Annotated in this window: 48 protein-coding genes and 1 riboswitch (2 of these 49 only partly in view); of the genes, 33 read left to right on the top strand and 15 right to left on the bottom strand. The window is 72.1% G+C overall.

Annotated features, from left to right (window positions below):
- A riboswitch (TPP riboswitch) is annotated at positions 1-11 on the bottom strand (it extends 101 nt beyond the left edge of the window).
- A gap of 175 nt (positions 12-186) precedes the next feature.
- The 5 genes from ACIF8S_RS24465 to ACIF8S_RS24445 all read left to right on the top strand — a co-directional run bounded on the left by ACIF8S_RS24465 (position 187) and on the right by ACIF8S_RS24445 (position 4,834).
- Complete coding sequence (locus ACIF8S_RS24465) at positions 187-1,416, top strand: NAD(P)/FAD-dependent oxidoreductase (protein WP_400001719.1); 1,230 nt, start codon at positions 187-189, stop codon at positions 1,414-1,416.
- Between the two features lie 128 nt (positions 1,417-1,544).
- Entirely contained in the window at positions 1,545-1,910 is a 366-nt protein-coding gene (locus ACIF8S_RS24460) for an Rv2175c family DNA-binding protein (protein ID WP_349793544.1), read from the top strand.
- A gap of 209 nt (positions 1,911-2,119) precedes the next feature.
- Positions 2,120-2,779 carry a thiamine phosphate synthase gene (gene thiE / locus ACIF8S_RS24455; RefSeq protein ID WP_400001718.1) on the top strand — a complete coding sequence of 220 codons (660 nt, stop codon included), beginning with the start codon at positions 2,120-2,122 and terminating at the stop codon, positions 2,777-2,779.
- A gap of 139 nt (positions 2,780-2,918) precedes the next feature.
- On the top strand, positions 2,919-3,842 hold the full coding sequence (metF, locus tag ACIF8S_RS24450; protein WP_400001716.1) for a methylenetetrahydrofolate reductase [NAD(P)H]: 924 nt from the start codon (positions 2,919-2,921) through the stop codon (positions 3,840-3,842).
- A gap of 56 nt (positions 3,843-3,898) precedes the next feature.
- Positions 3,899-4,834: a hypothetical protein gene (locus ACIF8S_RS24445; protein ID WP_400001714.1), complete on the top strand. Its 936-nt coding sequence runs from the start codon at positions 3,899-3,901 to the stop codon at positions 4,832-4,834.
- Positions 4,835-4,916: 82 nt separating this feature from the next.
- Here ACIF8S_RS24445 and ACIF8S_RS24440 read toward each other — a convergent pair whose 3' ends face one another.
- From ACIF8S_RS24440 to ACIF8S_RS24425, 4 genes are all read right to left on the bottom strand, one after another.
- Positions 4,917-6,404: a phytoene desaturase family protein gene (locus ACIF8S_RS24440; protein ID WP_400001712.1), complete on the bottom strand. Its 1,488-nt coding sequence runs from the start codon at positions 6,402-6,404 to the stop codon at positions 4,917-4,919.
- A 424-nt stretch (positions 6,405-6,828) separates the two neighbouring features.
- Entirely contained in the window at positions 6,829-7,458 is a 630-nt protein-coding gene (locus tag ACIF8S_RS24435; RefSeq protein WP_145825314.1) for a TetR/AcrR family transcriptional regulator, read from the bottom strand.
- Positions 7,459-7,493: 35 nt separating this feature from the next.
- Positions 7,494-9,578: a YhgE/Pip family protein gene (locus tag ACIF8S_RS24430; protein ID WP_400001710.1), complete on the bottom strand. Its 2,085-nt coding sequence runs from the start codon at positions 9,576-9,578 to the stop codon at positions 7,494-7,496.
- Positions 9,550-10,494, bottom strand: a complete 945-nt coding sequence (locus ACIF8S_RS24425) for an ATP-binding cassette domain-containing protein (protein ID WP_400001708.1) — start codon at positions 10,492-10,494, stop codon at positions 9,550-9,552. The genes ACIF8S_RS24430 and ACIF8S_RS24425 overlap by 29 nt, the downstream gene beginning before the upstream one ends.
- Before the next feature lie 172 nt (positions 10,495-10,666).
- Between ACIF8S_RS24425 and ACIF8S_RS24420 the strand changes: the two genes are divergently transcribed.
- The 3 genes from ACIF8S_RS24420 to ACIF8S_RS24410 all read left to right on the top strand — a co-directional run bounded on the left by ACIF8S_RS24420 (position 10,667) and on the right by ACIF8S_RS24410 (position 12,840).
- A complete protein-coding gene (locus ACIF8S_RS24420; RefSeq protein ID WP_400001707.1) occupies positions 10,667-11,230 on the top strand; it encodes an SAV_6107 family HEPN domain-containing protein in 564 nt (187 codons plus the stop codon).
- 144 nt (positions 11,231-11,374) lie between these two features.
- Positions 11,375-12,145 (top strand): methyltransferase, encoded by a 771-nt coding sequence (locus ACIF8S_RS24415; RefSeq protein ID WP_349793559.1) that lies wholly within the window; start codon positions 11,375-11,377, stop codon positions 12,143-12,145.
- A 287-nt stretch (positions 12,146-12,432) separates the two neighbouring features.
- Complete coding sequence (locus ACIF8S_RS24410) at positions 12,433-12,840, top strand: DUF3040 domain-containing protein (RefSeq protein WP_400001706.1); 408 nt, start codon at positions 12,433-12,435, stop codon at positions 12,838-12,840.
- A gap of 437 nt (positions 12,841-13,277) precedes the next feature.
- Here the strand turns inward: ACIF8S_RS24410 and ACIF8S_RS24405 are convergent, their stop codons facing one another.
- From ACIF8S_RS24405 to ACIF8S_RS24390, 4 genes are all read right to left on the bottom strand, one after another.
- Entirely contained in the window at positions 13,278-15,665 is a 2,388-nt protein-coding gene (locus tag ACIF8S_RS24405; protein ID WP_400001704.1) for a DUF3488 and DUF4129 domain-containing transglutaminase family protein, read from the bottom strand.
- Positions 15,662-17,023: a DUF58 domain-containing protein gene (locus tag ACIF8S_RS24400; RefSeq protein WP_400001702.1), complete on the bottom strand. Its 1,362-nt coding sequence runs from the start codon at positions 17,021-17,023 to the stop codon at positions 15,662-15,664. Before ACIF8S_RS24400 ends, ACIF8S_RS24405 begins: the two co-directional genes overlap by 4 nt.
- Complete coding sequence (locus tag ACIF8S_RS24395; protein WP_400001700.1) at positions 17,023-18,093, bottom strand: AAA family ATPase; 1,071 nt, start codon at positions 18,091-18,093, stop codon at positions 17,023-17,025. The genes ACIF8S_RS24400 and ACIF8S_RS24395 overlap by 1 nt, the downstream gene beginning before the upstream one ends.
- Positions 18,094-18,354: 261 nt before the next feature.
- The gene (locus tag ACIF8S_RS24390) at positions 18,355-18,903 is read right to left on the bottom strand and encodes a carbonic anhydrase (RefSeq protein ID WP_349793566.1); all 549 of its coding nucleotides are present in this window, start codon (positions 18,901-18,903) and stop codon (positions 18,355-18,357) included.
- Between the two features lie 413 nt (positions 18,904-19,316).
- Between ACIF8S_RS24390 and rsmH the strand changes: the two genes are divergently transcribed.
- The 16 genes from rsmH (at position 19,317) to ACIF8S_RS24310 (ending at position 37,010) form a co-directional block, all read left to right on the top strand.
- Positions 19,317-20,270 carry a 16S rRNA (cytosine(1402)-N(4))-methyltransferase RsmH gene (gene rsmH, locus ACIF8S_RS24385; protein ID WP_261383798.1) on the top strand — a complete coding sequence of 318 codons (954 nt, stop codon included), beginning with the start codon at positions 19,317-19,319 and terminating at the stop codon, positions 20,268-20,270.
- Between the two features lie 86 nt (positions 20,271-20,356).
- Positions 20,357-20,851, top strand: coding sequence for a septum formation initiator family protein (locus ACIF8S_RS24380; protein WP_400001698.1), 495 nt, complete (start codon positions 20,357-20,359; stop codon positions 20,849-20,851).
- A 5-nt stretch (positions 20,852-20,856) separates the two neighbouring features.
- Positions 20,857-22,815, top strand: a complete 1,959-nt coding sequence (locus ACIF8S_RS24375) for a penicillin-binding protein 2 (RefSeq protein WP_349793570.1) — start codon at positions 20,857-20,859, stop codon at positions 22,813-22,815.
- Between the two features lie 172 nt (positions 22,816-22,987).
- Complete coding sequence (locus ACIF8S_RS24370) at positions 22,988-24,508, top strand: UDP-N-acetylmuramoyl-L-alanyl-D-glutamate--2,6-diaminopimelate ligase (RefSeq protein ID WP_400001696.1); 1,521 nt, start codon at positions 22,988-22,990, stop codon at positions 24,506-24,508.
- 4 nt (positions 24,509-24,512) lie between these two features.
- Positions 24,513-25,928 (top strand): UDP-N-acetylmuramoyl-tripeptide--D-alanyl-D-alanine ligase, encoded by a 1,416-nt coding sequence (murF, locus tag ACIF8S_RS24365; protein WP_400001694.1) that lies wholly within the window; start codon positions 24,513-24,515, stop codon positions 25,926-25,928.
- Positions 25,925-26,998, top strand: coding sequence for a phospho-N-acetylmuramoyl-pentapeptide-transferase (mraY, locus tag ACIF8S_RS24360; protein ID WP_024882559.1), 1,074 nt, complete (start codon positions 25,925-25,927; stop codon positions 26,996-26,998). The genes murF and mraY overlap by 4 nt, the downstream gene beginning before the upstream one ends.
- Positions 26,980-28,398 (top strand): UDP-N-acetylmuramoyl-L-alanine--D-glutamate ligase, encoded by a 1,419-nt coding sequence (gene murD / locus ACIF8S_RS24355; RefSeq protein WP_400001692.1) that lies wholly within the window; start codon positions 26,980-26,982, stop codon positions 28,396-28,398. Before mraY ends, murD begins: the two co-directional genes overlap by 19 nt.
- A gap of 86 nt (positions 28,399-28,484) precedes the next feature.
- A complete protein-coding gene (ftsW, locus tag ACIF8S_RS24350; protein WP_400001691.1) occupies positions 28,485-29,837 on the top strand; it encodes a putative lipid II flippase FtsW in 1,353 nt (450 codons plus the stop codon).
- A 6-nt stretch (positions 29,838-29,843) separates the two neighbouring features.
- Entirely contained in the window at positions 29,844-30,938 is a 1,095-nt protein-coding gene (gene murG, locus ACIF8S_RS24345; protein WP_400001689.1) for an undecaprenyldiphospho-muramoylpentapeptide beta-N-acetylglucosaminyltransferase, read from the top strand.
- A 25-nt stretch (positions 30,939-30,963) separates the two neighbouring features.
- On the top strand, positions 30,964-31,758 hold the full coding sequence (locus ACIF8S_RS24340; RefSeq protein WP_400001688.1) for a cell division protein FtsQ/DivIB: 795 nt from the start codon (positions 30,964-30,966) through the stop codon (positions 31,756-31,758).
- Between the two features lie 288 nt (positions 31,759-32,046).
- A complete protein-coding gene (ftsZ, locus tag ACIF8S_RS24335) occupies positions 32,047-33,243 on the top strand; it encodes a cell division protein FtsZ (protein WP_349793582.1) in 1,197 nt (398 codons plus the stop codon).
- On the top strand, positions 33,240-33,968 hold the full coding sequence (gene pgeF, locus ACIF8S_RS24330) for a peptidoglycan editing factor PgeF (RefSeq protein ID WP_400001686.1): 729 nt from the start codon (positions 33,240-33,242) through the stop codon (positions 33,966-33,968). Before ftsZ ends, pgeF begins: the two co-directional genes overlap by 4 nt.
- Positions 33,969-33,974: 6 nt before the next feature.
- Positions 33,975-34,694, top strand: coding sequence for a YggS family pyridoxal phosphate-dependent enzyme (locus ACIF8S_RS24325; RefSeq protein WP_400001684.1), 720 nt, complete (start codon positions 33,975-33,977; stop codon positions 34,692-34,694).
- 128 nt (positions 34,695-34,822) lie between these two features.
- The gene (locus ACIF8S_RS24320) at positions 34,823-35,464 is read left to right on the top strand and encodes a cell division protein SepF (RefSeq protein ID WP_349793587.1); all 642 of its coding nucleotides are present in this window, start codon (positions 34,823-34,825) and stop codon (positions 35,462-35,464) included.
- Between the two features lie 48 nt (positions 35,465-35,512).
- A complete protein-coding gene (locus tag ACIF8S_RS24315; protein WP_004932337.1) occupies positions 35,513-35,803 on the top strand; it encodes a YggT family protein in 291 nt (96 codons plus the stop codon).
- 52 nt (positions 35,804-35,855) lie between these two features.
- Positions 35,856-37,010: a DivIVA domain-containing protein gene (locus tag ACIF8S_RS24310; protein WP_400001682.1), complete on the top strand. Its 1,155-nt coding sequence runs from the start codon at positions 35,856-35,858 to the stop codon at positions 37,008-37,010.
- Positions 37,011-37,224: 214 nt separating this feature from the next.
- Here ACIF8S_RS24310 and ileS read toward each other — a convergent pair whose 3' ends face one another.
- On the bottom strand, positions 37,225-40,368 hold the full coding sequence (ileS, locus tag ACIF8S_RS24305; protein WP_400001680.1) for an isoleucine--tRNA ligase: 3,144 nt from the start codon (positions 40,366-40,368) through the stop codon (positions 37,225-37,227).
- Between the two features lie 574 nt (positions 40,369-40,942).
- Between ileS and ACIF8S_RS24300 the strand changes: the two genes are divergently transcribed.
- The 6 genes from ACIF8S_RS24300 to ACIF8S_RS24275 all read left to right on the top strand — a co-directional run bounded on the left by ACIF8S_RS24300 (position 40,943) and on the right by ACIF8S_RS24275 (position 46,564).
- Positions 40,943-41,899: a TraR/DksA family transcriptional regulator gene (locus tag ACIF8S_RS24300; RefSeq protein ID WP_400001881.1), complete on the top strand. Its 957-nt coding sequence runs from the start codon at positions 40,943-40,945 to the stop codon at positions 41,897-41,899.
- Positions 41,900-41,964: 65 nt separating this feature from the next.
- On the top strand, positions 41,965-42,606 hold the full coding sequence (gene lspA / locus ACIF8S_RS24295) for a signal peptidase II (RefSeq protein WP_400001678.1): 642 nt from the start codon (positions 41,965-41,967) through the stop codon (positions 42,604-42,606).
- A gap of 81 nt (positions 42,607-42,687) precedes the next feature.
- On the top strand, positions 42,688-43,632 hold the full coding sequence (locus ACIF8S_RS24290) for an RluA family pseudouridine synthase (protein WP_349793596.1): 945 nt from the start codon (positions 42,688-42,690) through the stop codon (positions 43,630-43,632).
- On the top strand, positions 43,629-44,096 hold the full coding sequence (locus tag ACIF8S_RS24285) for a GNAT family N-acetyltransferase (protein ID WP_349793597.1): 468 nt from the start codon (positions 43,629-43,631) through the stop codon (positions 44,094-44,096). The genes ACIF8S_RS24290 and ACIF8S_RS24285 overlap by 4 nt, the downstream gene beginning before the upstream one ends.
- A gap of 81 nt (positions 44,097-44,177) precedes the next feature.
- Positions 44,178-45,770, top strand: a complete 1,593-nt coding sequence (locus tag ACIF8S_RS24280; RefSeq protein ID WP_400001675.1) for a Na+/H+ antiporter — start codon at positions 44,178-44,180, stop codon at positions 45,768-45,770.
- Between the two features lie 50 nt (positions 45,771-45,820).
- Positions 45,821-46,564 carry an SDR family oxidoreductase gene (locus ACIF8S_RS24275; RefSeq protein ID WP_349793600.1) on the top strand — a complete coding sequence of 248 codons (744 nt, stop codon included), beginning with the start codon at positions 45,821-45,823 and terminating at the stop codon, positions 46,562-46,564.
- Between the two features lie 7 nt (positions 46,565-46,571).
- Here ACIF8S_RS24275 and ACIF8S_RS24270 read toward each other — a convergent pair whose 3' ends face one another.
- Entirely contained in the window at positions 46,572-47,744 is a 1,173-nt protein-coding gene (locus ACIF8S_RS24270) for a mechanosensitive ion channel family protein (RefSeq protein WP_400001673.1), read from the bottom strand.
- A gap of 107 nt (positions 47,745-47,851) precedes the next feature.
- Here ACIF8S_RS24270 and ACIF8S_RS24265 point away from each other — a divergent pair, with 107 nt between their 5' ends.
- The gene (locus ACIF8S_RS24265; protein ID WP_400001671.1) at positions 47,852-48,436 is read left to right on the top strand and encodes a dienelactone hydrolase family protein; all 585 of its coding nucleotides are present in this window, start codon (positions 47,852-47,854) and stop codon (positions 48,434-48,436) included.
- 25 nt (positions 48,437-48,461) lie between these two features.
- On the opposite strand, the gene ACIF8S_RS24260 is transcribed toward ACIF8S_RS24265, so the two are convergent.
- From ACIF8S_RS24260 to ACIF8S_RS24245, 4 genes are all read right to left on the bottom strand, one after another.
- Entirely contained in the window at positions 48,462-50,144 is a 1,683-nt protein-coding gene (locus ACIF8S_RS24260) for an alkaline phosphatase D family protein (protein ID WP_400001669.1), read from the bottom strand.
- 92 nt (positions 50,145-50,236) lie between these two features.
- A complete protein-coding gene (locus ACIF8S_RS24255; RefSeq protein ID WP_400001668.1) occupies positions 50,237-51,049 on the bottom strand; it encodes a DsbA family protein in 813 nt (270 codons plus the stop codon).
- A 94-nt stretch (positions 51,050-51,143) separates the two neighbouring features.
- A complete protein-coding gene (locus tag ACIF8S_RS24250; protein ID WP_349793608.1) occupies positions 51,144-51,842 on the bottom strand; it encodes a hypothetical protein in 699 nt (232 codons plus the stop codon).
- Between the two features lie 67 nt (positions 51,843-51,909).
- Positions 51,910-53,256, bottom strand: coding sequence for a DUF2252 domain-containing protein (locus ACIF8S_RS24245; RefSeq protein ID WP_400001666.1), 1,347 nt, complete (start codon positions 53,254-53,256; stop codon positions 51,910-51,912).
- Positions 53,257-53,452: 196 nt separating this feature from the next.
- On the opposite strand from ACIF8S_RS24245, the gene dnaE reads away from it, so the two are divergent.
- Positions 53,453-56,992, top strand: coding sequence for a DNA polymerase III subunit alpha (gene dnaE / locus ACIF8S_RS24240; protein WP_400001664.1), 3,540 nt, complete (start codon positions 53,453-53,455; stop codon positions 56,990-56,992).
- 92 nt (positions 56,993-57,084) lie between these two features.
- On the opposite strand, the gene ACIF8S_RS24235 is transcribed toward dnaE, so the two are convergent.
- Positions 57,085-57,252 (bottom strand): hypothetical protein, encoded by a 168-nt coding sequence (locus ACIF8S_RS24235; RefSeq protein WP_349793613.1) that lies wholly within the window; start codon positions 57,250-57,252, stop codon positions 57,085-57,087.
- Between the two features lie 220 nt (positions 57,253-57,472).
- Between ACIF8S_RS24235 and ACIF8S_RS24230 the strand changes: the two genes are divergently transcribed.
- Positions 57,473-57,671, top strand: the 5' end (the start) of a protein-coding gene (locus tag ACIF8S_RS24230; protein ID WP_400001662.1) for an NYN domain-containing protein. The gene runs 1,019 nt beyond the window's last position; only the first 199 of its 1,218 coding nucleotides appear in the window; its start codon is at positions 57,473-57,475; its stop codon lies off the right edge, out of view.

Raw genomic sequence — 57,671 nt, 5'->3', positions numbered from 1 at the left:
CGAGTGCGTGTACGCGGGCCACCCTAGCCCGCGCCACGCGGCACCCGTAAGGGACCCCGCGTGGGAGGGGCGGCGGGGTCCCCCGCGCGGGAGGGGCGGCGACCCGGCGGGGGGAGCGGCGAGGGGTCCGGCGGGGGGAGCGACGAGGGGTCCGGCGCGGCGGGCGCGGGTGTCTATGGTGAGCGGGTGAGCGAGCAGACGCAGGAACCGGGAGGGGCCGCGCCGCGGCGGGTCGTGGTGGCGGGCGCGGGCATGGCGGGCGTACAGACCGCGGCCGCGCTGCGGGAGCAGGGCTTCGACGGTGAGGTGACGCTGATCGGGGCCGAGCCCCACCAGCCGTACGACCGGCCGCCGTTGTCGAAGGCGGTGCTGCTGGGCACGGCCGAGAGTTCCGCGTTCGACGTGGATTTCGAGGAGCTCGGCATCGGGCTGCGGCTGGGCTGCGAGGTGCTGGGCCTGCGCCCCGGCGACCACGAACTGGACACCGAGGCCGGGCCCGTCCCGTACGACGTGCTGGTGCTCGCCACCGGCGCGGAACCGCTCCGGCTGCCCGGCACCGAGGGTGTCGCCGGCGTGCATCTGCTGCGCACCCTGGACGACGCGGCACGGCTGCGGCCGGTGCTCGCCGCGCAGCACGACGTCGTGGTGGTCGGCGCCGGCTGGATCGGCGCGGAGTTCGCCACGGCGGCCCGCGAGGCGGGCTGCGCGGTCACCGTCGTGGAGGCCGAGGAGCGGCCGCTGGTGGGGGCGCTGCCCGCCGAGGTCGCCGCGCCGATGGCCGCCTGGTACGCCGAGGCCGGGGTCACGCTGCGCACCCACGCGCGCGTACGGGCCGTCGAATCCGGTGCCGTGCTCCTCGACGACGGCACGCGGCTGCCCGCCGGCGCGGTGGTCGTGGGCATCGGGGCCCGCCCCGCCACGGCCTGGCTGACCGGCTCCGGGATCGCCCTCGGCACGCACGGCGAGGTCGTCGCGGACGAGCACCTGGCGACCTCCCTGCCGGATGTGTACGCCGTCGGCGACTGCGCGTCCTTCCCGTCCGGCCGCTACGGCGAGCGCCTGCTGGTCCACCACTGGGACAACGCCCTCCAGGGCCCCCGCACGGTCGCCGCGAACATCGTCGGCGGGGGTGGCGAGGTGTACGACCCGGTGCCGTACTTCTGGTCCGAGCAGTTCGGCCGCTTCGTGCAGTACGCGGGGCACCACGCGGACGCCGACCGCACGGTGTGGCGCGGGGACCCGGCCGGCCCGGCGTGGAGCGTGTGCTGGCTGCGCGGGGACCGTCTGGTCGCGCTGCTCGCGGTGGGGCGGCCCCGGGACCTGGCGCAGGGACGCCGGCTGATCGAGGCGGGCGCCGCGATGGACCCGGAGCGGGTGGCGGACCCGGCGCGGCCGCTGAAGTCGGCGACGGCGTGACCCCGGGCGCGCGTCCTCCGCACGACGCGTCCGTCCTCCGCACGACGCGTCCGTCCTCCGCACGACGCGCCCGCCCGGCCGGACGGGGTCGGCTTCCGACTGTCGGTGGCAGGTGGCAGGCTTGTCCCGTGACCGAGATTGACGCAAAGATCGATGCTCTCGTCCCCGCCTGGCTCACCCTTCCCGACATCGCCGAACAGTTCGGCGTCGAGGTGACGCGCGTCCGGCAGCTGGTGAAGGACGGCCAGCTCATCGCCGTACGCCGGGGTGAGAACCGCGCACTGCACGTCCCCGCCGCCTTCATCGACGGGGACAAGGTCGTCAAGGGCCTGACCGGGACCCTGACGCTCCTGCGGGACGACGGCTTCACGGTCGAAGAGATGCTGGAGTGGCTGTTCACCCCCGACCCCAGCCTGCCGGGCACGCCCGCGCAGGCGCTGAGCGAGAACCGTGGCACGGAGGTGAAGCGTCGGGCGCAGGCTCTCGCGGTCTGAATCCCTGCCCACCCGCCTGTCGGTGTTCCCGCCGGCCGGGGCCCGGTGCTCTGGTCGGTGGGACGCCGTGGGGGCGCGAGTCCGTTGGGGCTGGTCGCGCAGTTCCCCGCGCCCCTGGAAGGAGTTGTCCCTGAGGACGGCATAGGGTTCCGGCGGCAGATCATGCGCGGGGCCGACCCGTGCCGTCGAGACCGTTCCGGGGGGACCCCATGACCGACACCGTGCGCGCCCGGCTGGCCGACGCCCGCGTCTACCTGTGCACCGATGCACGCAAGCGGCAGGGAGACCTCCCGGAGTTCCTGGACGCCGTGCTCGCCGGCGGCGTCGACGTCGTGCAGCTGCGGGACAAGGGCATGGAGGCCGCCGAGGAGCTGGAGCACCTGGCGGTCGTCGCCGACGCCTGCGCCCGGCACGGCAAGCTGCTCGCGGTCAACGACCGCGCCGACGTGGCCCACGCCGCCCGCGCCGACGTGCTCCACCTCGGCCAGGGCGACCTGCCCGTTCCCGCCGCCCGCGCGCTCCTCGGCGACGACGTCCTGATCGGCCGCTCCACCCACGCCGAGTCCGAGGCCGCCGCGGCCGCCGTCCAGCCCGGCGTGGACTACTTCTGCACCGGCCCCTGCTGGCCCACCCCCACCAAGCCCGGCCGCCTCGCACCCGGCCTGGACCTGGTCCGTTACGCCGCCGGGCTCGGCACCGACCGTCCCTGGTTCGCCATCGGCGGGATCGACCTGGCCAACCTCGACCAGGTGCTGGACGCCGGTGCCCGCAGGGTGGTCGTGGTCCGCGCCCTCACCGAGGCCGACGACCCGGAAGCGGCGGCCTCCGCCCTGGCCCGCCGGGTGCGGGAGGCCGCGGACGCGGGCTGACCCCCGTGGCGCGGCGCGGGAGCCCACGGGCAGCCCACGGCGTCTCAAGTTTGTCCACACTGTGGACAGCAAGTCGGCAAATCAGACAAATATCCCTCTTCTGGTTGGGGGACCGCCGCCCCGTGGCTAACCTGCCGGTATGGCCCTCGGAACCGCATCCACCAGGACGGACCGCGCACGCACCGTGCGCGACATGCTCGCCGCCGGGAAGACGACGTACTCGTTCGAGTTCTGGGCCCCCAAGACCGAGAAGGGCGAGCGCAACCTGTGGAACGCGCTCCGCAGGGTCGAGGCCGTCGCGCCCAGCTTCGTCTCCGTCACCTACGGTGCCGGCGGCTCCACCCGCGCCGGCACGGTCAAGGCGACCGAGCAGATCGCCGCCGACACCACCCTCACCCCGGTCGCGCACCTCACCGCGGTGGACCACTCCGTCGCCCAGCTGCGCAACATCATCGGCCAGTACGCCGACGCCGGGATCCGCAACATGCTCGCCGTGCGCGGCGACCCGCCCGGCGACCCCATGGCCGACTGGGTGCCGCACCCCGAGGGCCTCACCTACGCGGCCGAACTGGTCCGGCTCATCAAGGAGTCGGGCGACTTCTGCGTGGGCGTCGCCGCCTTCCCCGAGATGCACCCCCGGTCGGCCGACTGGGACACCGACGTCGCCCACTTCGTCGACAAGTGCCGGGCCGGCGCCGACTACGCGATCACCCAGATGTTCTTCCAGCCCGAGTCGTATCTGCGGCTGCGTGACCGAGTCGACGCGGCGGGCTGCGAGACCCCCATGATCCCCGAGGTCATGCCCGTGACCAGCGTGAAGATGCTGGAACGGTTGCCAAAGCTCAGTAATGCGGTGTTCCCCGACGCCCTCAAAGAGCGGATCCTCACAGCGAAGGACGATCCGGCGGCGGTACGCTCCATCGGTATCGACTTCGCCACGGAGTTCTGCGCGCGGCTGCTGGCCGAGGGAGTGCCCGGTCTGCACTTCATCACGCTCAACAACTCCACGGCGACGCTGGAAATCTACGAGAACCTGGGCCTGCACCACCCCCCGCAGGCCTAGACCGGTCGCACGCACATACGACACACTGCGTAACGACCACTGGGAGAGGGGCGTACATGGGCTGGACGGTCCTCTACATCGCGTTCGGCATCGTCGCGCTGTGGCTGCTGGGTGAGGTGCTGCTGCAGTACAAGGCGCGCCTGCGCTGGAGGCTGCTCGCCTTCGCCGGGTTCCTCGGCGTCGTGTTCGGCGTGCTCATCCCGTCGGTCGTCGTCATCGGACTGGGCGCCGCGGCCTTCGCCGTCGGGCAGACCTACGTCACGCTGTCGTTCCGCCGCGGCTTCCAGTCCGGCTGGGCGGTCAACGCGCCGATGCTGTCCGCCGTCAAGGGCGGCCGCGGCCGCGGCGGTGACGACGAGCCCGGCCCGGAGGCCGCCGACCCGGAGACGTCCCGCGGCGACGCCGACGCGTTCGACTCCCGCCCGCAGCCCGCCGGTTACGGCGCCGACGACGACTACGAGCGCGACGACGTCTTCACGCCCGCGGCGGACCGCCTGCAGGCCGCCGAGACCACCGCCGTCTACGAGCCGCAGCCGATGCCCGACGACACCGGTTCCTACGGCGTCTACGGCGACCAGGGCTACGCGACGCAGGACCAGTACGCGGCGACCGCCCAGGGCACCGACCAGAACTACGCCTACGACTACTCCGCCTACGGCCAGCAGCAGGGCTACGACACCACGGGCCAGCAGTACGCCGCCTACTCCGACCCGTACATCGGCAACACCACGTACGGCGGGGGCACGTACGACACCGGCTACACGGACCCGCAGCAGTACGCCCAGCAGGGCTACGCGGCCCAGGACCCGTACGCGGCGGCCGGCTACGGCGGCGAGACCCCGGCCGGCGGCCTGTGGGTGCCGCAGCAGCGCAGCACCGACGACCCCTACGGCGGTGAACTCCCGCCCGAGCAGCAGCAGTATCCGTACCAGGGCGACGGACAGGCGCAGGGCACCCACGGCAACGGGTACGACGAGCAGTACCGCTACTGAGCGGCCGGGCGGCCGACTTGACCGCCGACGCCGTTCGGGGTGACCCCCGGGTCTCCTGAACGGCGTGCGCGCGGGCCCCGGTTCACTGCGAACCGCGGAAGTCGGGCCCCTCCACGACGAGTCCGGCCACCAGGGCCCCCGACATCCCGGCGTGCGGCAGACCGCCGCCGGGGTGCGACCAGCCGCCGACCGTGAACAGCCCCGGCAGACGTGTGCTGTTGGCGGCGTGCAGGAAGCGGCCGTCCGCCGCGGCGAGCGCCGGCACCGGCACCGCGCCGCCCTCCGCGCCCGTCTCCCGCGCGACGTCGGCGGGCGTGCGCACCTCGTGCCACAGCAGCCGGTCCCGCAAGTCCGGCAGCGCGCGCCCGGCCGCCGCGACCATCCGCTCCGCGTACTCCTCGGCACCGGCCGACCCGGCGGGCACCACCGCCGTCACCGTCACCGCCTCGTGGCCGGCGTCCGGGACCAGGGCCGGGTCGTCCGGCCGCAGCACCGTCACCGTGGGCTCGGCGGGCAGGCCGGCCGCACCGGACAGCGCCTCCAGCTCCGCCTCGCGGTCCCGGGTGTGCACGACCGTCCGGTGCGGGGTCCCCGACGGACGCCCGCCGCGCAGCGCCATCAGCACCGTCACCCGGCTCGCCCCGCCCCGCCGGGCGGGCACGTCGCCCTCCCCGCGCGGCCGGGTGCCGCACAGCCGGTCCAGCACCCCCGGGTCGACGCCCGCCACCACCAGGTCCGCCCCCGCCACCGTGCCGTCGGCTAGTTCCACGCCCGCGGCCCGGCCGTCCTTCTCCCGCACCCCGGTCACCTCCGCGCCGAAGTGGAACTCCACCCGGCGGGCCACGCACCGCTCGTACACCGCCCGCGCCAGCTCGCGCAGGCCGCCGCGCACGTACCAGGTGCCGAAGGCGTGCTCCATGTACGGCAGCACCGCCGCGCTCGCCGGGGTGTGCCGGGGGTCCAGTCCGAACGCCACGGCGTGGCTCTCCAGCAGGGCGCGCAGCCGGGGGTCGCGCAGCTCCCAGTCGCCGACCTCGGCCAGCGTGGCCGCCCGGCGCGCGCGCAGCAGCCGGCGGTGCGCGACCGCCGGGTAGGGCTCACGCCCGGCGAGCACCTCCCAGTTGGGCCACAGGGGCTCCTCCAGCAGCGGGCGGCGCGCCCGGTCCCAGGCCTCGCGGGCCCGCACCAGGAAGTCGCCCCAGCGCCGTGCCGCGTCCGCGCCCAGCGCCTCCTCCATCGCGGAGACCACCCCCGCGCGGGAGGCGTTCGGCAGGGACACCCGGGTGCCGTCCGCGAAGACGTGGTGCGACGACGGGTCGGCCTGCACCAGCTCGACGCACTCCTCCAGCGGCTCCCGGCCGGTCTTCACGAACAGGTCCCGGTAGACGGCGGGCAGCGGCAGCAGTCCCGGCCCGGTGTCGAAGGCGAACCCGTCCCGCTGCCGGCGGCGCAGCGCACCGCCGTACGTCTCCGTCCGCTCGTACACCGCCACCCGGTGGCCCGCGACGGCCAGCCGGGCGGCGGCCGCCAGCGCGCCCATCCCGGCGCCGATCACCGCAATCCGTGCCATGCCAGGGACTTTATCCGCCCCTGCTCAGAGGCCGTCCCCGAGTACCCGCACCCCCGTCGGGCGACCGTCCGGACGCGCCCCGTGATGCGCCCGGGTGCGCAGGGGTGAGTACCCGTACTCAACCGGCGAGATGAGTACGGCGGCGGATGGGTCCGGACCTGCGGGAACGGGAGAGTGGAGACCACGGAGAGGGGCACGGCCTCCCGGCACCGGCGGCACGGGGCGCCGGAACGGGGGCCAGGCCCGCGATCCGCTCCTTCCGCCGGCACCACCGGCGGGAGCGAGGCACGGGGGGACCCGGGGGAACGACCGTGAACGGGGGTTCCACGGGGGGACGTACGGGGGAACAGGAGGCGCCGGTCCGACCGGTGGCCCGCGGGGGACGCGGCCACCGCCGGACCGGCGCCTTCACCTGTGCGGCGGGTCAGCGGCGGCCGCTGACCCGCCCCTGCAGCAGCCGGGACAGGGCCGCGTGCACGTCGTCCAGAGAGCGCTCCGGCTGGAACGACTTCCAGTCCAGCGCCGCCACCAGCACCATGCCCACCAGCGCCGCCGCCGTCAGCGGGACGTCGATCTCCTCGCTGAACTCACCGGCCGCCACCCCCTCGCGCAGCACGCCCTCGACCACCGCGACGGCCTGCTGCCGCACCACCATCAGCGTGGACTGCCAGGCCCGGTTGGTGCGCCACAGCTCGGCCACGTACAGCTGGGTGAAGGCCGGATAGCGGTCGATGAACACCAGCCCCGCGTGGATCATGGCGTCCAGGGCGTCGACCTTGCCGCGCCCCTCCCGGGCCGTGCGCTCGGCCGCCTCCCGCAGCGACGCGGTCAGCAGACCGACCCCGTGCCGCAGCAGCTCCTCGAAGAGGACGGACTTGCTCGCGAAGTTGTAGTAGACGGTGCCCTTCGCGACGCCCGCCCGCTCGGCGATCTCGTCCACGGTGGTGGCGGAGAACCCCTGCTCGGCGATGAGGGTGACGGCCGCCTCGTAGAGCTTCTGCCGGGTGGCCTCGCGGCGGGCACTGCCGCCCGGCGTGGTGCTGCTGCGTTCCATGGCCCCGATTCTCACAGGAGCGCCGGCCGGTCCGTTCACAGGCTCAGCTCCGGGTGCAGCCGGTCGAGCGTCCAGACCTGCTTGCGGCGGGCCGACAGCGCGGTCAGCGCGAGCGCGCCGGCCGTGAAGGCCGCCAGTACCGCGCAGGCCAGCCACACCGGTTCAAGGCCGCCGCCCGTGACGAGCCGCCGCAGCGCCTCCACGACGTGCGTCATCGGCAGGAACGGATGCAGCGCGTTGAAGAACCCCGGACTGGTCTGGACGGGGTACGTGCCGCCCGCCGAGGTCAGCTGGAGCATCAGCAGCGCGAGCACCAGGATCCGGCCGGCCGCGCCGAAGCGCGCGTTCAGCCACTGCACGATCGCCGCGAAGCACGCCGTCACCAGGAACAGGAAGCCCACCGTGCCGGCCGCCCGCGCCATCTGCAGCCCCAGCCCCCAGTGCAGCACCGACATCAGCGCCACCGTCTGCAGCACCCCGATCGCCACCACCGGCAGCCAGCCCGCCAGCGCGATCCGCCAGGCGGAGGCGCCCGCCGCGAGCGCCCGCCGGTTCATCGGCGCGATCAGCATGTACGCCACCATCGCGCCCACCCACAGCGACAGCGGGATGAAGTACGGGGCGAAACCGGTGCCGTAGTTGGGTGCCTTGTGCAGGTCGCTGGAGACCAGCCGCACCGGGTCGGACATCACGCCGGTGCGCACGTCGCGGTCCCGCTCGTCGTAGTCGGGGATCTTGTCGGCGCCCTCGTGCAGGCCGCCGGCGAGCTCCTCGGACCCGTCGACGAGCTTGAAGAGCCCGCCGCTGAGGTCGTCCGCGCCCGTCTTCAGCTCGCCGACGCCCTTGTCCAGCTTCCGCGCGCCGGTCTCGGCGGTGGCGAGCCCCTTGTTCAGCTTCTTCGCCCCGGCGGCGACCTCGCCGGCGCCGGTGTTCAGCTTGTTGATCTTGCCGACCGCGTCCTCCAGGTCCTCGGAGAGGTGCGGCGCGCGCTTCGCGAGCGCCCGCGCCTGCTTCTCCAGGGTGGCGAGCTGCCCGTCGAGCTTCTTCAGGTCGGCCCGGTGGCCGGTGACCAGCGCGCCGACGTCGGCGGCGACGTCCGAGGCGGTGGCCACCGCTTCCTGGGCCTTCTTCAGATCCGCGCAGGCGGGGTCGGGTTCGGCGGCGTCCTCGCAGCGCTCGCGGTACAGCGCGTCCATGGTCGCGGACGCCTCACGGGCGTCCTTCGCGGCGGCCGGCGCCGTCTCCACCAGCGTGTCCAGGTCGTCGCGGAGCCGTCCCGCCGAGTCGGCGACGAAGCGGGCCGTCGCGCCGATGGCCTTCTCGTTGTCCTTCAGGAACGGGCCCGCCTCGGCGTTCAGCGCGTTCACCTTCGCGGCGAGCCGGCGCGTGCCGTCCGCGACCTTCCCGGAGCCGTCCTCCAGGGAGCCCGCGCCCTCGTGCAGGTCCTTCAGGCCCCGGGACAGCTTGCCGCTGCCCGAGCGGGCGTCCTTCAGGCCGTCGACGAGGTCCTTCGAACCCTTCTCGGCCTTCCCGATCCCCCCGTTCAGCTTGTCGGCGCCCTGCGCCGCCTTCACCGTCTCGCCGTGGATGCCGGAGAACGACACGAAGATCTGGTCCAGGAAGGACCGCGAGGTCTTCGTGGACGCCGCCCGGCGCACCTCGCCGAAGACCGTCCGGGAGATCTGCCCGACGATGTAGTTGTTCGCGTCGTTGGTGCGCACCCGCAGGGCGCCGGACTCGGGGGTGTCGCCGGAGCTGGAGGCGATACGGCGGCTGAAGTCGGCGGGCACGGTCAGGGACAGGTAGTACCTGCCGTCCTCGACGCCGCGCCGTGCCTCCTCCTCGCTCACCTCACGCCAGTCGAAGGTGGAGCTGTCCCGCAGGCCCTCGGTGATGTCGTCACCCGCGGCGATCCTCCTGCCGTTCGCGCTCGCCCCCTCGTCCTCGTTGACCAGGGCCACCGGGATCCGGTCCAGCCTGCTGTACGGGTCCCAGAACGACCACAGGTACAGGGCGCCGTAGAGCAGCGGCAGCACCAGCAGGGCGACGAGGGCCGCGCGCGGCAGGGTGCCCCGGCCGAAGCGCCGGAGCTCAAGAGCGGCCAGTTTCGGCGAGCGCATCGGCCGCCGCCTCCTTCGCGTCGTGGTCGTGGTGGTCGTCGTGGTCGCGGTCCTGGTGGGGGTGGTCGGTGCCGGTGGTTCCGGTGGGCTCGGCGGGCTCCGCGGGGGCGGCGGGCTTCTCGGCCTCCGCGGGCTCCTCGGCCTCCGCGTCGCCGTCATCGGCCGGTTCGGCCGCCTGGCCGGGCAGGGTCGGACGGGCGGTGGCCGGACGGGCGGTGGCCGTACGGACCACGACCGCGTCGGCCGGAGGCTCGCTGCACACGGCCAGCACGGTGACGCCGGTGGCCGCGACGGACCGCAGCAGGGCCCAGACCTCCTCCCGCTCGGCGGACGACAGCTTCAGATCGGCGTCGTCCACCCCGAGCAGCCGGGGCCGCCCCAGCAACGCCAGCGCCAGCGACAGCCGCAGCGCCTCCACCCGCTCCAGATCCCGTACGGCGGTCCGCCCGCCCTTGGGCAGGGCGGCGAGGCCGAGCCCGGCGGCGGCCAGCGCCTCGTCGATGTGCCGGCGCCGCTCCCGCCGGCGCTCACCGCGTGGGCACAGCAGCTGCCGGGGCCGGGGGAGGGCGCCGCCGAAGCGGCGGCGCAGCAGCTCCTGTTCGCGCAGGTGCTCGGCCACGGTGAGGGCCGGGTCGAGGTCGGTCACACCGGTGACGTGCGCCAGGGCGCTGCGACGGCGTACGGCGGCCATGCGCCGGGGCAGCTCCAGCCCGCCGACGGCGGCCCGCCCCTCCGTGGGCCGCATCCGCCCGGTGAGGGCGAGCAGCAGGCAGGTGCGTCCGGTGCCGGACGGCCCCACCACCGCGATCAGCTCGCCGGGCTCCGCGTCGACCGAGACGTCGCGGAAGGCCCAGCCCCGTGGTCCCTTCAGGCCGAGGCCGTCGGCCGTGACGGCGAGTCCGCTCGGATCGTCCACGTGTTCCCCCTGGAACAACTTTTGAACTGACTGGTCAGTGCAAAAGTTAGCTCGAACGAGAGAACGAGGCAACGTCGCAGGTCAGAACGGATTGTCAGTGCCATACCGCACGATGTGCACATACGGCACTTGCCTCATGGCATGCCGTCACGAAGACGACAGGAGGTTCGTCATGGCCCACTCGTCCGCAGCCGCCGCCCGTCGGCGCCGCGCAGCCGGCCCTGCCCCCTCACTGAACAACGGCCCGGCGAGCGACATCCACCCCGTGCTGCGCCGCGCCACGGCCCCGCCCGCCGCCCTCGACCTGCTCGCCCAGGCCCGTGCCGGACTCGACGAGGCCGCCGTCCTCGACACCCCCAACGAGCGCTACGCGACGGCCCACCTCGCCGCCCTGCGCACGGCCGCCGCAGTCCTCGCCGCCCGCGGCAGGCCCGAGACCTCGCCCCGGGCGCGGGCCAAGATACGAAGTGCGTGGGAGGTGCTTCCCGAGATCGCGCCCGAACTCGCCGAGTGGAGCGCCCTCTTCGCCTCCGGGGCGCAGCGCCGGGCCCGCGCCGAGGCCGGTATCCAGGGCGCGGCGACCGTCCGGGACGCCGACGACCTGATCCGGGACGTGGCGATGTTCCTCCGCCTGGTGGAGCGGATGCTGGTGCTCCAGCCGGTGCTGCCCCAGCCCCGCCCCGACCAGGACGGCGCGGGCACCGGCCCACGCGGGGACCTGCCCGACGCGGGCTGACCGGGCGGGCGGGGTGGGGCGGGGCGCCCCGGCAGGCCGCCACCGGGTGACCGGCGGCCGCTCCCCAGGCCATAGGGTGGACAGCGCCTGAAATCCGCTCGCCCCGCCCCACCCCAGGCGGTGCCCCGCCGAGGAGTCACCACCGTGTCGGACCCGATGCGCCCCCGCGCCGCTCTCCGTACCGCCGTTGTCTGGGACGTCCTCCAGGACGCCCTGGAACGCCGGGTCAAGGCCACCGGACGACAGGCCCTGGACGTCCTCGACACGGGCGGCGGCAGCGGCAACTTCGCCGTGCCCCTCGCCCGGCTCGGCCATCGGGTCACCGTCGTCGACCCCAGCCCCAACGCCCTGTTCGCCCTCGAACGCCGGGCCGCCGAGGAGGGCGTCGCGGACCGGGTCCACGGCGTCCAGGGCGACGCCCGCGGCCTCTTCGACGTCGCCGAGCGCGGCGGCTACGACGTCGTGCTGTGCCACGGCGTCCTGGAGTACGTCGACGACCCGGCGGAGGGCGTGCGCAACACGGTGGCCGCCCTGCGCCCCGGAGGCGTCCTCAGCCTGCTCGCCGCCGGCCTGGGCGGCGCGGTGCTCGCCCGCGCCCTCGCCGGGCACTTCACGGAGGCCCGGCAGGCGCTCGACGACCCGAACGGCCGATGGGGCACCGGCGACCCGGTGCCGCGCCGCTTCACCGCCGACCAGCTCACCGCGCTCGTGCGCGGGGCGGGCGTGGAGGTCGGCGCCGTGCACGGCGTGCGGGTCTTCGCCGACCTCGTCCCCGGCGTGCTCGTCGACACCGAGCCCGGCGCCCTGGAGGCGCTGCTGAAGCTGGAGGCCGCCGCGGCCGAACTCGACGCGTTCCACTCCGTGGCCACGCAGCTTCATGTGCTCGGTGAGGCCCGTGAGGCCGCCGAGGCGTGAGCCGTCGCCCGTGGCACGGCGCTGATCAGCGACGCGTCCGGCGGCCCCGGGCCGCATGGACTGTGCCACAGGCCCCCCGAATGGTGGCTTGGCGCCGTATGATCGAGGGAGACCGCCCGGCATGACGGGTCGGCCGCCGGGGAATGACAGCCTCAGCGGACCGGGACGTGATGGCGGACACCGGTCGGCAATTGGCGCAGAGGGGCGGGTTTCACGGGGGCGATTCCCTGCCTATCCTGAAGGGACCCCCCGGGTCGCCCCGGCGACTGCACGATGAGGAGGACTCCGTGCCGCTCTCGGAGCACGAGCAGCGCATGCTCGAGCAAATGGAGCGAGCGCTGTACGCCGAAGATCCCAAGTTCGCGACGGCGCTCGAGGGAAGCGGGCTGCGTACGTACACCCGGCGACGGGTCTACCAGGCGGTCGCGGGCTTCCTCGTAGGTATTGCGCTCCTCATGGCCGGTATGGTCGCCCAGCAGGTGTGGCTCAGCGTCGTGGGGTTCCTCGTGATGCTGGGGTGCGCCGTCCTCGCGGTGACCGGCTGGCGCAAGGCACCCAAGCCGGGTGAGCAGGCCGCCGGTGCGACTGCCGCTCCGCGGGCGGGCCGGCAAAGCAGACAGCGTCGTTCGATGATGGACCGCATCGAGGAGCGGTGGCAGCGGCGGCGTGACGAGCAGGGGGGCGGCGGTCGCTGAGGCCCCCGGAAGCTTTCGTCTCAGGGGGTGCCCACGTTTGTGGGCACCCCCTGAGGCGTACGTGACCCCTCACGGGCCCCGGCCCCATTAGTGCTCGGCGCCACGTGCGGGTGCGTGGTGGTCACTCGCGCAGTTCCCCGCGCCCCTGAGGGGGCTGGCTTGCGCTTCTGCCTGCGGCTCGTCTGTGGCTGTTCGCGCAGTTCCCCGCGCCCCTTTTCGTGCCGGCTTTCGGGCTTGCCTGCGGGTGCGTCGTGGTTGCTCGCGCAGTTCCCCGCGCCCCTGAGGGGGCTGGCTCGCGATCCTGTCCGCGGCTCGTCTGTGGTTGCTCGCGCCGTTCCCCGCGCCCCTGAGGGGCGCGGGGAACGGCGCGAACGGCCCGGGACGGCCCGCGGCTGCCACACCCGGACGAGCGGGGCAGCCCCCGGCTGCGACGAACCTCAGCCGCGCTGGCGGGTGGGGAGGTGCCAGTCGGGGCGGAGGGCCGTGAGACGGTCCCGCAGGACCACCCAGCGGTCGGACACCGCCCACACCACCCGCACGGCCGACCGCGGCGCCAGCAGCGCCCGCAACCGTGTCCTACCGCTCACCGACGCCCGCAGCGCGGCCCTCGCACGGCGCACGTCGTCCCCCAGGCCCATGACCGGCCGCGGCCGTGGCGCGTACAGCGCCTGCTCCACCGCCCCGGCCACCCGGTGCACCGACGCCGCCGCGTCCCCCTCCAGCCGGGCGGACCGGACGATCCGTTCGGCCGCACCGCGCGGGGTCAGTGACTCGTCCGGCGGGATGCCGTGGTCCCACGCCGTGTCCGTCAGCTCCTCCCAGACGGCCAGCACATGCGGGACGGCGTCCGCCTCGGAGCGGCCGTGACCGCCGAGCCGCACCGCCCGTGTCCTGGTCCGCCAGAGCATCGGGGCGAGCGGCAGCACCAGCACCAGCAGCCCGGCCAGCGCCCACAGCAGCACCACGTGCCACTTCGGGCCGTCGCCGCCCGCGGGCAGGGCCGCCTGCGGCGACTCGCTGTCGCAGGCCTCCAGCTTCTTGTCCTGCGCCGAGCACTCCGAGCTCTCGGACGGCGCCGCCGACGACTCGGTCGGAGCGGCCTGGGACGGACGGACCGGGTCCGGCACCGCCTCGTTCCCCGTGTCCGGCACGGTGTACGGGGGCGTCGAACCCCGGGTCGGGGTCGGCTCGAAGCGGGTCCAGCCCACCCCCTCGAAGTACAGCTCGGGCCAGGCGTGCGCGTCCCGCAGCCCGACCGAGATCGAGCCGTCCGCCTGCGGGGTGCCGGGCGCGAAGCCCACCGCCACACGGGCCGGGATGCCCAGCGAGCGCGCCATGGATGCCATGGCGAAGGAGAAGTGGACGCAGAAGCCCTCCTTGTCCCGCAGGAAGCGGGCGATCGCCCCCGAGCCGCTGCCGACGTCCACCTGGGTGTCGTACTCGAAGCCGCCGTTCAGCGTGAAGTACTCCTGGAGGGCGACCGCCTGCTCGTAGGCGGTCCGAGCGCCCTCGGTCACCTCACGCGCGGTGCTGAACACCACCGGGGGCAGCGAGTCGGGCAGTTCCGTGTACTCGCGCAGCAGCGCGGACGACGGCTCCGGCGCGTCGGCCAGCTGCTCCGCCGTGGGCTGCACGTCCAGGCTGCGCACCTCGTACGTCAGCCCCCGGGTGTTCTGCCCGTGGTCGCCGACCAGCGTCATGCCGACGGGCTCGTAGCGCCAGTCGCCCCGCACGCTCACGCTGCTCGGCGGGTACGGCATCGGCAGCCAGTCCTGGCCGTACCAGTCCGCGGTGGAGATCATCGTGCCGACCTCCGCGCGCGCGACGTCGGGGCCGAGGCCGGGCGGGACCGGGAAGCCGTCCGGCACCTGTGTGATGGCCCGCTTCGACGGCTTCCACGTGGTGCCGTCGAAGTCGTCCAGGGACACGATGCGCAGGTACAGGTCCGAGGTGTTCGCCAGCTCGGTGCGCACCGAGAGCACCTGGCGGTCCTCGTTCACGTTCAGCGAGTCACGCAGCGACACCAGCGGGTTCACCGCGGAGATGGTGCCGCCCCCGCCGCGGCCCGCGCCGACACCCCGGCCGGCGGGATCCAGCAGACCGCCGTCCATCGCCGGCAGGGCCAGCGGCACCACCAGGGCGATGCCCAGCGCCAGCACCCCGATCCGGCGGCCCGAACGCACCGGTGCCGGCGCCCCGGGCGTCTCCGCGCCCCGGTTCCGGGCCGCTCCGCTGAACACCCGGCCCCACTGGGAGAGCCGGTCCCGCCCCTCGGCCAGCAGCAGCATCAGATAACCGGCCGCCGCCAGCAGGAACCACAGCCAGTCGATGCCGTTGTCCGCCAGGCCCGCGGCCACCGAGTACAGCGCCAGCAGCGGCAGCCCGGCCGGTGCGGCGCTGCGGAAGGTCACCGCGAGGGCGTCCACCAGCAGGCCGATGACCAGGACACCGCCGACCAGCATCAGCCGGATGCCGTCGGTCAGCGGCGCCGGTATCGCGTACCGGTTGACGTCGTTGCCGCCCTGCTCCAGCAACGCGCCGAAGAAGCGCAGGGCGTCCGGGCCGGGTATCAGCCCCGCCACGGCGTGCTCCCGCGCGAACAGCAGGGTGAGCAGCAGCAGGGTGACGACCACCTGCGCCAGGATCGTCAGCGGCCGCCCGAGCGGCACCCGTCGGGCCCCGGCGCCCACGCCCGCCTGCACCGCCAGCAGCAGCGCCGCCTGGAGGATCCAGGTCGCCGGTTCCACCAGCGGCAGCAGCGCGCACGCCGCCAGCAGGGTGGCCGCCCACGCGCGCACCGTCAGTCTGGCCCGCCCGCTGATCACGGTCCCTCCCTACCGCTCGCCGCCGTCAGGCCCGAGCGCTCACGGTCCGCCTGCCGCCACACCTGCTCCACCGAGGCGCCCCGCGGCACCGCCACGGCCGTCCACCCCGACTCGCGCAGCATCCGCAGCCGCTCCTCGCCCGGCTCCGACGCGCCGGGCACGTCCGACGGTTCCCGCAGCCAGTCCTCGCTGTTCAGCAGGAACGCGACGGCGCCCCCGCTGCGCTGCCGCATCCGGGCCAGTACCGCGGCCTGCTCCTCGTCCAGGTCGCCGAGGAAGGCCACGAGCAGCCCCTCGCCCCCCGAACGGAGCACGTCGTAGGCGCGGGACAGGCCCTCCTCGTCGGAGTGGTCCACCACGGCCAGCGTGTCCATCATCAGCCCGGCGGCGTCCGCCGACTCCTGATGGATGCCCGAGAAGCCGTCGGACCCCTCGCCCGGCACCACGCTGCCGGTGTCGGTCAGCAGCCGCACCGAGAAGCCCCGCTCCAGCATGTGCACCAGCACCGAGGCCGCGCCCGACACCGACCACTCGAACGCCGAGTCCGGACCCGCGCCCTCGTAGGCGATGGCCCGGGTGTCCAGCAGCACCGTGCAGCGGGCGCGCTGGGGCTGCTCCTCGCGGCGCACCATCAGCTCGCCGTAGCGGGCGGTGGAGCGCCAGTGGACCCGGCGCAGGTCGTCGCCGTAGCGGTAACCGCGCGGGATCACGTCGTCCTCGCCCGCCAGGGCCAGCGAACGCTGCCGGCCGTCGCCGTACCCCTTGGCCTCGCCGCTCAGCCGCACCGGCGGCAGCGGCTCCACGCGGGGGATCACGGTCAGCGTGTCGAACGTGGAGAACGAGCGGTTCAGCTCGCACATCCCGAACGGGTCGGACAGCCGCAGCTGGAGCGGGCCCAGCGGATAGCGGCCGCGCAGGTCGGAGCGGACCCGGTAGGACACCTCGCGGCGTCCGCCCGCCTCCACCCGGTCCAGCACGAACCGCGGTCGGGGGCCGAGCACGTACGGCACCCGGTCCTGCAGCATCAGCAGCCCGGTGGGCATCCGGGAGACGTTGTCCATCCGCAGGTGCACGCGCGCCTCGGAGCCGGCCGGCACCCGGCCGGGGGAGAGCCGGCGGCTGCCGGCGACCCGGTAGCGGGTGCGGTACAGCACGGCCGCGCACACCAGCGGCAGCCCCGCCAGCAGCAGCCCGACCCGCAGCAGGTCGCTCTGCCCCAGCACGTACGCGCAGATCGCGGCGGCCACCCCGGCCGCCAGGAAGGAGCGCCCACGGGTGGTGAGCCCCGCCAGCGCGGTCCTCACCCCGCTCCGGTCGCCGCGGTCGCCCTCGGCGTGGACCGCGCCGACGGCTGTCATCACAGCCTCCGCGGCGGCTGCTGGCCGTAGCCCGGGCGGCCCAGGCCGCCGAACCCGGCGGGCCGGCCGGCGCTCGCGGGTACCGTGGTGCGCTGCAGGATCTCCTGCACCACCTGCTCGGCGGTGCGGCGGTTGAGCTGGGCCTGGGCGGTGGGCAGCAGGCGGTGCGCGAGCACGGCGACGGCGAGCGCCTGCACGTCGTCCGGCAGCGCGTAGTCACGGCCCGCCAGGGCCGCCGCCGCCTTCGCCGCGCGCAGCAGATGCAGTGTCGCGCGCGGGGACGCCCCGAGTCTGAGGTCGGGGTGCGTACGCGTGGCGGACACCAGGTCGACCGCGTACCGGCGGATCGGCTCGGCGACGTAGACGCCGCGCACCGCCTCGATCAGCTTCACGATGTCGTGCGCGTGCGCCACCGGCTGGAGGTCCTCCAGCGGGGAGACGCCGCCGTGCACGTCGAGCATCTGGAGCTCGGCCTCCGTGCTCGGGTAGCCGACCGAGACGCGGGCCATGAAACGGTCGCGCTGGGCCTCCGGGAGCGGGTAGGTGCCCTCCATCTCGACCGGGTTCTGCGTCGCCACGACCATGAAAGGGCTGGGCAGTTCGTAGGTCTTGCCGTCGATGGTGACCTGGCGCTCCTCCATCGACTCCAGCAGCGCCGACTGCGTCTTCGGCGACGCGCGGTTGATCTCGTCCCCGATCACGATCTGGGCGAAGATGGCGCCGGGCTTGAACTCGAAGTCATGGCGCTGCTGGTCCCAGATGGACACGCCGGTGATGTCCGAGGGCAGCAGGTCCGGTGTGAACTGGATGCGCCGCACGGAGCAGTCGATCGACCGCGCCAGTGCCTTCGCCAGCATCGTCTTGCCGACTCCCGGGACGTCCTCGATGAGCAGATGTCCCTCGGCGAGCAGCACGGTCAGCGAGAGCCGTACGACCTCGGGCTTCCCCTCGATCACGCCTTCCACCGACCCGCGCACGCGCTCCACGACGGCGGTCAGGTCCTCCCCGACCGCCCCGTATGCCCGGTCGGGGGCGCCCCCATGGCTCGCACGATCGTCATAGGTCGTCACCCGGCCCTCCTCGGCCTTTCCCGCGCTCCGCAATGAAGCGGGGGGTTCCCCAAATGTTCCGGCCGATCCCACACCCGGCGGACCGGCCCACCCCGAATCACGGGTGCCACGCTGGAGAAGTTCCGCGTGACACCACTTCCGCATTCTTGCCGCCGTTACCGTTTCGTGTCACTCGCCTGTGGACAACTGACAGCGATATGTCAGCTCTTACGACGTTCGACGGCTCCCCGGGCGCGGCCGGTCCCGGGTCGGACGGCCGGATCAGGTGGGGTCGACCTCGCGCAGCAGACCCGTCTTCACGTCGAAGACGAATCCGCGCACGTCGTCGGTGTGCAGCAGGAACGGCGAGGTCCGCACGCGCTGCATCGACTGGCGGACGTCCTGGTCCACGTCCCGGAAGGCCTCCACGGCCCACGCCGGACGCTGTCCCACCTCCATCTCGAGGTCGTGCCGGAACTCCTCGGTGAGGGACTCCAGACCGCAGTTGGTGTGGTGGATGAGGACCACGCTGCGCGTGCCCAGCGCCCGCTGGCTGATGGTCAGCGAGCGGATCACGTCGTCGGTGACGACACCGCCCGCGTTGCGGATGGTGTGGCAGTCACCCAGGGAGAGGCCCAGCGCGTCGTGCAGGTCGAGGCGGGCGTCCATGCAGGCGACGACCGCGACTTTGAGGACGGGACGGGCGTCCATCCCGGGATCGGTGAACGCGTCGGCGTAACGCTCGTTGGCTTCGACCAGACGGTCGGTCACGGTGCCGGCGCCGGCCCCGGCGTTTCCGGAACCGGCGGGTACGGATGCAGAAGTCGTCATACCTATGACGGTAATGGTCACGGGGGCGTGAGGCCCGCTGTGACAGGCGACAAAGAACGTCAGCGAACCTTGGTGTGAGGTAACCCACAGGAGTGGTGTGACCCCCTTCCTCCGGGTGATGTGTCCGATCCGCCCCTTGACCCGCGCGGGCCGCGACGCGCAGTCCGGTTGATTGACCGGAACGGACCGTGGACTAAAGTGACGCGAAGCGGGAGGCGAGACCGCCCGCCGCTGTGACTTCCCCGGATCCCCCGGCCACGACCAGGGGATCTCCCGCGTGCGCGGCGCGTACGTACGGCTCGGCCTCCCCCCGCCGCCGCCCGGCCGACGCCTCCGGCGCCGGCCGCCCCCTCACCCGGGGAGGGCGGGAACCCGGCAGTGCGTGAGCGCCGTGCCGGAATTGAGAGGGCCTCTTGAGCCAGCGACACGTCCCGGTGATGCTCCAGCGGTGCCTGGACCTGTTGGCACCCGCCCTGGAGCGGCCGGGAGCGGTGGTGGTCGACTGCACGCTGGGCCTCGGCGGCCACAGCGAGGCACTGCTCACCCGCTTCCCCGAGGCGCGGCTCGTCGCCCTCGACCGCGACAAGGAGGCGCTGCGCCTGTCCGGCGAGCGGCTCGCCCCCTTCGGCGAGCGGGCCACCCTGGTGCACGCCGTCTACGACGAGCTCCCCGACGTCCTCGACCGCCTCGGCATCGCACGCGTCCAGGGCGTCCTGTTCGACCTCGGGGTGTCCTCCATGCAGCTCGACGAGGCCGGCCGCGGCTTCGCCTACGCCCAGGACGCCCCCCTCGACATGCGCATGGACCAGACGACCGGCGTCAGCGCCGCCGAGGTCCTCAACACCTACCCGCCCGGCGAACTCGTCCGCATCCTGCGCGCCTACGGCGAGGAGAAGCAGGCCAAGCGGATCGTCGCCGCGGTCGTGCGGGAGCGCGAGAAGGAGCCGTTCGACAACAGCGCCCGTCTGGTCGAACTGATCCGTGACGCGCTGCCCCAGGCGGCCAAGCGCACCGGCGGCAACCCGGCCAAGCGCACCTTCCAGGCACTGCGCATCGAGGTCAACGGCGAGCTGTCGGTGCTGGAGCGGGCCGTCCCGGCGGCCGTGAAGGCCCTCGACGTCGGCGGACGCATCGCCGTGCTGTCGTACCACTCCCTGGAGGACCGGCTGGTCAAGCAGGTGTTCGCGGCGGGCGCCGCCACCACCGCCCCGCCCGGGCTGCCGGTCGTCCCCGAGCAGTACCAGCCGCGGCTCAAGCTGCTCACGCGCGGTGCCGAACTTCCCACCGAGGAGGAGATCGCCGAGAACCGCCGCGCGGCCCCCGCGCGGCTGCGCGGCGCGCAGCGGATCCGGGAGGACGTGGAGTGAGGCGGCCGCGGTGAGGCACCGGCCGGACCCGAGGGCGGGTGACGGCCGGGCGGACGGGCGGGACGAGCGAACTCAGGGGAGCGTGAGTGAGTAGGAAACCCGAACTGAAGGGGCGGCCCGAGCTGCGGGGGAGAGCGGCCCGGCTCGCGCACCTGTTGCCCACCGGCCGTGCCCAGGCGGCCCGCACCCCCTTCGTCCTGCTCGTGGTCCTGCTCCTCGGCGGCGGCCTGATCGGCCTGCTGGTGCTGAACTCCGCGCTCAGCGAGGGCGCGTTCCGGCTCGACGACCTCCAGCGCGAGACCAAGGAACTCACGGACGAGGAGCAGGCCCTGCAGCGAGACATCGACGCCTACTCCGCCCCCGACGCCCTCCAGCGCCGCGCCCGCGAGCTGGGCATGGTGCCCGGCGGCGACCCCGCCTTCCTCGGCCCCGACGGCAAGGTCAAGGGCGTGCCCAGCGAGGTTTCCGGCGCACGCGCCCCCCTGGTCCTCGCCCCCGAGGCGCTGGCCACGGCGACGGCCCCGCCTCCCGCCTCGGCGTCCGCCCCCCGTTCCCCGCACACAACGACCCCCGGCAGGTGACGGAAGTGTCCGACAGGGAACCGCCCCGCCGCCGGGTGCCCGGACCCGCCCGGCCCGTCCGTCCGGCCGCCCGCGGCCGCACCGGCCCCGGCGCCCGTCCGGCCCGCCGGCCCGGCGGGCCGCGCCCCGGCGCCCCGAAGGTCATCCGGCTGGGCAGCCCGCGCCCCCGGCTGCGCCTGGTCGGCGTGGGCCTCACCCTCGTCATGCTCGCCTTCGTCGTCCGCCTGTTCCAGGTCCAGGCCGTCGACGCGAGCACCTACGCCGGCAAGGCCGAGCGCAACCGCTACGTGGGCCAGGTGCTGGCCGCCGAACGCGGTGAGATCACCGACCGCAACGGCGTGGCCCTCGCCACCAGCGAGGACGCCTACGACATCACCGCCGACCCCACGATGTTCGCGCCGGACGAGCTGAAGGTCACCGACGGCCCCGAACAGGCCGCCGCCCTGCTCGCCCCGATCCTCGGCGCCGACCAGGAGGAACTCGTCCGCAAGCTGCGCCCGGACAACCCGTCCCTGCGCTACGTGAAACTGGCCGGCCGGCAGACCCCGCAGGTCTGGAAGCAGATCAAGGACCTCAGGGCGGCCCTGGCGAAGAAGGCCGAGACCGACCCGTCCACCGTCAACGCGCTGGCCGGCGTCTTCTCCGTGCCGACCAGCAAGCGGGTGTACCCGAACAACGAGCTCGCCGCCGGGATACTGGGCTGGGTCAACGCCGAGGGCAAGGGCAGCGGCGGCGTGGAGCTGCAACTGGAGAAGCGGCTGGCCGGCGAGGACGGCAAGATCCGCTATGCCCAGTCCGGCGGCCGTCTGGTCCCCACCGCGGGCTCCACGGAGACCCCGGCGGTGCCCGGCAGCGACATCGAGCTCACCATCGACCGCGACATCCAGTGGGCCGCGCAGAACGCCATCAGCAAGCAGGTGGAGGAGTCCGCGGCCGACCGCGGTTACGTCATCGTGCAGGACACCCGCACCGGTGAGGTTCTCGCGATGGCCAACGCCCCCGGCTTCGACCCCAACGACCTGTCCGAGGCCGACCCGAAGACGCTCGGCAACGCGGCCCTCCAGGACGCCTTCGAACCGGGCTCCACGGCCAAGGTGCTGTCCATGGCGGCCGTCCTCGAGGAGGAAGCCGCCACTCCCGGGACCCATGTCGTGGTGCCCAACCGGCTGCACCGCGGCGACCGGCTGTTCAAGGACGACATCGACCACCCGACCTGGTACCTGACCCTCAACGGCGTCCTCGCCAAGTCCAGCAACATCGGCACCATCCTCGCCACCGGGCAGCTAGGCAAGACCCAGGGGCAGGCCAACAAGGTGCTGTACGACTACCTGCGCAGGTTCGGGCTGGGCAGCCACACCGGGCTGGGCTTCCCCGGCGAGACCAAGGGCATCCTGGCCCCGCCGGACGACTGGTCCACCTCGCAGCAGTACACGATCCCTTTCGGCCAGGGCGTCTCCATCAACGCGATGCAGGCCGCGTCCGTCTACTCGACCATCGCCAACGGCGGCGTCCGCGTCGAACCCACCCTCGTGCGCGGGTCGAAGGGAGCCGACGGACGCTTCACCCCCGCACCGAAGCCCAAGGAGACCCGCGTCGTCAGCGAGAAGACGGCGAAGACCCTCGCGCGGATGCTGGAGTCGGTCGTCGACGACGAGGAGGGAACCGGAACCAAGGCGCGCATCCCGGGCTACCGGGTCGCGGGCAAGACGGGTACGGCGAACCGCGTGGATCCGGCCACCGGCAAGTACCACGGCTACACCTCGTCCTTCGCCGGGTTCGCGCCCGCCGACAAGCCCCGGGTCACCGTCTACTGCGTCATCCAGAACGCCACCCAGGGCAGCTACTTCGGCGGCCAGATCTGCGGCCCCGTCTTCAAGCAGGTCATGGAGTTCTCCCTGAAGACCCTCCAGGTGCCCCCCACCGGCGCCGCCCCCGCCGCCCTTCCGGTCACCTACCAGCCCTGACCCCCGTACCGAGCACCGAGCCACCAGGAACCACCTCGTGACAACGATCACCCCCGACCCCGGGAACCAGCGCACCCCCCGCCCCTCACTTGGCCCACCGGCCGGTACGCCCGGTACGCTCACCGCCGTGCCACACGCTGATCAGTCCCAAACCACCCAGAAGGGCCAACCCGTGACATATCCGGGACCGCCCCGTCCGGACCGGGTCTCCGCCACGACCCTCGTGGAACTCGCCGGTCAGCTGGGTGTTCCCGCTCCGGAGCAGACCGCCGAGGTCACGGGCATCACCCACGACTCGCGCGCCGTCCGCCCCGGCGACCTGTACGCCGCGCTGCCGGGCGCCCGCGTCCACGGCGCCGACTTCGTCACCCAGGCCGCGGGTCTCGGCGCTGCCGCCGTGCTGACCGACCCGGCCGGCGCCGAACGCGTCGCCGCGACCGGGCTGCCCGCGCTGGTCGTGGACGACCCGCGGGCCCGGATGGGCGAACTGGCCGCCACGATCTACGGCGACCCCGGCCGCGACCTGCTCCAGATCGGCATCACGGGCACCTCCGGCAAGACCACCACCGCCTACCTCGTCGAGGGCGGTCTGCGGACCGTCCGCAGCACGGGGCTGATCGGCACGGTCGAGATGCGCATCGGCGACGAGCGCATCAAGTCCGAGCGCACCACGCCCGAGGCCACCGACCTCCAGGCGCTGTTCGCGGTGATGCGCGAGCGCGGCACCGACGCGGTCGCCATGGAGGTCTCCAGCCACGCCCTGGTCCTCGGCCGGGTCGACGGCTGCGTCTTCGACATCGCCGTCTTCACCAACCTCAGCCCGGAGCACATGGAGTTCCACTCCGGGATGGAGGACTACTTCCAGGCCAAGGCACAGCTGTTCACCCCGGCCCGCAGCCGGCTCGGCGTGGTCAACGCCGACGACGAGTACGGCCGCCGCCTGGTCAAGGAGGCCGGCGTCCCGGTCGTCACCTACTCCGCCGAGGGGCACCCGGACGCCGACTGGCGTGCCGAGGACGTCCAGGTCGGCCCGCTGGACTCCACGTTCACCGTGGTCGGCCCCAAGGGCGAGCGGATCACCGCCCGTTCGCCGCTGCCGGGCCCCTTCAACGTGGCCAACTCCCTGGCCGCGATCGTCGCGCTGGCCGCCGCCGGACTCGACCCGCAGGCCGCCGCCGACGGCGTGGCCGCCGTGCCGGGCGTGCCCGGCCGTCTGGAGCGCGTCGACGAGGGCCAGCCCTACCTCGCGGTCGTGGACTACGCCCACAAGACGGACGCCGTGGAGTCGGTGCTGCGCGCCCTGCGCAAGGTGACCGAGGGGCGGGTGCACATCGTGCTCGGCTGCGGCGGCGACCGTGACGTCACCAAGCGGGAACCGATGGGCGCCGCCGCCGCGCGGCTCGCCGACACCGCCGTACTGACCTCCGACAACCCCCGCTCCGAGGACCCGCTGGCGATCCTCGCCGCCATGCTGCTGGGCGCGGCCTCGGTGCCCGCCCACCAGCGCGGCGAGGTCCAGGTCTTCGAGGACCGGGCCGCCGCGATCGCCGCAGCCGTCGCCCGGGCCGAGCCCGGCGACACCGTGCTGGTCGCCGGCAAGGGCCACGAGCTGGGACAGGACATCGCCGGGGTGGTGCGTCCCTTCGACGACCGCCAGGTGCTTCGCGAAGCCATCAAGAAGACCCAGGGATGAACTTGTGATCGCCCTCTCCCTCGCCGAGATCGCAGAAGTCGTCGGCGGGCAGACGCACGACATACCGGACCCTGCCGTCCGGGTCACCGGTGAGGTGGTCCGGGACTCGCGGGAAGCGGGCCCGGGCAGCCTCTTCGTCGCCTTCGTCGGCGAGCGCGTGGACGGCCACGACTACGCGGCCCAGGTCGTCGAGGCGGGCGCGGTCGCCGTGCTCGCCTCCCGGCCGGTCGGCGTCCCCGCGATCGTCGTGGAGGACGTCCAGGCCGCCCTGGGCGCCCTCGCCCGGCACGTCGTCCGACGGCTCGGCGCCACCCTCGTCGCCCTCACCGGCTCGGCCGGCAAGACCAGCACCAAGGACCTCATCGCCCAGGTGCTGCGGAGCAAGGCGCCGACCGTCTTCACCCCCGGCTCCCTCAACAACGAGATCGGGCTGCCGCTGACCGCGCTCACCGCCACCGAGGAGACGAAGTTCCTCGTGCTGGAGATGGGGGCGCGCGGCATCGGCCACATCCGCTACCTCACAGGTCTGACACCGCCGAGGATCGGCCTCGTGCTGAACGTCGGCTCCGCCCACATCGGCGAGTTCGGCGGGCGCGAGCAGATCGCCCAGGCCAAGGGCGAACTCGTGGAGGCCCTGCCCCCGGCCGAGGAGGGCGGTGTCGCGGTCCTCAACGCGGACGACCCCTACGTCCGGGCGATGGCCTCCCGTACGAAGGCGAAGGTGATCCTTTTCGGAGAGTCCGGCGAAGCGGACGTCTCCGCCGAGAACGTGCGACTCACGGACAGCGGACAGCCCTCCTTCAGGCTTCACACACCCTCCGGTGCATGCGATGTGACCATGCGCCTGTACGGTGAGCATCACGTGTCGAACGCGCTCGCCGCGGCCGCCGTCGCCCACGAGTTGGGCATGTCCGCAGACGAGATCGCCCGTGCGCTCTCCGAGGCGGGCTCCCTCTCCCGCTGGCGCATGGAGGTCACCGAGCGACCGGACGGCGTGACGGTCGTCAACGACGCCTACAACGCGAACCCCGAGTCCATGAAGGCCGCGCTGCGCGCGCTGGCGGCGATGGGCAACGGGCGTCGTACGTGGGCGGTGCTCGGCAAGATGGCCGAGCTCGGGGACGAGGCGCTCGCCGAGCACGACGCGGTCGGACGGCTCGCCGTCCGGCTCAACGTCAGCAAGCTCGTCGCGGTCGGGGGCAGGGAAGCCGCCTGGCTGCAACTGGGCGCATATAACGAGGGTTCGTGGGGTGAGGAGTCGGTGCACGTGTCCGACGCACAGGCGGCGGTCGATCTGTTGCGCAGCGAATTGCGCCCGGGGGATGTCGTACTCGTGAAGGCGTCCCGTTCGGTCGGGCTCGAGAGCGTGGCGCAGGCGCTGCTCGAGACCGGTGCCGAGGGTGAGGTCTCCGCCCGATGATGAATCAGATCCTGTTCGCAGGAGTCATTGGCCTCTTCCTGACCCTGGTCGGCACCCCGCTGCTGATCAAGCTGCTCGCCCGCAAGGGATACGGGCAGTACATCCGTGACGACGGCCCGCGCGAGCACGCCAGCAAGCGCGGTACGCCGACCATGGGCGGTATCGCCTTCATCCTGGCGACGGTCGCCGCCTACTTCCTGTCCAAGGTGATCACCGGCAAACCCCCCACGTTCTCCGGGCTGCTGGTGCTCGGCCTCATGGTGGGCATGGGCATGGTCGGCTTCCTCGACGACTACATCAAGATCGTCAAGCGGCGTTCGCTGGGCCTGCGGGCCAAGGCGAAGATGGCCGGCCAGCTGATCGTCGGCATCGCCTTCGCGGTGCTCTCGCTGCAGTTCGCGGACTCCCGCGGGCAGACCCCGGCCTCCACCAAGCTGTCGTTCATCACCGACTTCGGCTGGACCATCGGCCCGGTGCTGTTCGTGGTCTGGGCGCTGTTCATGATCCTCGCCATGTCCAACGGCGTGAACCTCACCGACGGTCTGGACGGCCTCGCCACCGGCGCCTCCGTCCTGGTCTTCGGCGCCTACACCTTCATCGGCGTCTGGCAGTTCCAGGAGTCCTGCGCCAACGGCGACACCCTGACCAACCCGGGCGCCTGCTACGAGGTGCGCGACCCGCTGGACCTCGCGGTGGTCTCCTCCGCCCTGATGGGCGCCTGCCTGGGCTTCCTGTGGTGGAACACCTCCCCGGCCAAGATCTTCATGGGCGACACCGGTTCGCTGGCGCTCGGCGGTGTGCTCGCGGGCCTGGCGATCTGCTCCCGCACCGAGCTGCTGCTCGCCATCCTCGGCGGCCTGTTCGTCCTCATCACGATGTCGGTGGTCATCCAGGTCGGTTCGTTCCGGCTCACCGGGAAACGCGTCTTCCGGATGGCGCCACTCCAGCACCACTTCGAACTCAAAGGCTGGTCCGAAGTCCTCGTGGTGGTCCGCTTCTGGATCATCCAGGGCATCTGCGTGATCGTCGGACTGGGCCTCTTCTACGCGGGATGGGCAGCGGACAAGTGACCGACTGGCAGGGCAAGCACGTCACCGTCGCCGGACTCGGCGTCTCGGGTGTCCCGGCGGCCAGGGCGCTGCACGGACTCGGCGCGAAGGTCACCGTCGTCAACGACGGCGACGACGCCCGCGCACGCGAGCAGGCGGCGGAACTGGAGGCGCTCGGTGTCACCGTCCGCCTCGGCGACGGCGACACCCTGCCCGACGGCACCGAGCTGATCGTCACCGCCCCCGGCTGGAAGCCGGACAAGCCGCTGTTCGCGGCGGCGGACGCGGCCGGCGTGCCGGTGTGGGGCGACGTCGAACTCGCCTGGCGGCTCAGGAAGCCCGGCGCGGCCGACTGGCTCGCGGTCACCGGCACCAACGGCAAGACCACCACGGTGCAGATGCTCGCCGCCATCCTGGAGGCGGCGGGCCTGCGCACCGCCGCCGTGGGCAACATCGGCGTCTCCCTCCTCGACGCGGTGCTCGGCGACGAGGAGTACGACGTGCTCGCCGTGGAGCTGTCCAGCTACCAGCTCCACTGGGCGCCCTCCCTGCGCGCCCACTCCGCCGCCGTCCTCAACCTGGCGCCCGACCACCTCGACTGGCACGGCTCCATGGAGGCGTACGCCAAGGACAAGGGCCGCATCTACGAGGGCAACCGGATCGCCTGCGTCTACAACACGGCCGACAAGGCCACCGAGGACCTGGTCCGCGAGGCCGCCGTCGAGGAGGGCTGTCGCGCGGTCGGCTTCACCCTCGGAACCCCCGGCCCCTCCCAACTCGGCGTCGTCGAGGGCATCCTGGTCGACCGCGCCTTCGTGGAGAACCGGCACAAGAACGCCCAGGAGCTCGCCGAGGTCGCCGACGTGAAGCCGGCCGCCCCGCACAACATCGCCAACGCCCTTGCCGCTGCGGCCCTCGCGCGCGCCTACGGGGTGCCCGCGAACGCCGTACGGGACGGACTGCGGGCCTTCACCCCGGACGCCCACCGCATCGCGCACGTCGCCGACCTGGACGGCGTGGCCTACGTGGACGACTCCAAGGCCACCAACACCCATGCCGCGCAGGCCTCGTTGGCCGCGTACGACTCCGTGGTGTGGATCGCGGGCGGACTCGCCAAGGGCGCCACCTTCGACGAACTCGTCGCGGACGCGGCGAAGCGGCTGCGCGGCGCCGTACTGATCGGCCGGGACCGCGAGCTGATCCGCGAAGCCCTGGCGCGACACGCCCCCGAGGTACCCGTCGTCGACCTCGACCGGACCGACACTGGGGCGATGCTCGAGGCGGTCCAGGAGGCGCGGCGGCTCGCACGCCCCGGTGACACGGTGCTGCTGGCACCGGCCTGCGCCTCGATGGACATGTTCGCCAACTACAACAAGCGCGGTGACGCGTTCGCCCAGGCGGTGCGCGAGCTCGGCGCCTGACCCCGGCCGCCCCGGCGCCGGGCGACCTTGGGAGGGACGCGTGGGACCGTCCAGGACCTGTTGGCCGGCGTACCGCGGAGGTCGTGATGTCCAGTAGTCGTACCGGCCGGCCGCCCGTCCAGCGGGCCGCCCGGCGCCCCGCCGCGCCCCGCCCGCCGCGCGAGAACCCGGTGCGCACCGCGGTCACCCGGGCGCGCAGGGCCTGGGACCGGCCGCTGACCGCCTACTACGTGATCCTCGGCGGCAGTCTGCTGATCACCGTGCTGGGTCTGGTGATGGTCTACTCGGCCTCCCAGATCACGGCGCTGCAGATGTCGCTGCCCGGTTCGTACTTCTTCCGCAAGCAGCTGCTGGCCGCGGTCATCGGCGGCGTACTGCTGCTGGTGGCCTCACGGATGCCGGTGAAGCTGCACCGGGCGCTCGCCTATCCCATCCTCGCGGGGGCCGTCTTCCTGATGGCCCTGGTGCAGGTGCCGGGGATAGGGGTCGCGGTCAACGGCAACCAGAACTGGCTCTCCCTCGGCGGCAGCTTCCAGCTCCAGCCCAGCGAGTTCGGCAAGCTGGCGCTGGTGCTGTGGGGCGCCGACCTGCTCGCGCGCAAACAGGACAAGCGGCTGCTGACCCAGTGGAAGCACATGCTGGTGCCGCTGGTGCCGGCCGCCTTCATGCTGCTGGGGCTCATCATGCTCGGCGGCGACATGGGCACCGCGATCATCCTCACCGCGATCCTCTTCGGCCTGCTGTGGCTGGCCGGAGCGCCCACCCGGCTGTTCGTCGGGGTGCTGTCGATCGCCGCGCTGCTCGGCGCGATCCTGATCCGCACCAGTCCCAACCGCATGGCCCGGCTCGCCTGCCTGGGCGCCACCGAGCCCCAGACGGGACCGGTCGACTGCTGGCAGGCCGTGCACGGCATCTACGCCCTCGCCTCCGGCGGGATCTTCGGCTCCGGGCTCGGGGCGAGTCTGGAAAAATGGGGCGAACTGCCCGAAGCGCACACGGACTTCATCTTCGCCGTCACCGGTGAGGAACTGGGCCTGGCGGGGACGCTGTCGGTGCTCGCCCTGTTCGCGGCTCTAGGCTATGCGGGTATCCGCGTGGCCGGACGCACGGAGGACCCCTTCGTCAGGTATGCCGCGGGAGGCGTGACCACCTGGATCACGGCGCAGGCCGTGATCAACATCGGTGCGGTGCTCGGTCTGCTGCCGATCGCCGGTGTCCCGCTCCCGCTGTTCTCCTACGGCGGGTCCGCCCTGCTGCCGACCATGTTCGCCATCGGGTTGCTGATCGCCTTCGCGCGTGAGGACCCCGCTGCGCGGATGGCGCTTGCGATGCGGCAACCCCGCTTTGGTAAAAAGCGGATCGGGGGTCCTCGGCGGCCCCGGAGATGGAACACGATGCGACGGCGTGCCCCGGGGGCGCGTACGTCCGGAGAGCGGTGAATTTCGGTGCATGTCGTACTCGCCGGCGGAGGAACCGCGGGCCACATCGAGCCCGCGCTCGCCCTCGCGGACGCCCTGCGCAGGCAGGATCCGACCGTGGGCATCACGGCCCTGGGCACGGAGCGCGGCCTGGAGACCCGTCTCGTACCCGAGCGCGGGTACGAACTGGCGCTGATCCCCGCCGTACCGTTGCCACGCAAGCCCACCCCCGAGCTGATCACCGTCCCGGGCCGGCTGCGCGGCACCATCAAGGCCACCGAGCAGATCCTGGAGCGCACCCGGGCCGACGCCGTGGTCGGCTTCGGCGGCTACGTCGCCCTGCCCGGCTACCTCGCGGCCAAGCGTCTCGGGGTGCCGATCGTGGTGCACGAGGCCAACGCCCGCCCCGGCCTGGCCAACAAGATCGGCTCCCGGTACGCGGCGCAGGTCGCCGTCTCCACCCCGGACAGCAAGCTCCGCAACTCCCGTTACATCGGCATCCCGCTGCGCCGCTCCGTCGCCACCCTGGACCGTGCCGCCGTGCGCCCCGAGGCGCGCGCCGCGTTCGGTCTCGACCCCAACCTGCCGACCCTGCTGGTCTCCGGCGGTTCGCAGGGCGCCCGCCGGCTCAACGAGGTGGTGCAGCAGGTCGCTCCGTGGCTGCAGCAGGCCGGCATCCAGATCCTGCACGCGGTCGGCCCGAAGAACGAACTGCCGCAGGTGCAGCAGATGCCGGGCATGCCCCCCTACATCCCGGTAAGTTACCTGGACCGGATGGACCTCGCGTACGCGGCGGCGGACATGATGCTCTGCCGCGCGGGCGCGATGACCGTCGCCGAACTCTCCGCCGTCGGACTCCCGGCCGCCTACGTCCCGCTGCCCATCGGCAACGGCGAACAGCGGCTCAACGCCCAGCCGGTGGTCAAGGCCGGCGGCGGACTGCTGGTCGACGACGCGGAACTGACGCCGGAGTGGATCCAGCAGAACGTGCTGCCCGTGCTCGCCGACCCGCACCGGCTGTACGAGATGTCCCGCGCCGCCGCCGAGTTCGGCCGCCGGGACGCCGACGACCTGCTCGTCGGCATGGTGTACGAGGCGATCGCCGCCCGTGCCCGCAGCTAGAGGCATGTGACGGAAGGCAGGGAGCGTGGCCGGATCGACGACCGCCGAGCGCGGTGAACGCAAGCGGGAGTCGTCCGGCCCGCCGCCCGTACGAGCCGTACGCCGACGGCGTCTTCGTCTGATCATCGCATCGGCGGTCGTGCTGGTGTTCCTCGGCAGCGGCACCTTCTGGCTGCTCTACGGATCGGACCTGGTCCGCGTGGAGCGCGTCGCGGTGTCGGGGACCGACGTCCTGACGGCCGATCAGGTGCGTGAGGCGGCCGACGTTCCCCTCGGCGAACAGCTCGTCTCGGTGGACACCGGGGCGATCGAGAAGCGGGCCGCGGAGAAACTGCCCCGGATCGACACCATCGACGTGATCCGGTCCTGGCCGGACGAGATCAAGCTGAACGTCACGGAGCGCACCCCCGTCCTCCTCGTCCACCAGGGCGGGAAGTTCGTCGAAGTGGACGACGACGGCGTGCGGTTCGCCACGGTCGACAAGGCGCCCAAGGGGGTGCCCGCCCTGGAACTGGACATCTCCCGGACCGGTTCCGCGGCGGCCAGCCACCGGCGCTTCGGTGAGGACCGACTGGTGCGCGAGGCGGTACGCGTGGCCGGCGCCGTCCCCGAATCCCTGATCCCCGACACCCGGAGCGTCAAGGTCCGTTCCTACGACGACATCTCGCTGGAACTGACCGACGGCCGTACGGTCGACTGGGGAAGCAGCGAGAAGGGTAAGCGTAAGGGCCGCGCACTCACCGCGCTGATGAAAGCGGAGCCCGGTGCGCGGCACTTCGACGTCAGCGTTCCCAGCGCCCCCGCGTCATCGGGGAGTTGACGCACATCAGCGCAGGCCAGCACCCTGGTTGGGCAGCGACACGGCTGATCACATAGGGTGAAAAGAAAAACGGGAGGTTCGGCGTGTTCGTTGAACGTGCGCCACGTGTCGACTTAGTGTCCTGTTCAGAAGACTCCAGGGAACAGACACACTGGTAACCCTAAACTTCAACGTTAGGGTTCGGGTCGGCGATACGGGCCGTCCCATTCGGCATCAGTCGTCGCAGCGCGGGGCAGCAAGTGCTCCGGCGCTTCGGCGACACGTAACTCGAGGCGAGAGGCCTTCGACGTGGCAGCACCGCAGAACTACCTCGCAGTCATCAAAGTCATCGGTGTCGGCGGCGGTGGTGTCAATGCCATCAACCGGATGATCGAGGTCGGTCTCAAGGGCGTCGAGTTCATCGCCATCAACACGGACGCGCAGGCGCTGTTGATGAGCGACGCCGACGTCAAGCTCGACGTCGGCCGTGAACTCACCCGCGGACTCGGCGCCGGAGCGAACCCGGCCGTCGGCCGCAAGGCCGCCGAGGACCACCGCGAGGAGATCGAGGAGGTCCTCAAGGGGGCCGACATGGTCTTCGTGACGGCCGGTGAAGGCGGCGGCACCGGCACCGGCGGCGCGCCCGTCGTGGCCAACATCGCCCGCTCGCTCGGTGCCCTCACCATCGGCGTGGTCACGCGCCCGTTCACCTTCGAGGGACGGCGCCGCGCGAACCAGGCCGAGGACGGCATCGCGGAGCTCCGCGAAGAGGTCGACACCCTCATCGTGATCCCCAACGACCGGCTGCTGTCCATCTCGGACCGCCAGGTATCGGTCCTCGACGCCTTCAAGTCGGCCGACCAGGTCCTGCTCTCCGGTGTCCAGGGCATCACCGACCTCATCACCACCCCCGGTCTCATCAACCTCGACTTCGCCGACGTCAAGTCGGTCATGTCGGAGGCCGGTTCGGCCCTCATGGGCATCGGTTCGGCCCGCGGCGACGACCGCGCGGTGGCAGCCGCCGAGATGGCCATCTCCTCCCCGCTGCTCGAGGCGTCCATCGACGGCGCCCGCGGTGTGCTGCTCTCCATCTCCGGCGGCTCCGACCTCGGCCTGTTCGAGATCAACGAGGCCGCCCAGCTGGTCAGCGAGGCCGCCCACCCCGAGGCCAACATCATCTTCGGCGCGGTCATCGACGACGCCCTCGGCGACGAGGTGCGGGTCACCGTCATCGCCGCCGGCTTCGACGGCGGGCAGCCGCCCGCCAAGCGGGACAACGTCCTCGGCTCCTCCTCGGTCAAGCGTGAGGAGCCCGCCCCGGCGGGCCGGCAGGAGAGCCGGCCCTCCTTCGGTTCGCTCGGCAGCGTCACGCCGAAGGAGGACCCCGAGCCGGTGCCGTCGCCCGAGCCGGTGGCCGACATCCCGGCCGTCCAGCCGCCGGTCCCGCCGTCCCGGAGCTACGACAGCGCGGCCGAGGAACTGGATGTCCCGGACTTCCTGAAGTGATAGGACAGCGCGAACACGTGAGCGGCGCGCACTTCGGCTTCACCGACCGGTGGGGCGGGGTGAGCGCCGCTCCGTACGAGGAGCTCAATCTCGGCGGCGCGGTGGGGGACGACCCCGCGGCCGTACGCGCCAACCGGGACCTGGCCGCCAAGGAACTCGGCGTCGACCCGGCCCGCGTGGTCTGGATGAACCAGGTGCACGGGGCCGACGCGGTCGTCGTCGACGAGCCGTGGGGCGACCGTCCGGTGCCCGAGGTGGACGCGATCGTCACCGCCCGGCGCGGACTCGCCCTGGCGGTGCTCACCGCCGACTGCGTGCCGGTGCTGCTCGCCGACCCCGTCGCGGGTGTCGTGGCCGCGGCCCACGCGGGCCGGCCCGGACTGGTCGCCGGGGTCGTCCCCGCCGCCGTACGGGCCATGACGGAACGGGGCGCCGACCCGGCCCGGATCGTCGCCCGCACCGGGCCCGCCGTGTGCGGCCGGTGCTACGAGGTGCCGGAGGACATGCGCGCCGACGTGGCCGAGGTCGAGCCGGCGGCGTACGCCGAGACCGGCTGGGGCACCCCGGCGGTCGACGTCGTCGCGGGTGTGCACGCGCAACTCGACCGGCTCGGCGTGTCCGACCGGGAGCGGTCGCCCGTGTGCACCCGGGAGTCGGACGATCACTTCTCGTACCGCCGCGACCGCACCACGGGGCGGCTCGCGGGCTATGTGTGGCTGGACTGATGGGGCATGACGGACCGTAAGGGCGAACTCGCCACGAACCTGGCGAAGGTGGAGGAGCGGATCACCGCCGCGTGCGAGGCCGCCGGTCGCGGACGCGACGAGGTGACCCTGATCGTGGTCACCAAGACCTGGCCCGCGAGCGACGTACGCATCCTCTCCGGACTCGGAGTCCGGCACGTCGCCGAGAACCGCGACCAGGACGCCGCCCCGAAGGCGGCGGCTTGCGGGGATCTGCCCCTTTCCTGGCATTTCGTCGGTCAACTTCAGACCAACAAGGTGCGTTCGGTGGTCGGTTATGCCGATGTGGTGCAGTCCGTCGACCGCGCCAAGCTGGTGTCGGCCCTCTCCAAAGAGGCCGTCCGGGCCGGGCGCGAGGTCGGCTGCCTGATCCAGGTGGCCTTCGACGCCGGTGTCGGCGGCCGGGGCGAACGCGGAGGCGTGGCGCCGGGCGGCGTCGCGGAGTTGGCCGACCTGGTGGCCGGTGCCGAAGGGCTGCGGCTCGACGGACTGATGACCGTCGCGCCGCTCACCGGGGAGTACGCCGGACGCCAACAGGCGGCGTTCGAGCGGTTGATGGATTTGTCGACCGACCTGCGCCGGACCCATCCGACTGCGAACATGGTCTCGGCAGGGATGAGTGCGGACCTCGAACAGGCCGTGGCCGCCGGAGCGACACATGTGCGCGTCGGCAGTGCGGTACTCGGAGTCCGCCCCAGGCTCGGGTAACGTCGCCAAGAAGTCGGACCACAGCAGAAAATATGGTCATTTCCGCCCAACGGCGGAACAAGGACCCAGTGGATCGCGGGCACTTGGCGGTCGTCAGCGGATCCACCACAGAGCGGAGGACTCGGAGCATGGCCGGCGCGATGCGCAAGATGGCGGTCTACCTCGGCCTCGTGGAGGACGATGGGTACGACGGCCGCGGATTCGACCCAGACGACGATTTCGAACCGGAACTCGACCCGGAGCCGGAGCGGGACCACCGGCGGCACGAGCCGTCCCATCAGTCCCACGGCGCACATCAGCCCCAAAGGGACGAAGAGGTACGAGTCGTCCACCCTCCCGCGCCACGCGAACCGGTGTCCCGTGCCGCTTCGCTGCCCGCGGAATCGCCACGCCCGGCGCGGATCGCGCCCGTGGCATCCATCACACAAGAACGCGCCAGCCTGGAGAAGAACGCACCGGTGATCATGCCCAAGGTCGTGTCGGAACGAGAGCCTTACCGGATCACCACACTTCACCCCCGGACCTACAACGAGGCCCGTACCATCGGGGAACACTTCCGTGAGGGCACCCCGGTGATCATGAATCTGACGGAGATGGATGACACGGACGCGAAGCGACTTGTCGACTTTGCGGCAGGTTTGGTGTTTGGTCTTCACGGCAGTATCGAGCGGGTGACGCAGAAGGTGTTCCTGTTGTCGCCTGCTAACGTCGATGTCACGGCGGAGGACAAGGCCCGCATCGCAGAGGGCGGGTTCTTCAACCAGAGCTGAGACGCAGGACCGGACAAGAGCGGTACAGGGGAGAGGGAAAAGCAGGCCATGAGCGTGTTCGCGCAGGTGATCTACATCGCGCTGATGGTGTTCCTCATCGTGCTGATCTTCCGTTTGGTCATGGATTATGTGTTCCAGTTCGCCCGCTCGTGGCAACCCGGCAAGGCGATGGTGGTCGTCCTGGAGGCCACCTACACTGTCACCGATCCACCGCTGAAGCTTCTGCGGCGGTTCATCCCGCCGCTGCGTCTCGGGGGCGTGGCGCTCGACCTGTCCTTCTTCGTACTGATGATCATCGTCTACATCCTGATCTCGATCGTGGGCAATCTCGCGAGGTGACTGTGGACGATACGGTCTTGCCGACTGCCGATGACTACGTTGAGGTGAAGAGATGCCGTTGACCCCCGAGGACGTGCGGAACAAGCAGTTCACGACCGTCCGCCTCCGAGAAGGCTATGACGAGGACGAGGTCGATGCCTTCCTCGACGAGGTCGAAGCCGAACTGACGCGCCTGCTCCGCGAGAACGAGGACCTGCGCGCCAAGCTGGCCGCGGCCACGCGCGCCGCTGCCCAGAACCAGCAGAACATGCGCAAGCCCCCGGAGCCGCAGGACCAGCAGCAACAGCAGGGTCCGCCTCCGGGCATGCCCCAGCAGGGCATGCGAGGTCCCGGCGCTCCCGTGCCCGCCGGCATATCGGGCCCCCCGCAGCAGCAGATGGGTGGCCCCATGGGTGGCCCGCCCCAGCTGCCGAGCGGTGCTCCCCAGCTGCCCGCCGGCCCCGGCGGACAGGGCGGCCCGCAGGGTCCCGGCCCCATGGGTCAGGGTCCCGGGCCGATGGGCCAGGGCGGCCCGATGCAGGGGCAGATGGGCCATGGCGGCCCGATGGGCGGTCCCATGGGTGGTCCTCCCGGACTTCCCGGTCAGCAGGGCGGCCCCGGTGGCGACAGCGCCGCGCGCGTCCTGTCGCTGGCCCAGCAGACCGCCGACCAGGCGATCGCGGAGGCCCGTTCCGAGGCCAACAAGATCGTGGGCGAGGCGCGTTCGCGTGCCGAGGGCCTCGAGCGTGACGCCCGTGCCAAGGCCGACGCCCTGGAGCGGGACGCGCAGGAGAAGCACCGCGTCGCGATGGGCTCCCTGGAGTCCGCCCGCGCCACGCTGGAGCGCAAGGTCGAGGACCTGCGCGGCTTCGAGCGCGAGTACCGCACGCGGCTGAAGTCCTACCTGGAGTCCCAGCTGCGCCAGCTGGAGACGCAGGCGGACGACTCGCTCGCCCCGCCGCGTCAGCCCGCGAGCGCCGCTCCGTCCCTCCCGCCGTCCCCGGCGCCCTCGATGGCTCCGGCCGGTGCCGGTGCCCCGTCCTACGGCGGCAACCAGGGCATGGGCGGCGGTCCCGGCGGACCGTCGGGCCCGTCGTACGGCGGCCAGCAGCAGATGCAGCCGGCGATGACCCAGCCCATGGCGCCGGTCCGTCCGCAGGGCCCGTCGCCGATGGGTCAGGCTCCCTCGCCGATGCGTGGCTTCCTGATCGACGAGGACGACAACTGACGGCCCCTGTGGCCATAGGTACGGCGTAGCAGTCGGCAGCGTTCAGGGCGGGGCCCCGGGTTCATCAACCCGGGGCCCCGCCCTTGTGCTACGCGTGTTCACGGTGTTTGCGTCGTTTGTTCGGCCACGACCGGCTTGTCCGACGTACGCAACGCCGAAGGCCCGGCCCCGGAGATTCTTCCGGGGGCCGGGCCTTCGGTTCGCCGGCCGGGTCCTACGCCTTGCGCAGACGGAAGGTCAGCGCCAGGCCCTCGTCGGTGAAGGGGGCTCCGTAGGTGTCGTCCGTCTCACCCTGGGCGAAGTCCGTGGCGAGCACCTCGTCGGCGATGAGGTCCGCGTGACCGGTCAGCGCGGCGACCGTGGCGGGTTCCTGTGACGTCCAGCGCAGGGCGATCCGGTCGGCCACGTCCAGGCCGCTGTTCTTGCGGGCCTCCTGGATCAGGCGGATCGCGTCGCGGGCCAGGCCCGCGCGGCGCAGTTCCTCGGTGATCTCCAGGTCCAGGGCGACCGTGGCACCGGAGTCGGACGCCACCGACCAGCCCTCGCGCGGGGTTTCCGTGATGATCACCTCGTCGGGGGAGAGGGTGATCGTCTCACCGTCGACCTCCACCGAGGCCGTGCCCTCGCGCAGGGCCGCGGACAGAGCGGCGGCGTCCGCGTTCGCGACGGCCTTGGCGACATCCTGGACCCGCTTGCCGAACCGCTTGCCGAGCGCGCGGAAGTTGGCCTTGGCCGTGGTGTCCACCAGCGAGCCGCCCACCTCGGACAGCAGCGCCAGGGACTCGACGTTCAGCTCCTCGGTGATCTGCGTGTGCAGCGCCGGGTCGAGGGAGTCGAAGCCGGCCGCGGCGATCAGCGCGCGGCGCAGCGGCTGACGGGTCTTGACGCCCGACTCGGCGCGGGTCGCCCGGCCCAGCTCCACCAGGCGGCGTACCAGCGCCATCTGCCGGGACAGCTCCGGGTCGACGGCGGACAGGTCCGCCTCGGGCCAGGAGGACAGGTGCACCGACTCGGGGGCGCCCGGGGTGACCGGGACGACCAGGTCCTGCCAGACCCGCTCGGTGATGAACGGGGTGAGCGGGGCCATGAGCTTGGTCACCGTCTCCACGACCTCGTGCAGGGTGCGCAGCGCGGCCTTGTCGCCCTGCCAGAAGCGGCGGCGGGAGCGGCGGACGTACCAGTTGGACAGGTCGTCGATGAACGCCGACAGCAGCTTGCCGGCCCGCTGGGTGTCGTAGTTCTCCAGCGCCTGGGTCACCTGGTCGGTGAGGGCGTGCAGTTCGGACAGCAGCCAGCGGTCCAGCACCGGACGCTCGGCCGGCGCCGGGTCGGCCTCACTCGGCGCCCAGTCCGACGTACGGGCGTACAGGGCCTGGAAGGCGACCGTGTTCCAGTACGTCAGGAGGGTCTTGCGGACGACCTCCTGGATGGTGCCGTGGCCCACACGGCGGGCCGCCCACGGCGAACCGCCGGCCGCCATGAACCAGCGGACCGCGTCGGCGCCGTGCTGGTCCATCAGCGGGATCGGCTGCAGGATGTTGCCCAGGTGCTTGGACATCTTGCGGCCGTCCTCGGCGAGGATGTGGCCGAGGCAGACGACGTTCTCGTAGGAGGACTTGTCGAAGACCAGGGTGCCGATCGCCATCAGCGTGTAGAACCAGCCGCGGGTCTGGTCGATGGCCTCGGAGATGAACTGCGCGGGGTACCGGGACTCGAAGAGTTCCTTGTTCTTGTACGGGTAGCCCCACTGCGCGAACGGCATGGAGCCCGAGTCGTACCAGGCGTCGATGACCTCGGGCACGCGGGTGGCCGTGGTGCCGCAGCCGTCCTGCGGGCAGGTGAAGGTGACCTCGTCGATGAACGGGCGGTGCGGGTCGAGCCCCGACTGGTCGGTGCCGGTCAGCTCGCTCAGCTCGGTCAGCGAGCCGACGCAGGTGAGGTGGTCGTTCTCGCAGCGCCAGATGGGCAGCGGGGTGCCCCAGTAGCGGTTGCGGGACAGCGCCCAGTCGATGTTGTTGTTCAGCCAGTCGCCGTAGCGGCCGTGCTTGACCGTGTCCGGGAACCAGTTGGTGTTCTCGTTCTCCTGGAGCAGACGGTCCTTGATGGCCGTGGTGCGGACGTACCACGACGGCTGCGCGTAGTAGAGCAGCGCGGTGTGGCAGCGCCAGCAGTGCGGGTAGCTGTGCTCGTACGGGACGTGCCTGAACAGCAGGCCGCGCTGCTGGAGGTCCTCGGTGAGCTGCTCGTCGGCCTTCTTGAAGAACACCCCGCCGACGAGCGGCAGGTCCTCCTCGAAGGTGCCGTCGGGGCGCACCGGGTTGACCACCGGCAGCCCGTAGGAGCGGCAGACCTTGAGGTCGTCCTCACCGAAGGCGGGGGACTGGTGGACCAGACCCGTGCCGTCCTCGGTGGTGACGTACTCGGCGTTCACCACGTAGTGGGCGGGCTCGGAGAACTCGACCAGCTCGAAGGGGCGCCGGTACGTCCAGCGCTCCATCTCGGCGCCGGTGAACGTCTCTCCGGTGGTCTCCCAGCCCTCACCGAGCGCCTTCCCGACCAGCGGCTCGGCGACGACCAGCTTCTCCTCGCCGTCGGTCGCGACGACGTAGGTGACGTCGGGGTGCGCGGCGACCGCGGTGTTGGACACCAGGGTCCACGGGGTCGTCGTCCACACCAGCAGGGCCGCCTCGCCGGCCAGCGGGCCGGAGGTCAGCGGGAAGCGGACGTAGACCGACGGGTCGACGACCGTCTCGTAGCCCTGTGCCAGCTCGTGGTCGGACAGGCCGGTGCCGCAGCGGGGGCACCAGGGGGCGACGCGGTGGTCCTGGACCAGCAGGCCCTTGTTGAAGATCTCCTTCAGCGACCACCAGACGGACTGGACGTACTCCGGGTCCATGGTGCGGTAGGCCTCGTCGAGGTCGACCCAGTACCCCATGCGGGTCGTCAGCTCGGAGAAGGCGTCGGTGTGCCGGGTCACCGACTCACGGCACTTGGCGTTGAACTCGGCGATGCCGTACGCCTCGATGTCCTGCTTGCCGGAGAAGCCGAGCTCCTTCTCGACGGCGAGCTCCACCGGGAGGCCGTGGCAGTCCCAGCCGGCCTTGCGGGCCACGTGGTAACCGCGCATGGTCCGGAAGCGGGGGAAGACGTCCTTGAAGACGCGCGCCTCGATGTGGTGGGCGCCGGGCATGCCGTTGGCGGTGGGCGGACCCTCGTAGAACACCCACTCGGGGCGTCCCTCGGACTGCTCCAGGCTCTTGGCGAAGATCTTCTGCTCGTCCCAGAACTTGAGCACCGTGTGCTCGAGGGCGGGCAGGTCGACCTGCGCGGGTACCTGGCGATACGTCGGCGTTGTCATCAGCGGGCTTCCTCCGGCGGACTTGCTGCCTTCCGTCCGGAGGGACGAGAGCTGTGTCTCCACGCCGCCGTCGGCGCGCTCCCGCGGTACCACCCTCCTTGGCTCCCGGCCGAACGCTCCGGTGAGCCCCCTCATTGGGGTCGCGATGCCGGTTCTACTCGCCGCGACCGCGGCTTTCCTCCGGCGGCTCCGGGGTGATATTCACGTCGCGCTCGCCCCCGGGCTCACACCGTCCCCGGGTCGCTCTGGGCTGCGTACGCCGCTACTCGTCCCCATCCACGCTTTTCGCTCCGCCCAGTGTACGGCGCGGCGCGCAGAGCCGACCACGTTTCCCGGGACGGTAGTACGGGAGGACATGCCTCGAATGGTGCGATACGTCTGTTCGGATACCGGGACGTCCGTGCGGGCGGCATACCCGGCGGGTAGCTGGGCACAACGCATGCAGGTCGCCGCGCGGCGTCCGCGGAGTGTGGCGATCGGGCGGTGCGCCCCGTTGCCGCGGGCCCCGAGTCGATTTATCGTCCCAGCACGATTTGCGCGCAAGATCACAATATGTGAAGGGGCCGCGGCCATGATGGCGAAGAAGGCGACGGGTGCCGAGACGCATGCCGGGGGCCGGAGGAGTGCGGTGTCCGACGCGGCCGGGGGCGGCGGGGCGGCGGCCGCGAGCGGCGCGGGGACGAAGAAGGCCACGGCGAAGGCGACGGACGCCGGGGCCGCCAGGACGAAGGCCGCGGCCGGGAAGGGCACGGGGGCGAAGGCGGCGGCGTCGAAGAAGGCAGGAACGGCGGGGAAGGCGGGGACGGCGGGGAAGAGCACGACGGCCGCCGGGAAGACGGGACGGGCCACGGCGAAGAAGGCCGCCGGGAAGGACCCGGAGCACGAGGAGGCAATCGCGGGGACCGCCGGCGGGGACGCGGACGCCCGAGGGGGCGACCGCGAGGGGAACGGCGCTGCCAGGACCAGTGGGTCCACCCAGGATGTGGCCGGGCACAGCACGGCCGATGACGCGGACGCGGCAGAGGCCGCGGCGCAGACGGGAGTGACGACGGTGGGTGCGAAGAAGACTCCTGGCCCGGCGGCCACAGCGGCGGCGACCGCCGTGCCCAAGGCCCGGCACGTGGCGGTGGAGCCGGGCGAGCTCGCGGTCCGTCCCGGTGAGGACCCGTGGACCGAGGCGGAGGTCGAGGAGGCGCGGGCCGAGCTGATGTCGGAGGTGCTGCGGCTGCGCGAGGAGATCAGCTCCTCCGAGCGGTCGCTGGCCGGTCTGATGCGGGACTCCGGCGACGGCGCGGGCGACGACGACGCCGACACCGGCACCAAGAACATCACGCGCGAGCACGAACTCGCCCTCGCCGCGAACGCGCGCGAGATGCTCAGCCAGTTCGAGCGGGCGCTCCAGCGTCTCGACGCGGGCACCTACGGCCTGTGCGAGAACTGCGGCAAACCCATCGGCAAGGCCCGGATGCAGGCCTTCCCGAGGGCCACCCTGTGCGTCGAGTGCAAGCAGAAGCAGGAGCGCCGGTACTGAAGGGCGGCCGCGCAGGTCGTGCCGTACCCTCGTCCTCAGTCAAGGACCTAGGCTGAGGGACTCACGTGGCAGAGGCGGAGCGCATCATCGGTACGCCGGACACCCCGGACGCGGACCGGGACGGGCAGGACCGGGACGAGCAGGACCGGGTCCGTCCGGACCGCGGCGGGCAGGAGCCGGCCGGTACCGACGGGACGGCGGCGGAGACCGGGCGGCCCCGCGGCAAGCGGCGGATCGCCGTGCTGTTCGCCGTCGCCGTCGTCGCCTACCTCCTCGACCTGGTCAGCAAGATGATCGTGGTGGCCGAACTGGAGCACCACGAGCCGGTCGAGATCATCGGGGACTGGCTGCGCTTCGAGGCGATCCGCAACGCGGGCGCGGCCTTCGGCTTCGGCGAGGCCTTCACCGTGATCTTCACGGTGATCGCCGCCGCCGTGATCGTGGTGATCATCCGCCTCGCCCGCAAGCTCTACAGCCTGCCCTGGGCGATCGCGCTCGGTCTGCTGCTGGGCGGCGCCCTCGGCAACCTCACCGACCGGATCTTCCGCTCGCCGGGCGTCTTCAAGGGCGCGGTCGTCGACTTCATCGCACCCAAGCACTTCGCGGTGTTCAACCTGGCCGACTCGGCGATCGTGTGCGGCGGCATCCTCATCGTGCTGCTGTCCTTCCGGGGCCTCGACCCGGACGGCACCGTCCACAAGGACTGAGCCCCGGTACCAGGCGCCGGTACCGGGCCCCGGTGCTCCCTCCCGTACGGGAGTACCGGAGCCGTCCGGCATACTCGACGGGTGAGCACGATTCCCGAGATCCGCACCCTGCCCGTGCCCGACGGCCTGGAGGGCGAGCGCGTCGACGCCGCCATCTCCCGCATGTTCGGCTTCTCCCGCACCAAGGCCGCCGAGCTCGCCGCCGCGGGGAAGGTCATGGTCGACGGGTCGGTGGTCGGCAAGTCCGAGCGGGTCAGCGGCGGTGCCTGGCTCGAGGTGGAGATGCCGCAGGCGCCGGCCCCTGTGCAGGTCGTCGCCGAGCCGGTCGAGGGCATGGAGATCGTCCACGACGACGACGACGTGGTCGTGATCGTCAAGCCCGTCGGGGTCGCCGCCCACCCCTCCCCGGGCTGGACCGGCCCGACCGTGATCGGCGGGCTGGCCGCCGCCGGGTACCGCATCTCGACCTCCGGCGCCGCCGAGCGTCAGGGCATCGTGCACCGCCTCGACGTGGGCACCTCGGGCCTGATGGTCGTCGCCAAGTCCGAGTACGCCTACACGTCCCTGAAGCGCCAGTTCAAGGAGCGCACGGTCGACAAGCGCTACCACACCCTGGTCCAGGGCCACCCCGACCCGACCAGCGGGACCATCGACGCGCCGATCGGCCGCCACCCGCAGCACGACTACAAGTGGGCGGTCACCGCCGAGGGCAAGCCGTCGGTCACGCACTACGACCTGATCGAGGCCTTCCGCGCCGCGTCCCTGCTCGACGTCAAGCTGGAGACCGGCCGCACCCACCAGATCCGCGTGCACATGGCCGCCCACCGGCACCCCTGCGTCGGCGACTTGACCTACGGCGCCGACCCCACGCTCGCCAAGCGGCTCCGCCTCACCCGCCAGTGGCTGCACGCGGTGCGCCTCGGCTTCGAGCACCCCGGCGACGGCCAGTGGGCCGAGTTCTCCTGCGACTACCCCGACGACCTGCGGCAGGCGCTCGACCAGGTCCGCGAGGAGACCTACGCATGAGCCCCGCCGTCACGGTCCGGGTGGCGGAGGACCCGGCCGACCGCGAGGCCTGCTTCGCGGTCCGCAAGGAGGTCTTCGTCGCCGAACAGGGCGTGCCCGAGGACATCGAGTACGACGCCCATGACGCGGACGCCGTGCACGTGCTCGCCGTCGCGGACGACGGCACCCCGCTCGGCACCGGACGTCTGCTGCACGGCGCCGCCGCCGCGGCGAAGACGGGCGGCGACCCGTCGGTCGGATCCCTCGGCCGGCTCGCGGTCCTCCGGCGGGCGCGCGGGCTCGGGGTCGGCGCGGCACTCGTGCGGGCCGTCGAGCGGGCGGCCCGGGACCACGGGCTCACCGCCGTCGACCTGCACGCCCAGACCCACGCCCTCGGCTTCTACGAGCGTCTCGGCTACGAGGCCTACGGGCCCGAGTTCCCGGACGCCGGCATGCCGCACCGGGCCATGCGGCGCGCGCTGTAGCCGGGCGCCGGTGACCGCGCCGGTGGTTCCGGGCATGGCAGGCTGGAGATCACCCGACCGACCGTCGACCTCCCGGGAGCGGTGACCGTGGACCAGCTGGCCCTGCTGTTCGCCCTGTTGCTCGGGGCTGTGGTGAGCGTCCCCGTGGGCGAGCGGCTGAAACTGCCGGCGCCGGTGCTGATGACGGTGTTCGGGATCGTGCTGGCGCTGCTGAACTTCGTGCCGAACGTCGACGTCCCGCCCGAACTGATCCTGCCACTGCTGCTGCCGCCCCTGCTCTACGCCGCCGTGCGCCGCACCTCCTGGCGGCAGTTCGCGGCGAACGTCCGGCCGATCCTGCTGCTGGCCGTGGCGCTGGTCTTCGTCACCACCTTCTGCGTCGCCGCTGTCGCCCACGCGATCGTGCCGGGGCTGCCGCTGGCCGCCGCCGTCGCCCTCGGCGCGCTCGTCGCCCCGCCCGACCCGGTGGCGGCGACCGCCGTCGCGGGCAAGCTGGGGCTGCCGCGCCGCCTGGTGTCGATCCTGGAGGGCGAGGGGCTGTTCAACGACGTCACGGCCATCGTGCTCTACCACGTGGCCGTGGCCGCCGCCGTGAGCGGAACCTTCTCGCCCTGGTCGGCCGGTCTGGACCTGGTGCTGTCGGCGGTGGTGGCGGTCGCCGTCGGGCTGGTGCTCGGCTGGGCCACCAACAAGGCGATGGACCTGCTCGGCGACCCGACCCTGCAGGTCGCCCTGACCCTGCTGGTGCCGTTCGCCGCGTACGTCCTCGCCGAGGAGCTGCACGGCTCGGGCGTCCTCGGGGTGCTCGTCACCGCCCTGTTCCTCGTGGAGTACGCCACCGACGCCGACGACGTCATGGCCCGGCTCGCCGGACACACCTTCTGGGACATCGTGGACACCCTCGTCACCGGGGTGGCGTTCGGGCTGGTCGGCCTGGAACTGCACAACGCGGTGCAGACCGCGTCCGGCCACTGGGCCGAGCTGCTCGGCTGGTCGGGTGCGGTCGTCGGGGTCGTCGTCCTGGTCCGGCTGGCCTGGCTGCTGCCGGCGACCTGGCTGACCAAGCGGATGCACACCGAACGGGACGTCGGCGAGGACATCCCGCTGAGCTGGCGCGAGAGCGTGGTGATGTGGTGGTCCGGGATGCGCGGGGTGGCGTCCGTCGCCCTGGCCCTCGCCATCCCGCTGGAGACCGACTCCGGCGCCGACTTCCCCGCCCGTGCGGAGATCATCTTCATCGCGTTCGGCGTGGTGCTGGGGACCTTGCTGGTGCAGGGGCTCACCCTGCCGTGGCTGGTGGGCAAGCTCGGGGTGCGCGGGGACACCGGCCGCGAGATGGAGCTGGAGCGTGAGCTCGCCGTCCGGGTGGCGAAGGCCGCCAAGCGCAGGCTGCGGGAGATCGAGGCCGCCGAGGACCTGCCGGAGGAGCTGTCCGAGCAGCTGCTGCGCCGGGCGTTCGACCTGGGGGTGCGGATCAGCCCGGACATGGCGGACGACGAACGGCGCGAGGCGACCCGGCAGCGGGCCAAGCGGCTGAAGAAGGTCCGGCGTATCGAGCACGAGATGCTGAGCGCCGCCCGGCACGAGGTGCTCAGCGCCCGCAGCGAGCCGGGCGCCGATCCCGAGGTGGTGGACCGGGTGCTGCGCCATCTGGACGTGCGCAGTCTGCGCTGAGCGCCGCCGGGTTGCCGCCGTCCCGGGCCTTCGCTCCGTAGGGTCGGGGCATGACGCGCAATGTTGTGATCAGCGGCGGCGGCACCGGGATCGGGCTCGCCACCGCGCAGGTGTTCGCCGCCGACGGCGACCGGGTCCTGCTGCTCGGGCGGCGCGGTGACGTCCTGGAGCGGGCCGAGGTGCCCGGCGCCCTGACCTACGCCGCCGACCTGGCCGACCCCGAGGCCGTACGGGGCGTGTCCGGGTTCGTGGGCCGCGAGTTCGGAGCCGTGGACGTCCTGATCCACTCCGCCGGAGGCAACGGGCTGCTCGAACCGCCGGTGGGCGCCGACGACCCGCTCGACGCCGTCGCCCGCGACTGGACGGTCAACTTCCGGCTCAACGTGCTGACCGCCGTGCTGCTCACCGAGGCGCTGCGCACCCGGCTCGCCGTGCCCGGCGGGCGGGTGCTCTTCCTCAGCTCCATCGCCGCCCGGCGCGGCTCCGGGCGGGTGTCGTACGCGGCGGCCAAGGCCGGGCTGCACCCGTACGCGCACGCCCTGGCCCGGGAGCTGGGGCCGCACGGCATCACGGTGAACGTGGTCGCGCCCGGCTACGTCGAGGACACGGCGTTCTTCGGCGGCGACGGCCTGGACGAGGAGCGGCGGGCGGCGCTGGTCGCCGAGACGTCGAACCGGCGCGTGGGACGGCCCGGTGACGTCGCGGCGACCCTGCACTGGCTCGCCTCGCCCGGCGCCGGACACATCACCTCGCAGGTGGTCCAGGTGAACGGCGGCGCCGAGCGCGGCCTCTGAGCGCCGCTCAGCGCTGCCGGGGATGGGTGTGGATCCGACGCGCCGCCGGTATGCCGCCGGACACACGGTCGCCGGACACGCGGTCACCCGGCACGCGGTCGCCGGGCACGTGGTCCTCGGGCGAGCGGCCGCCCGAACCGGGGGGCAGCACCGCGTCGGCGGTGTTGACCCGGGGCAGCGCGTAGGGGTGCTCGTCGGCCAGGAAGCGCATCATCTGCTCGCGGACCGCGACCCGGACCGTCCAGATGTCGTCCGCGTCCTTGGCCGTCACCAGCGCCCGTACCTCCAGGGTGCTGGGGGTGCTGTCCGTGACGGTCAGGTTGTAGGCACGCCCGTCCCAGGCCGGGCACTCCCGCAGGATGTCGCGCAGCCTCTCGCGCATGGCGTCCAGCGGGGCGCTGTGGTCGACGTGCCAGAACACGGTGCCGGTCATCTGCGGCGTCCCGCGCGACCAGTTCTCGAACGGCTTGGAGGTGAAGTACGACACCGGCATGGTGATCCGGCGCTCGTCCCAGGTGCGCACGGTCAGGAAGGTCAGCGTGATCTCCTCCACCGTGCCCCACTCGCCGTCCACCACGACCGTGTCGCCGATGCGCACCATGTCGCCGAAGGCGATCTGCAGCCCGGCGAACATGTTGCCCAGCGTGGACTGGGCGGCCACACCGGCGACGATGCCGAGGATGCCGGCCGAGGCCAGCAGCGAGGCCCCGGCCGCCCGCATCGCGGGGAACGTCAGCAGCATCGAGGCCACCGCGACCACGCCCACCACCGCCGACACCACCCGGCGGATCAGCGTCACCTGGGTGCGCACCCGGCGCACCCGGGCCGGGTCGCGCTCCCGGTGGTTGCTGGCGTACCGGGTGTACGAGGTCTCCACGACCGCGACGGCGATCCGGATCGTCAGCCAGGCCGCCGACCCGATCAGCACCAGGGTCAGGGTCCGGCCCACCCCGACCTGGTGGGAGGTCAGCAGCCGTGTCTCGTCGTAGGAGCCTCTGAGCAGGGCGGCGCAGAGCAGCAGCTGGTAGGGGATCCGGCCCCGGCGCAGCAGGCCCCACAGCGGTGTCTCGTGGTGGCGTTCGTCGGCCTTGCGCAGCAGCAGGTCGGTGGCCCAGCCGAGCAGCAGCGTCAGCACCACCGAACCGCCCACCACGATCAGCGGGCGCAGCACGTCATCCATGCCACCGAACCTAACCGGACGGGACGGGCATGAACATGTGACTTCCGTCCGTTCCCGGGTAGTGCCGCCCGAGGGGTTCGTCACACCCTGCTGGCACCATGGACCGCATGAACATCATGCTCTTTCACTCGACCTACGGGCTGCGTCCCGCGGTGCGCCGGGCCGCGGACCGGCTGCGCGCGGCCGGACACGAGGTGTGGACGCCCGATCTCTTCGAGGGACACACCTTCGACACGGTCGAGGAGGGCATGGCGTACCAGGAGGAGACCGGGAAGGACGAGCTGCTGAAGCGGGCCGTCCTGGCGGCCGCCCCGTACTCGGAGCGGGGCCTGGTGTACGCCGGGTTCTCCTTCGGCGCCTCGGTGGCGCAGACGCTGGCCCTGGGCGACGACAAGGCGCGCGGTCTGCTGCTGCTGCACGGCACCTCCGACATCGCGGAGAACGCCACGGCCGACGGGCTGCCGGTGCAGCTGCACGTCGCCGAGCCCGACCCGTTCGAGACGGACGACTGGCTCACCGCCTGGTACCTGCGGATGGGCCGGACGGGGGCCGACGTGGAGGTCTACCGGTACGCGGGCGCCGGCCACCTCTACACCGACCCCGACCTGCCCGACCACGACGAGGAGGCGGCCGAGGCCACCTGGCGGGTGGCCCTCGGCTTCCTCGACTCGCTGGCTCAGGACGCGGACTGAATTCCCGAGGGAATTCCTCGGGCCGTCAGACGGGGGCGTCCGCCCGCTCCACCTTCTGGGTGCCGCTGCGGGTGCGGTAGGAGCGGGCCCACCTCGCGCCGGAGTCCGCCTCGGTGCGGTCGGACAGCACGTAGTAGTCCATCTGCGCCCGCTCGGCGGTGAGGTCCAGCACCCCGTAGCCGTGGCGGTCGGTGTCGACCCAGTGGACGTGCCGGTTGGCGGCCCGGATCAGCGGGGCGGCGACCGCGGAGACCGTGCCCTCGGGGACGTTCACGATGTCGTCGAGGTTGTCGGAGGTGACCGAGGTGACCACGAACTCCGTGGCGGCGGAGGCCGACAGCGGGTAGGTGCCCGCGTTCACCGGCACGTCGTTCGCCCACGCCATGTGGATGTCGCCGGTGAGGAAGACCGTGTTGCGGATGGCGTGGGTACGCAGGTGGGCGAGGAGTTCGCGCCGGTCGTCGGTGTAGCCGTCCCACTGGTCGGTGTTGAGGGCGAGTCCTTCCCGCGGCAGGCCGAGCAGCTTCGCCAGCGGCTTGAGCAGGCTCGCGGGCAGGGAGCCCACCGAGAACGGCGAGATCATCACCGAGGTGCCGACCAGCCGCCAGGTGGTGTCGGACGCCGACAGCCCCGCCTTGAGCCAGTCCAGCTGGGCGCGGCCGGTGAGGGTGCGGTCGGGGTCGTCGACGTCGCCGTCGCCCAGGGACACCTGCCGGGAGCGGAAGGAGCGCAGGTCGAGGAGCGAGAGGTCGGCCAGCTTGCCGAAGCGCAGCCGGCGGTAGGTGGTGCCCTCGACCGCGGGACGCACCGGCATCCACTCGAAGTAGGCCCGCTTGGCGGCGGCCTGGCGGGCGGCCCAGGTGCCCTCCGCGCCCTCCGTGTGGTTGCCGGCGCCGCCGGACCAGGTGTCGTTGGCGAACTCGTGGTCGTCCCAGATGGCGACGACCGGTGCCGTGGCGTGCAGCGCCTGGAGGTCCGGGTCGGTCTTGTAGCGGGCGTGCCGCGCCCGGTAGTCGGCGAGGGTGACGATCTCGTGGGCGGGGGAGTGCGGGCGGACGACCTCGCCGCGGGCGCCGTACTCACCCGTGCCGTACTCGTAGATGTAGTCGCCGAGATGCAGCCAGGCGTCGAGGTCGCCGCGCGCCGCGAGGTGGCGGTACGCCGCGAAGTGGCCGGCCTCCCAGTTGGCGCAGGAGACCACCCCGAGGCGCAGGCCGGCCACGGCGGTGTCCGCGGCGGGCGCCGTGCGGGTGCGGGCCGCGGGGGAGTCGGTGCCGCCGGCCGAGAAGCGGAACCAGTAGTCGGTGGCGGGCCGCAGCCCGCGGATGTCCGCCTTCACGGTGTGGTCGGAGGCGGCGGTCGCGAGGGTCGAGCCCCGCGCGACGACGTCGGTGAACCCGCTGTCCCGGGCGACGGTCCAGCCGACCTCGGTGTCGGGACCGGCGCCGGAGCCCGGTGTCGCCTCCGGGGTGGGCGTCACCCGGGTCCACAGCAGCACGCCGTCCGGCAGCGGGTCGCCGGAGGCGACACCGTGCAGGAAGGCGGGGGCCCGCTGGGCGGCGCGGGCGGGCAGCGCGGCGGCGAGCGGTCCGGCCAGCGCCGCGGTGGCGGCGGCGGCCTTGACCACCGTACGGCGGCGCGGGGCGAGGGCGGCGGTGTCCGCGGTGGCGGAGACGGCGGCCCCGGTTGTTCCCTGTCGACTGGTCACAGCCGAACAGGGTAGTGACGTGTACACGCTAGAGCGGGCGAACCCGGGAAAAGTTCGCCCGCTCTTCGGCGTGCCGTCGGCCGGCCGGCGCGTCAGCCCTTCAGGGCCTTGTCGACCGCCGCGGTGAACTCGTCCACCGTCATGGGCGCGTTCTCCCCGTCGGAGCCGGTGAGCTTCTTGCCGTCCATCTTCACCGTCGGGGTGCCCTGGACGTCACTGCCGTCAAACTTGTCGGACATCTCAAGGGCCCACCGGTCGTAGGTGCCGTCCTTCACGGCCGCCTGGAACTCCTTGTTGTTCTTCAGGGCGTCCACCGAGTCGGCGACCTTGATCAGGTACGCGTCGTCCTTGAACTTGTCGTCCGTCTCCTCGGGGTGGAACTCCGCCGAGTAGAGCGCCGACTTGTAGGCCAGGAACGCCTCGGGACTGACGTCCAGCGCGGCGCCCAGGGCGCTCAGCGCGTTCTTGGAACCCTCGCCCGTGAGGTTGCGGTCCAGGAACGAGGCGCCTATGAACTGCACCTTGTACTTGCCGTCCTCGACGTCCTTCTCGATCGTCTTGCCGACGGACTGCTCGAAGGAGGCGCAGATCGGGCAGCGCGGGTCCTCGTACAGCTCCAGGGTCTTCTTCGCGTCGGCCTTGCCGATGACGACGGTGGTGCCGTCCTTGCCGCTGGTGTTGGCCGGCTTGACGAGCTTCGCGTCCTTCGCGGCCTCCCAGTGGTCCGGCTTGTTCGCCTGGACCACCGCGTAGCCGATGCCGCCGGCCGCGGCCAGCACACCGACCACCGACGCGGCCACGACGAGCTGCCGCCTGATCTTCGCCTTCTTCGCCTGACGCTCGCGCTCCTCGCGCAGACGCTCACGCGCCGCCATCTTGGCCGACTGGCTGTTCCGCTTGCTCATGCTGATGACTCCACGGGGGACGCACACACGGGTGTGCGGGAATGGGTACGGGGGACTGCCGGTGCTTCTCCGCGCGCCCGGGGCGGGGTCCGCCTCAGGCGAGGGCGGAGCACGGCGGCCCGCGCCGTCCCAGGGAGTGCGCGAGGAGCAGCGTGCGGACGGCGACGGCACGGTGCGGCGTGCGGCCCGGACGGCGCACCCGGGGGGCACGGCGCACGGTCACCGCCGCCACGGCCACCAGCAGCGGCCGGAAGGTGGTCGCGGCGACCGCGCTCAGCAGCTGCGCCAGCGCCCGCTCCCCGCGGCGCAGCCACGCGGCGGCGAACAGGCCCACCCCGATGTGCGCGCCGAGCAGCAGCCAGGCGGTCGCCGGGCCGGCCTCGGCGAGCAGCGCGGCCACCCGGTCGCCGCCCGCGGCGGCGGAGCCGGTGACCCGGGCGAGCGGCGCGCCCACGCTGGTGCCGTCGCCGCACAGCACGTCGAACCCGACGGACCGCAGCGGACCGGCGACCGGACCGCCCATGCGGCCGTAGCAGACGTGCTGGCCGGTGGTGAAGACCGTGTCGGCGGCCAGCTCCAGCGGGATCAGCAGGGCGGCGATCCGGCCGAAGGAACGCTCCCGCCCCGCCAGCCCGTACGCCAGGAGGAACACGGCGGCGGCGATCGCGGCCACCGTGTTCAGCGGCAGCGGAGCCCCGGACAGCAGCACGTGCGACGCGGTGCTGAGCGTCACGACGACAGCCGTGAACAGCGCCGCGCGCACGGCTCTGAGCTGGGGTCCGGATATGTCCATGGCGGTACGAGTGTGGCACGTGCTCCGGTAAGGGGTCCCTAAAGGGGGCCTGTGAATGTGCGGAAGGTTACAGCCCCGGGATCCGGCCGTTGCGGAACAGGTCGAGGAAGATCTGGTGGTCGCCGCGGGCGCGGGCTCCGTAGTCGTGGGCGAAGTCGACCAGGAGCGGGACCAGTCCGTCCTCGTCGGCCGCGATCGCCGCGTCGATGGCCCGCTCGGTGGAGAACGGCACCAGCGACTCGCCGGAGGTGTCGTCCGCCGCCGCGTGCATCGCGGCCGTCGCCCGGCCGAGGTCGGCGACGACCAGCGCCATCTCCTCCGGGTCGTCGAGGTCGCTCCAGTCCAGGTCCACGGCGTACGGCGAGACCTCCGCGACCAGCTGGCCGGCGCCGTCCAGCTCGGTCCAGCCGAGCCACGGGTCGGCGTGCGCCTGGAGGGCCCGCTGGGAGATCACCGTGCGGTGGCCCTCGTGCAGGAAGTACTCCCCGATCGCCGGGTCGGTGATGTGCCGGGAGACGGCGGGGGTCTGCGCCTGCTTGATGTAGATCACCACGTCGTTCTCCAGGGCGTCGCTGTGACCCTCCAGAAGGATGTTGTACGACGGCAGCCCGGCCGAGCCGATGCCGATTCCCCGGCGGCCCACGACGTCCTTCACGCGGTAGGAGTCGGGGCGGGCCAGCGAGGAGTCCGGCAGCGTCTCCAGATAGCCGTCGAACGCCGCGAGCACCTTGTAGCGGGTGGCCGCGTCCAGCTCGATCGCCCCGCCGCCCGGGGCGAAGCGGCGCTCGAAGTCGCGGATCTCGGTCATCGAGTCCAGCAGCCCGAACCGCGTCAGCGAACGGGCGTCACGCAGCGCGTCCAGCAGCGGACCCTGCGCGGTGTCCAGGGTGAACGGCGGCACCTCGTCGCTCTTGGCGCCCGTCGCCAGGGCGCGGATCCGCTCCCGGTAGGCGGCCGCGTACACCGAGACCAGATCGGTGATCTGCTCGTCGCTGAGCGCCTTCGCGTAGCCGATCAGCGCCATCGAGGCCGCGAAGCGCTTCAGGTCCCACAGGAAGGGGCCGACGTACGCCTCGTCGAAGTCGTTGACGTTGAACACGAGGCGGCCGTTGGAGTCCATGTACGTGCCGAAGTTCTCCGCGTGCAGGTCGCCGTGGATCCACACGCGCGAGGTGCGCTCGTCCAGGTACGGGCCGCTGTACGCGCTGCCGCCGCGCCCCGCGTCCTCGGCGGACAGGTCGTGGTAGAAGAGGCTCGCCGTCCCGCGGTAGAACGCGAACGCCGACGCGGCCATCTTCCGGAACTTCACCCGGAACGCGGCCGGGTCGGCGGCCAGGAGCCGGCCGAAGGCGGTGTCGAGGACAGCGAGGATCTCCTCGCCGCGACGCTCGTCGTTGAGCTGCGGGACCGACATCGCTGGGTGCCTCCTGGTGCGGAAATCTGGGGGACGGCCAATCCGTCCCCTGCCTAACGTGCGGCGGCGCGCGGGAGTGCCCGCGACCCGCCCGAAGGTACGTGGGGACGGGCCCGGGGTGTCGGTCCCGGGGCATAGACTTCGACGCTGTCCCCCGTCCGTCCGTCTGCCGCCCGCAGCACCTGGAGGCCGCACCGTGTCGAAGCCGCCGTTCACGCACCTGCACGTCCACACCCAGTACTCGCTGCTGGACGGTGCCGCGCGGCTGAAGGACATGTTCAACGCCTGCAACGAGATGGGCATGAGCCACATCGCCATGTCCGACCACGGCAACCTGCACGGGGCGTACGACTTCTTCCACACCGCGCAGAAGGCCGGGGTGACGCCGATCATCGGGATCGAGGCGTACGTCGCCCCCGAGTCCCGGCGCAACAAGCGCAAGATCCAGTGGGGCCAGCCGCACCAGAAGCGCGACGACGTCTCCGGCTCCGGCGGCTACACGCACAAGACGATGTGGGCGGTGAACAGCACCGGCCTGCACAACCTCTTCCGGCTCTCCTCCGACGCGTACGCCGAGGGCTGGCTGCAGAAGTGGCCCCGGATGGACAAGGAGACCATCGCGAAGTGGTCCGAGGGCATCGTCGCCTCCACCGGCTGCCCCTCCGGGGAGGTGCAGACGCGGCTGCGCCTCGGCCACTTCGACGAGGCCCTCAAGGCCGCCGCCGACTACCAGGACATCTTCGGCAAGGACCGGTACTTCCTGGAGCTGATGGACCACGGCATCGAGATCGAGCACCGGGTCCGCGACGGTCTGCTGGAGATCGGCAGGAAGCTCGGCATCCCGCCCCTGGTCACCAACGACTCGCACTACACGTACGCGCACGAGGCGACGGCGCACGACGCGCTGCTGTGCATCCAGACCGGCAAGAACCTCTCCGACCCGGACCGCTTCAAGTTCGACGGCACCGGCTACTACCTGAAGTCCACGGACGAGATGTACGCCATCGACTCCTCGGACGCCTGGCAGCAGGGCTGCGCCAACACGCGGCTGATCGCCGAGATGGTCGACACCACGGGCATGTTCGAGAAGCGCGACCTGATGCCGAAGTTCGACATCCCGGAGGGGTACACCGAGGTCAGCTGGTTCCGCGAGGAAGTCCTGCGCGGCATGAACCGCCGCTTCCCGGGCGGCATCCCGGACGACCGCATGAAGCAGGTCGAGTACGAGATGGACACCATCATCTCGATGGGCTTCCCCGGGTACTTCCTCGTGGTCGCCGACTTCATCATGTGGGCCAAGAAGCAGGGCATCGCCGTCGGCCCCGGCCGAGGCTCCGCGGCCGGCTCGATCGTCGCCTACGCCCTCGGCATCACCGACCTCGACCCGATCCCGCACGGCCTGATCTTCGAGCGGTTCCTCAACCCCGAGCGCATCTCCATGCCCGACGTCGACATCGACTTCGACGAGCGCAGGCGCGTCGAGGTGATCCGGTACGTGACGGAGAAGTACGGCGCCGACAAGGTCGCCATGATCGGCACCTACGGCACCATCAAGGCGAAGAACGCCATCAAGGACTCCGCGCGCGTGCTGGGCTACCCGTACGCGATGGGCGACCGCATCACCAAGGCCATGCCCGCCGACGTCCTCGGCAAGGGCATCCCGCTGTCCGGCATCACCGACCCCTCGCACCCCCGGTACTCCGAGGCCGGCGAGGTCCGCGGGATGTACGAGAACGAGCCGGACGTGAAGAAGGTCATCGACACCGCCAAGGGCGTCGAGGGCCTGGTGCGGCAGATGGGCGTGCACGCGGCCGGCGTGATCATGTCCAGCGAGACCATCACCGACCACGTCCCGGTCTGGGTCCGGCACACCGACGGCGTGACCATTACGCAGTGGGACTACCCGAGCTGCGAGTCGCTCGGCCTGCTGAAGATGGACTTCCTGGGCCTGCGCAACCTGACCATCATGGACGACGCCGTCAAGATGGTGAAGGCCAACAAGGGCATCGACATCGACCTGCTGTCGCTGCCCCTGGACGACCCCACGACCTTCGACCTGCTCCAGCGCGGCGACACCCTCGGCGTGTTCCAGTTCGACGGCGGTCCGATGCGCTCCCTGCTCCGGCTGATGAAGCCGGACAACTTCGAGGACATCTCCGCCGTGTCGGCCCTGTACCGGCCGGGCCCGATGGGCATGAACTCGCACACCAACTACGCCCTGCGCAAGAACGGCCAGCAGGACATCACGCCCATCCACCCCGAGCTGGAGGAGCCGCTCAGGGAGGTCCTGGACGTCACCCACGGCCTGATCGTCTATCAGGAGCAGGTGCAGAAGGCAGCCCAGATCATCGCCGGCTACTCGCTCGGCGAGGCCGACATCCTCCGCCGCGTGATGGGCAAGAAGAAGCCCGAGGAACTGGCGAAGAACTTCACCATCTTCCAGGCCGGCGCCCGCAAGAACGGCTACAGCGACGAGGCCATCCAGGCGCTCTGGGACGTGCTGGTCCCCTTCGCCGGCTACGCCTTCAACAAGGCGCACTCCGCCGCGTACGGCCTGGTGTCGTACTGGACCGCCTACCTCAAGGCCAACCACCCCGCCGAGTACATGGCGGCGCTGCTCACCTCGGTGAAGGACGACAAGGACAAGTCGGCGGTCTACCTCAACGAGTGCCGCCGCATGGGCATCAAGGTGCTCCCGCCCAACGTCAACGAGTCCGAGTCCAACTTCGCCGCGCAGGGCGACGACGTGATCCTCTTCGGCCTCTCCGCGGTGCGCAACGTCGGCACCAACGTCGTGGAGTCGATCATCAAGTGCCGCAAGGCCAAGGGGAAGTACACGTCCTTCCCGGACTACCTCGACAAGGTCGACGCGGTCGTCTGCAACAAGCGCACCACCGAGTCGCTGATCAAGGCCGGCGCCTTCGACTCCATGGGCCACACCCGCAAGGGCCTCACCGCCCAGTACGAGCCGATGATCGACAACGTGGTGGCGGTCAAGCGCAAGGAGGCCGAGGGACAGTTCGACCTCTTCGGCGGCATGGGCGAGGAGCAGACCGACGAGCCCGGCTTCGGTCTCGACGTGCAGTTCACCGACGACGAGTGGGACAAGACCTACCTGCTCGCGCAGGAGCGCGAGATGCTCGGCCTCTACGTCTCCGACCACCCGCTGTTCGGTCTGGAGCACGTGCTGTCCGACAAGGCCGACGCGGGCATCTCCCAGCTCACCGGCGGTGACTTCGGTGACGGCGCGGTGGTCACCATCGGCGGCATCATCTCCGGCCTCCAGCGCAAGATGACCAAGCAGGGCAACGCCTGGGCGATCGCCACCGTGGAGGACCTCGCGGGCTCCATCGAGTGCATGTTCTTCCCGGCGACCTACCAGCTCGTCTCGACGCAACTCGTCGAGGACGCCGTGGTGTTCGTCAAGGGCCGGCTCGACAAGCGGGAGGACGTGCCGCGCCTGGTCGCGATGGAACTCCAGGTTCCCGACCTGTCCAACGCCGGCACCAACGCGCCCGTGGTGCTCACCATCCCGGCCACCCGCGTCACCCCGCCCATGGTCAGCCGGCTCGGCGAGATCCTCACCCACCACAGGGGCGACAGCGAGGTCCGCATCAAGCTGCAGGGCCCGACGAAGACGACGGTGCTGCGCCTCGACCGGCACCGGGTCAAGCCCGATCCGGCCCTGTTCGGCGACCTGAAGGTGCTGCTCGGACCGTCCTGCCTGGCCGGTTAGGCACCGGCCCCCGACGCGCCGGAGGGGCGCACCCGCGACGGGTGCGCCCCTCTTCCTGTGCCGCCGGGCCGCAACGGCCCTTCACACCAGTGTCAGTTGTGGCCGAAGCGCTTCTGCCGGCCCTTGCCGGGGCCGACCTCGCCGGGCACCACCTGCGTGGTGCGCTGCTCGTCCGGGGTCTCCAGGGTGGACGTCTGCGCGGCGCGCGGGGTGCGCTCGGCCTGGGGCTGCTTACGGTCACGGTTCTTGTTCTTGGCCATGGTGTTGCCTCCTGTGGGGACTAGGGGCCAGGGCCGAATTCAGATTCACATAAGCCGATAACAAGCGCATGTCGGACAATTACCGTCCGTAGTGGGGCGGTCGGGGGAGGAAGTGTGGAAACGCCACGCCGAAGATCGAGTTCGGGCCGTTAACACCGGCGGGGTCGGGCAGACTCGAAGGAAGCCCGAAGCCAAACCTCCCGGAAAGAGGGTGGATCGCGTGGACCGCTGCATCGTCCTGGTGGACGCCGGGTATCTGCTGGGGGCCGCCGCCAGTCTCCTCGCCGGGGAGCCCTCGCGGTCCCGCATCACCGTGGACCACGCCGCCCTGATCCAGGGACTGCGTGACCGCGCCGAGAACGACACGCGCCAGCCGCTGCTGCGCATCTACTGGTTCGACGGCGCCCCCGACCGCGTGC

The organism is Streptomyces sp. NPDC085937 (assembly GCF_044540535.1).
Taxonomy (GTDB): Bacteria; Actinomycetota; Actinomycetes; order Streptomycetales; family Streptomycetaceae; genus Streptomyces.
This window is presented reverse-complemented; position numbering and strand designations above follow the sequence as displayed.

Excerpts from the sequence above, each read along its gene's own strand:
- ACIF8S_RS24430 (WP_400001710.1), bottom strand. The coding sequence starts at position 9,578 with ATGCGCTCGCCGAAACTGGCCGCTCTTGAGCTCCGGCGCTTCGGCCGG.
- murD (WP_400001692.1), top strand. The coding sequence starts at position 26,980 with ATGGGCAGCGGACAAGTGACCGACTGGCAGGGCAAGCACGTCACCGTC.
- ACIF8S_RS24440 (WP_400001712.1), bottom strand. The coding sequence starts at position 6,404 with ATGGCACGGATTGCGGTGATCGGCGCCGGGATGGGCGCGCTGGCGGCC.
- ACIF8S_RS24275 (WP_349793600.1), top strand. The coding sequence starts at position 45,821 with ATGACGCGCAATGTTGTGATCAGCGGCGGCGGCACCGGGATCGGGCTC.
- ACIF8S_RS24245 (WP_400001666.1), bottom strand. The coding sequence starts at position 53,256 with ATGTCGGTCCCGCAGCTCAACGACGAGCGTCGCGGCGAGGAGATCCTC.
- ACIF8S_RS24325 (WP_400001684.1), top strand. The coding sequence starts at position 33,975 with ATGACGGACCGTAAGGGCGAACTCGCCACGAACCTGGCGAAGGTGGAG.
- ACIF8S_RS24435 (WP_145825314.1), bottom strand. The coding sequence starts at position 7,458 with ATGGAACGCAGCAGCACCACGCCGGGCGGCAGTGCCCGCCGCGAGGCC.
- ACIF8S_RS24445 (WP_400001714.1), top strand. The coding sequence starts at position 3,899 with ATGGGCTGGACGGTCCTCTACATCGCGTTCGGCATCGTCGCGCTGTGG.
- mraY (WP_024882559.1), top strand. The coding sequence starts at position 25,925 with ATGATGAATCAGATCCTGTTCGCAGGAGTCATTGGCCTCTTCCTGACC.
- ftsW (WP_400001691.1), top strand. The coding sequence starts at position 28,485 with ATGTCCAGTAGTCGTACCGGCCGGCCGCCCGTCCAGCGGGCCGCCCGG.
- ACIF8S_RS24265 (WP_400001671.1), top strand. The coding sequence starts at position 47,852 with ATGAACATCATGCTCTTTCACTCGACCTACGGGCTGCGTCCCGCGGTG.
- ACIF8S_RS24420 (WP_400001707.1), top strand. The coding sequence starts at position 10,667 with ATGGCCCACTCGTCCGCAGCCGCCGCCCGTCGGCGCCGCGCAGCCGGC.
- ACIF8S_RS24270 (WP_400001673.1), bottom strand. The coding sequence starts at position 47,744 with ATGGATGACGTGCTGCGCCCGCTGATCGTGGTGGGCGGTTCGGTGGTG.
- ACIF8S_RS24255 (WP_400001668.1), bottom strand. The coding sequence starts at position 51,049 with ATGAGCAAGCGGAACAGCCAGTCGGCCAAGATGGCGGCGCGTGAGCGT.
- ACIF8S_RS24390 (WP_349793566.1), bottom strand. The coding sequence starts at position 18,903 with ATGACGACTTCTGCATCCGTACCCGCCGGTTCCGGAAACGCCGGGGCC.
- ACIF8S_RS24250 (WP_349793608.1), bottom strand. The coding sequence starts at position 51,842 with ATGGACATATCCGGACCCCAGCTCAGAGCCGTGCGCGCGGCGCTGTTC.
- ACIF8S_RS24320 (WP_349793587.1), top strand. The coding sequence starts at position 34,823 with ATGGCCGGCGCGATGCGCAAGATGGCGGTCTACCTCGGCCTCGTGGAG.
- ACIF8S_RS24315 (WP_004932337.1), top strand. The coding sequence starts at position 35,513 with ATGAGCGTGTTCGCGCAGGTGATCTACATCGCGCTGATGGTGTTCCTC.
- ACIF8S_RS24400 (WP_400001702.1), bottom strand. The coding sequence starts at position 17,023 with ATGACAGCCGTCGGCGCGGTCCACGCCGAGGGCGACCGCGGCGACCGG.
- ACIF8S_RS24310 (WP_400001682.1), top strand. The coding sequence starts at position 35,856 with ATGCCGTTGACCCCCGAGGACGTGCGGAACAAGCAGTTCACGACCGTC.
- ileS (WP_400001680.1), bottom strand. The coding sequence starts at position 40,368 with ATGACAACGCCGACGTATCGCCAGGTACCCGCGCAGGTCGACCTGCCC.
- thiE (WP_400001718.1), top strand. The coding sequence starts at position 2,120 with ATGACCGACACCGTGCGCGCCCGGCTGGCCGACGCCCGCGTCTACCTG.
- ACIF8S_RS24300 (WP_400001881.1), top strand. The coding sequence starts at position 40,943 with ATGGCGAAGAAGGCGACGGGTGCCGAGACGCATGCCGGGGGCCGGAGG.
- metF (WP_400001716.1), top strand. The coding sequence starts at position 2,919 with ATGGCCCTCGGAACCGCATCCACCAGGACGGACCGCGCACGCACCGTG.
- ACIF8S_RS24285 (WP_349793597.1), top strand. The coding sequence starts at position 43,629 with ATGAGCCCCGCCGTCACGGTCCGGGTGGCGGAGGACCCGGCCGACCGC.
- ACIF8S_RS24235 (WP_349793613.1), bottom strand. The coding sequence starts at position 57,252 with ATGGCCAAGAACAAGAACCGTGACCGTAAGCAGCCCCAGGCCGAGCGC.